A 57,671-nucleotide genomic window follows, 5' to 3' on the forward strand; every position below is an offset into this window, starting at 1 on the left:
GAGATGCTTCGTGCCTTAAGGCGCGGTGCTCGGATTCCGTTGTGTTTGGTTGGCGAAGAGACTTCGTTTGACTCGTTCGACTATTTTGGTGGCGATGGCATTATCGATGCTTCCCAGGTGGTTGCCGGCTTGGGTGAGACCGTGGAGGGGCCGGTCCATGTGGCGACTCATGCTCGTGCGATAGCGGATATGCTGATCTCCCGCCTTCCGGAAGGCTGGCATGGTGTGGCCCACCTTGAGCTTGACGCTTGGTTGCCGGAGCCTGGGAAACAGAGCGTTGTGAATTTGCTTTTGAAGGCCCGAAACAGGCTTGATAATGAAAACGTCGAGGTTCTGGAGCGCCTGCTCGGGAGGAGGTTGAATCAAGGAGGCGCCGAAGAGGCTGCGTGAGCAAGGATGCATTGAGAGACCTGCACAGGGAAGTCATGCGGGCCATTGTTAAGAACGTAAGCGATACGCCTCTGGTCCTTAAGGGGGGTACGGCGTTGATGCTCGCTTACAAACTTCCCCGCTTCTCCGAGGATCTCGATTTTGATTCTCCCAAAAAAATAAAACTCGATAACAGAATCGAGGATGCTTTAAGGCACATTGCACGTGTCGATATGCTGACTACCCCTAAGGACACAAACACCGTCACGAGGCATAAGCTGACTTATACGGGGGGGCGGGATAAGGCCGACCTTTCGGGGGCGCTGTTTATCGAGATTTCCCACCGTATGGAGAGCATTGGCGACGATTCTTATATCGAGCATGAAGGAATGCGGATCGCGACGGTGGAAACCATAGCCCAGCACAAGATTTCAGCGGCTATCACCGGCGACAGTCCCCGTACGGCGGCTCGGGATCTCTTTGACCTCGCTTTCCTGACGAAGACGCACCCAGGCGCTTTTGACGCGCGCCAATGGGGAGAACTTGCCCGCTTTCTTGACGACCCCCAAGCCATCGTGGAGCGCTACCGGCCCGCTTTTGCCGACGACCTGCTGCTTGTTGATCAGGACCCTGAAGAGATCGTTTTGGCCCTGCAAGGCAACGTTGAAGCGAATGGCCGCGTTTAGGAACCCCATTTTCCGTTGATGTCTTTTCTCCCCCGCCTCCATACCGCGCTGCTTGCCGGCTTCCTGGCGTTGCTGCTGGTGGTGCCGTGGACCTATTACGCGGTGCCGCTGTTGGCGGCGGTTCTGGTGCCTTGGGCGCTGGCGCGGCCCGCCGTGGCGCCGGCGCCGGATCGTGAGGATGCGCTTTGCCTGGCGGCGCTGCTGGTGTTCGGCGGGCTATGGTGCCTGGACGTGTGGCGCACCGGCACCTGGCCGGTGGGGGAGGGCAACCAGGGCCTGTTCCTGCCGTTGTGGCCGTTTCTGGCGGCCTGGGTGGGGCTGGCCTGGCGGCGCGGGCCGCCGTCCGCCAACGGGCTTTGGGTGGGCGCCGCCCTGGGCGCGGCGCTGGCCGGCGGCATCGCTGGCTACGAGTTCGGCTGGCTGGGCCGGCACCGGGCCGACAGCGGCATTAACGCGATTCCTTTCGGCAACCTGGCGTTGTTGTTCGGCGGCCTTTCCCTGGTGGCTTTCCTGGCGCGGGGGCGCCGCCGTGGCTGGTTTCTGCTGGCCGGGGTATTGGGCGTGCTGGCGTCGGTGTTTTCCGGTACCCGGGGTGGCTGGGTGGTGTTCCCCCTGTTGTTGGCGGTGTTGGCCTGGGCGTTCGGCGAGGGCCTGCCGCGTCGCCGGCTGTGGCCGTTGGCGGGCGTGCTGGCCGCGCTGCTGATCGGTGGCGCGCTGTTGCCGCAAAGTGGCGTGCGTGAACGGGTGGACGAGGCCGTGGACAACCTGCAGGACTATGCCCGGGGTGACGCCGCGTCGTCGTTGGGGGCGCGGCTGGACATGTGGCGGGCCGGGCTGCGGCTGTTCGTGGAGCGGCCGGTACTGGGCTGGGGCGAGGGCCGGCTGGAGGCGCGCCGCGATCAATGGGTGGCGCGCGGTCAGTATTACGCGGGCATCAGCCGCTATGACCAACTGCACAATGATTTGATCGATACCGCCGCCCGCCGTGGCCTGGTGGGGCTGGCGTCGTTGCTGGCGCTGTATGGCGTGCCGTTCGCGCTGTTCGCCCGGCACCTGCGCCGCCGCCAGGATCGGCGTGGGCGGGCCCTGGCGGCGGCGGGCTTGATGGTGATCACCGCCTTCGTGGGTTTCGGGCTAAGTCAGTCGATGCTGCGTGATGTGCGCGGGTTGTCCTGTTATCTGGGACTGTTGGTGGCTTGTTGGTGCCTGCTCAAGTCCACCGCGCCGGACCGTTCCCCCCCAATTGGGGGATGACGTCCCGGTGAATACTTCGTCAATATCTGGTAACGTGATGTTCATCAAAAAACGCTACATCTCTCTCTTCCGGCTTCACGACAAGGAAAGGTCGTAATGTCTTCTTTTTCGGAACACCGGCTGCTGAACGCGGTTCTGGACAGCGCCCGCTGGCAGAAGCGCGCCATCATGCTGGCCGTGGATGGTCTGGGCCTGCCGCTGATGTTGTGGGCGGCCTACGCGTTGCGTTTCAGCACCCTGGACGTGGCCATCGAGCCCTGGTGGTTGCTGCCCGGCGCCGTGCTGATCTCTCTTGCCTGCCTGTACATTTGCGGTTTCTACCGATCGATCGTGCGTTACCTGGGCGCCGAGGCGGTGTGGTCCATCGTGTTCGGCATGGGCGCCGCCGTGGTCACCCTGGCGGGCATGGCCTACATGATGGAACTTCAGGTGCCGCGCTCGGTGTTCATGATTTTCTGGGTGCTGTCGGTGTTGTACCTGGGGGCCAGCCGCTTCGTGGCCCGGCGGGTGCTGTTCCGGCTGGTGTCCGGTTACTTCAACCGCGAGCCGGTGGCCATATACGGGGCCGGCGCCGCCGGTGGCCAACTGGCCGCCGCCTTGCAGTCCGCCGGCGAGCTGCGCCCGGTGCTGATCGTCGACGACGAGCCGGGCAAGCAGAACATGCTGCTCTCCGGCGTGCCGGTAAGCGGGCGTGGGCGGCTGGCGGAGATGGTCCGCGAGGGCAGGGTGCGCACCGTGCTGCTGGCCATGCCTTCCATGCCGCGCCATCGGCGCATGGCGCTGGTCACCTGGCTGGAGAAGCTGGGCGTGCGGGTGCAGACCGTGCCCAGTTTCGTGGACATCGCCAGTGGCCGGGCGCGCCTGGAGGAAATCAAGGACGTGGCCATCGAGGATCTGCTCGGCCGTGATCCGGTGCCGCCCCGGCGGGATCTGCTCAGCCGCTGTATCGCCGGTAAGAACGTGCTGGTTACCGGGGCCGGCGGGTCCATCGGCTCGGAGCTGTGCCGGCAGATCATCAAGCTGGGGCCCTCTTCCCTGGTGCTGCTGGAGCAGAGCGAGGTGGCGCTCTACGACATCGAACGCGAGCTCAAGGCGGCGCTGCGTGCCGCCGACCTGGACATTCCCATCGTGCCGATGCTGGGTTCGGTGGTGAACCGGGGCTACGTGAAGCGCCTGTGCGAGAACCACGCCATCGACACCCTTTACCACGCCGCCGCCTACAAGCATGTGCCGATCGTCGAGGGCAACCCGGCCGCCGGCGTGCGCAATAATATTCTCGGTACCCTGGAAACCGCCCAGGGCGCGGAAGCCGCCGGGGTGAAGCATTTCATTCTGATTTCCACCGACAAGGCGGTGCGGCCCACCAACGTAATGGGCGCCACCAAGCGGTTCGCGGAAATGGTGCTGCAGGCGATGGCGGCCAAGGGCAGCGCCACGGTGTTCTCCATGGTGCGCTTCGGCAACGTCCTGGGCTCGTCGGGCTCGGTGGTGCCGCTGTTCCGCGACCAGATCGCGCGGGGCGGGCCGGTGACCGTGACCCACCCGGATGTGATCCGTTACTTCATGACCATTCCGGAGGCTTCGCAACTGGTGATCCAGGCCGGTGCCATGGCGCGGGGTGGGGAAGTGTTCGTGCTGGACATGGGCGAGCCGGTGCGCATCGTCGATCTGGCTTACACGCTGATCCGCCTGATGGGGCTCACGGTGCGTAACGAGAGTAACCCGGAAGGCGACATCGAGGTGGCCTTCACCGGCCTGCGCCCTGGCGAGAAGTTGTACGAAGAGCTGCTGATCGGCGAGTGCAGCACCCACACCGAGCATGAAATGATCATGCAGGCGAGCGAGGAAATGCTCGACCTGGAGGAGATGCTGCGCGCGCTGGAGGCGTTCCGGGGCGCCCTGGAGCGTGGCGACAGCGAGGGCATCAAGGCGCTGCTGCGCGCCTACGTCAACGGCTACATGCCCCGCCTGCCCGGCGACGAACCCGGCCCGCCCAGGAAGAGCCACACGCCGCTGCGTGAAACCGCCACCCTGGGCATGGCGCGGCCCGGCGACGCGGCCTCCATCGACAATACGCCCGGGTCCGTGCACTGACGCATGCCGCGTCCCGGCTCTCCCACCTGGCGTTGCCTGTGCCTGCTGTGCTGGGTGGTGGGCCTGGTTGGCATCTTCGCGCCACAGAGTACGGTGCGCCCGGTGGCGGAGCTGGGGCCGGACGTGTTGCTGCACGCCCTGGCCCTGGCCGCTATGGCCGGCACCGCCCGGCTGGCCTTGCCGGGGGCGCCGGCACGCTGGTTCTGGCCCTTGCTGCTGCTGATCGCGATTAACCTCGAGGTGTTTCAGCACCTGATTCAACCGTCCCGTTTTTTCAGTGTGTACGACCTGGTCGCCAACCTGGTGGGGGTGGGCCTGGCGGCCCTGGCGCTTGGCGTGCTCACGCGATTTTTCCGCTTTTCTGATAACTAAAAAATCTTCCTTCCTTTTTTTCTTTTCTGGGGTGTGTGATATGCAATTGATCGACCTCCTGGAGGGCGTGACGTTTATGCGTACGTCCTTCCACGGCGATGTGTTTCTGGATTGGCTGAAACAGGCCAAGGAAAAACCCAGCCTGATGGCCCTGATCAGCGGTTGCCTGCATCACCATGGGCCGGGCACCGATGCCGGTTGTGGCTGCACGGCGGCGACGCCGTTGTCCAGCTACCCGACCCCCTGCTTCATGGCCCTGGTCCGCTCCCAGGTACTGCTGGCGGAGCTCGATCTGGGGCTGCCCTATCTGGAAGCCCACGCCGCCAACTATCTTCGCCGCCCCGGTCAGGACATCGAACAGGCTTTTATCGAGTGGCGCCACGAACGCCTGCGCGCCGGCCTGGCAACCCTCACCGGCTGGTGCGCCGCCCTGCATCAGACCGTGCTCACTCTCCCGTGCGAGGATTTCCCCATCAGCCGGGTTCAGGAACGCGACCTCGCCATCCTCAAACGTCTCAACGACCTGGCTGCCTGATAACCTTTCTTGTTGCGATTCGTTTTTCTTTTATTGGTCCAATAACCCTTTGAATTTATTGAAAAAAATAAACAATGGGCTGGTAAGTCGCGGCGGCTGGAGGCATACTGCGCGGGTTTTCGGTTATCCGTGATTCGAGGAGTGTTCCATGAAAGGCCATCCGGACGTGATCGAGTGCTTGCGGGATCTGCTGCGCGGTGAACTGGCCGCCCGGGACCAGTATTTCCTGCATTCGCGCCAGTACGAGGACCAGGGCTACCAGCGTCTGTACGAGCGCATCAACCATGAGATGCAGGAAGAGACGGAGCACGCGGATGCCATTCTGCGCCGGCTGCTGTTCCTGGAAGGGGAGCCGGACATGACGCCCCACGCCATTGATCCGGGCCGCACTCTGATCGAGATGCTGGAATCGGACCTGCGCCTGGAGTACCAGGTGCGCGAGAACCTGGCCAACGCCATCGCGCTGTGCGAATCGGTGCGCGACTACGTGACCCGCGACATGCTGCGCCAGCAGCTTGAGGATACCGAGGAGGATCACACCCACTGGCTGGAGCAGCAGTTGCGGTTGATCAAGCACATCGGCGAGCAAAATTACCGGCAGTCGCAGATCTCCTGATCCGCTATTCCGCGAAGGCCAAGAAAAAGGCGCCCCAAGGGGCGCCTTTTTTGTTCGACACGATGGAGAATCGGTCGATGGGTCGGCGGTGCTCCCTTCCCTGCTGAGTCATGGACGCGCGACCTTAAGAGACTGCCGGGGGAGGGCGCCGACGGCAATTGATAAAGGGAAATAATTTGTATACCGCCTGTTCACATGAAAAGGCGCCAGGAAGTGAGGCTCATGATATGCTCACGCCCGACTCACAACCTTAGGGTCAAGCTAGTAGCTTGATTCCCATGGGTTATATGTCACGTTTTTTCTGTGGCATTTGATCCATAGCAAAGGTTAATTCATGTAACCGGCGTTATGAATTGGTTAACGTGTGTACAACTACGGTGCTTTTCTGTAGGCTCTCGACCGTGAGCAAAATGTGAGCTATATCACAGTTTTTTCACTGTACCTGGCTGGCGGACTGAAAACGCAATGAACAGACAATATGACGAACAGGACGGTTTCAGGAGGAAAGCGGGGGAAAGGGACTTCAAAATCAGACCGGTAGGCGGCCGTCCTTCCCAAGTGGAAAGCGCGGCGCCCCGGGCATCCGAATGGACATTGCTGGACCAGGTGGCCGGAGGCGAGGGTGGGGACCCCGCTCCCAGCCCGCAGGTTCAGCGCCATGAGGAGCCGGCGCCGATCGCGTCGCCGGCACCGATGGCCGCCGCCGAGCCGGCGCGGCCACGGTTTCGTTCGCTGCTCTCGCGAGCCGCGGAGGAGGCCTCAACGGAGACGGTGGAAAATGCTTACAATGGCACGCCATTGAAAGCGCTGCTGCGGCGTATCGCCGAGCGGCAAGCCGTCAACCGTCCATTCGGAACCGATGCATGGCGCTGATTTCCGTTGATTCTCCCAAGGGTGGCGTGGGTAAGACTACTTGCGCCGCCAACCTGGCATACGGCATTCGCCGTCTCGGCTACCGGGTCGCGGTCATCGACTTCGACGCGCAGAACGCTTTGCGTCTGCATTTCGGGGTATCGCTGAGCGACGGCGCGGGCTATGTGCATTCCGCCGTGGACCAGGACGACTGGCGCCCGCTGGCCCGTTCCGTGGGGGATGGCATTCAGTTGCTGCCCTATGGCGAGGTGCCGCGTTTCGAGCGCCAGGTGTTTGATCGTGCGCTGGAAGAGCCCGGCTTTCTGAACCGCCCGCTGGGCTCCCTGGCCTCGACGCCGGGGACCGTGGTGATCGCCGACTTGCCGCCGGGGGATTCCAGCGCGCTGTGGGCGGTGAGCCGGCTGGCGGATCTGCGCATCACCGTGTTGCTGGCGGATTCAGCCTCCCTGTCGCTGCTGCCGCGGGTGGAATCCGGGGACTTCTTCCCGGAAGACGTGCCCGCCGGCAGCCGTCACGGGTTCATCCTCAACCAGGTGGACCCGCGCCAGCGTTTGAATACGGAAGTAAAGGAAATCATGGAACGGCGGCACGGTTCGGAACTCCTTGGCGAGATCCACCGTGATGAGGCCTTTCCCGAAGCCAACGCCCGGCAGCGCTCGGTGTTCGAGCAGGCGCCCCATTCCCGGGGCGCGGCCGACATGAAGCAGTGCGTGAACCGGGTACTACAACAATTGGCGGAAATCGGCGGCACCGCGGTGGAGGTGCCGGGCGGCGCTTCTTGAGGGGTTTTGATGGCGACAATTTCGGAGCGGCGTGGGGGTCTCCTGCGCGGGCGGATCATGCTTGTGTTGGCGCTTTTGCTCGCCATTCCACCTCTTTTTCTGTTCATCACCACCCCCATGGACGCCGAGCACCAGATGGCGCTCGGCATCGCCGGCGCCGTTCTGGCGATTCTGGCGCACCGGCTTAGCAACCCGGGTTCGCGGCGCGCCTCCCTGGGGCTGATCCTGCTGTCCATGGTGGTCTCCACCCGCTACCTCTATTGGCGCACCACCGAGACCCTGGTGTTCCAGACCGGCTTTGAATACGTGCTCGGTTACGGCCTGTTCGCCGCCGAGCTCTATGCCTGGACGATTATGTTCTTCGGCTACATCCAGACGCTTTTCCCGCTGGAGCGCCCGATCACGCCGATGCCGGAGAACATGGACGACTGGCCCACCGTGGACGTTTACATCCCCACCTACAACGAAGACCTGTCGGTGGTGATGGACACGGTGCTGGCCGCCCAGGAACTGGAATACCCGGCGGACAAGATGAAGATCTATCTGCTGGACGACGGTGGCCGGCAGGCGTTCGCCGCCTTCGCCGCCCGCGCCGGGGTGGGCTACATCGCCCGCGAGGAACACAACCACGCCAAGGCCGGCAACCTGAACAACGCCATGGGGCTCACCGACGGTGAGCTGATCTGCGTGTTCGACTGCGACCACATTCCCACCACCGGTTTCCTGCAGAGCACCGTGGGCGGTTTTTGCACCGACCCGGGCCTGTCCATGCTGCAGACCCCGCACTACTTCTATTCCCAGGACCCGTTCGAGCGCAACCTGGCGGTGGGCGATGACCTGCCCCGGGAAGGCGAGCTGTTCTACGGGCCGGTGCAAAAGGGCAACGACTTCTGGAACGCCACCTTCTTCTGCGGCTCCTGCGCGGTGATTCGCCGTGCCGCCCTGGACGAAGTGGAAGGCTTCGCCGTGGAGACCGTTACCGAGGACGCCCACACCGCCCTGAAGATGCAGCGCAAGGGTTGGCGTACCGCCTTCCTGGGCCTGCCGCTGGCCGCCGGGCTGGCCACCGAGCGGCTGTCGTTGCACATTGGCCAGCGGGCCCGTTGGGCGCGGGGCATGACGCAGATTCTGCGCCTGGACAACCCCTTGCTGGGGCGCGGCCTGACCCTGGCCCAGCGGCTGTGCTACCTGAACGCGGCGCTGCATTTCATGTTCCCGTTGCCGCGCGTGGTGTTCCTCACCGCTCCCCTGGCGTATCTGCTGATCGGCCAGAACATCATCGCCTCCTCGGCGCAGATGATCCTGGCCTACGCGCTGCCGCACCTGTTCCACGCCATCTACACCAACTCCCGGTTGAATGGCCGCTACCGCCACACTCTGTGGGGCGAGATCTACGAATCGTCGTTGTGCTTCCACCTGGTGAAGCCGACCCTGGTGACCTTCTTCAACCCCCGGCGCGGCAAGTTCAACGTGACCGAGAAAGGCGGCCTGCTCAACGAGACCTTCTTCGACGTGGACCCGGTGAAACCGCACCTGGTGGTGGCCTTCCTGTTGATGGCCGGGCTCGGCTGGGGCGTGGTACGCCTGTTCTGGCACGAATACTACGGGGTGCAGCCGGACGTCATGGCGCTGAACCTGTTCTGGGGCGGCTTCAGCCTGTTCATTCTGTTCGCCACCATCGCCGTGGCCCGGGAGCGCCGCCAGGTGCGTGGCTCGGTGCGCGTTAATCTGGATCTGCCGGCCACTCTCTATATGGTGGAGGGCCACACCCTGGCCACCCGCACGGTGGACATTTCCATGACCGGGGCGCGGGTGCGCAACCCGGGCGGCGAGCTGCCGGACCACGCGGTGGAGTTTCTCGAGGTGGGCATGAACGGCCGCACCGTGCTGCTGCCGGCGGAGACCATGGGCGGCGACCGGCGCTACCTGCGCCTGCGTCTTGGCGAGCTGGACATCAACCAGCGCCGTCAACTGGTGCGTATCGTGATGGGCCGGGCGGACGCCTGGCTGGCCGATGGCGAACGCCGTCAGGATCATCCCTTGAAGGCGTTCTGGCCGGTGCTGCGCTGCGTGCTGGGCCTGTTCCTGCCGGACCTGATGTCCCGGGACGCGGAGGAGCGCGAGGCCAACCGGGTATTCCACCAGGGCAAGCTGTGGCGCTGGATCATCCCCACCGCCATGTTGTTCCTGGTGGCGGTGCTGGTGCTGCTGGCGGTGCGCCCGGCCATGGCCCAGGCCCAGGTGGAGGCGGTGCCGATCAGCGAACTGGCACGGCCGGTGCCGACGTCGGCCAAGGAGATGACCCTGGCGCAGCTTGGTCTGGCTGATGGACTGTCGCTCACCGGCGATGGCTCCCAGGCCGGGGTAGGGCTGTCGCTGTCCGCGGACGAAGTGGTGGTGGGCGCGCGCATGATGTTGCGTCTGCGCCACGACCCGGCCCTGGCCAATGGCAATGGCGAGCTGGTGGTGAACATCAACGGCGAGCCGGTGCAGCGCTTGATCCTGCGCGAGGGCGACGGCGAAGCGCACGACTACGAATTCGACATCAACCCTTCCCTGTTGGTGGACCACAACCGCCTCGGCTTCCGGCTCTACGGCATCGCCGACCAGACCTGCCCGAACCCGCTGGACCCCCGCGTGCACGCCGAGATCCTGCCCGGCAGTACCCTGCACCTGGCGGTGGAGGGCCTGCCCCTGGCCAACCGGCTGGACCTGCTGCCGGTGCCGTTCTTCGATCCGGATGGCTCCGGCCCGGTGACCGTGCGCATGGCGTTGCCCAGCCCGGACGACCAGGATCAGGTGCAGGCCGCCGCCCTGATCAGTTCCTGGATCGGTTCGATCAATCGCTACCGTGAAATGCACTGGTCGGTGGACAACGGGCTGCCTGACGGGCACGCGGTGGTATTCACCACCAATGACGACCCCATGCCCGGCCTGCCGCCGACGGCACCCGTCACCGAGCCGGTCATCCGCATGGACGACAACCCCGGCGGTGGCAAGCTGCTGGTGATCGAAGCTCCGGACAGCGCCGGCCTGGTGCAGGCGGCGCGCTTCCTGATGCACCCGAAAACGCCGCCCTATGGCCGCAGCATGGTGGCGGAACCGGTGTCGACACCGGTCAGCCGCCCCTACGACGCGCCGCGCTGGAACGCCGGCGACGCGGTGCCCCTGCGTCTCGGGGACCTGGTCGAGCCGGACCAGTTGCGCGTCAACGGCATCAACCCTGCACTGATCCGGGTGCCGTTCCGGGTAGCGCCGGACCTGGACCTGTGGCCCGGTGACACGGTGCCGCTGCGTATTCGCTACCGGTTCCCGGACGGCGAATGGCTGGACGCCGACAAATCGCGCCTGGACGTGGCGCTCAATGGCCAGTACCTGGGCTCGCTGCCGGTGACCCGGCGCGGCCTGTTCGAGCACCTCTGGGGGCTGGTGGCCGGCCCGCTGCGCCAGGAGCAGGCGGTGCTGCCGGTGCCGCCGTCGCTGATCCACGGCCAGAACGAGCTGACCTTTTATTTCAACCTGCGCTACCACTTCGACGACCCGTGCAACGTGACCCTGCCCACGGACGTGGTCAGCCAGGTGTACCCGGATTCCACCCTGGACCTCACCGACACCTGGCATCTGGCGGAGGTGCCGGAGCTGCGGCCGTTCCTGGCCGCCGGTTATCCGTTCACGGTGCGCGCGGATCTTTCGGAGAGCGCCCTGGTGCTGCCGGAAAAACCGTCCCTGGCGGCTCTGGAGGGCGCCTTCACCCTGCTTTCCCGGTTCGCCGAGGGCACCGGGGTGGCCGGCGACAAGCTGGCCGTGGTGCTGGGTCGCGATGGGCTGCGCAGCGTGTTGGACCGTCACTGGCTGGCGCTCACATCCCTGGATGACCCGCTGGCGCGCACCCTGCTGCAGCCGCCGTTCTACTTCTACGAAAACCGTCTGCGGGTGCACCCGCCGGGACTGTGGGAGCGGCTCAAACTGTGGGCTCTGTACGGCGATAACCTGCAACGGGACGAAGCCGACCGGGCGCTGAGCAGCCGTTCCCGGGTGCAGGCGCTGGTGGCGGCCCATTCGCCGCTGAACAATCACCGCGAAATGGTATTGCTGGCCACCAACCAGGCCAGCATGCTGGCGGGACTGGCGGTGGAACTGGGTGACGAACAGGTGCGCGCCGAGGTGGGCGAGGACCTGTCACTGTTGGACGACAAGGAAGAAATCCGCAACTTCCGAATCCACCCGGTGAGCCCGGACAGTGACAACAACTACATGACCATGGTGCGGTGGGTGCTGGGGCAGCGGCCGGATATTTTGCTGCTTTGCGCGCTGTTCGTACTGATCCTGATTGCCGGCACCATGGTGCCCTTGTTGCGCGCCCGGGCGGCGCGGCGCCTGAACGAACACGGGGAACGGAAAAAGCGATGAAAGCGAAGCGCTTCAATGGATGGCTGGCCGCCGGCCTGCTCGGCTCGGCGCTGCTGGCGCCGGTGTCGCCGGTCCTGGCCCAGGAAACCGACGCCTCGGTGCAGCGACTGCTCGATCAGGCGGAGTTCTGGCGTGGCAACAACCGCCCGGATCTGGCCGCGGACACCCTGCAGCGGGTGCTCAACGCGGACCCGGACAACCCGGCGGCGCTCTATCAGATGGCGATGCTGGAGATGGACCGCGACCCGGCCGCCGCGCAACGCTACGCCGACCGTCTGCGCCGGGTGGCCCCGGACAGTGACTACGCGCGCCGCCTGGCAGAGCGCAACCGCCGCCAGGGGCTGGATTCGGACCTGCTGCGTGAAGCCCGGCGGCTGGCCGCCGCCGGCAACCCGAAGGGCGCCGTGGCCCGCTACGAGGAACTGTTCGGAGACCAGCCGCCGCCCGGCGACCTGGCGCTGGAGTATTACCAGACCCTGGCCGGCGTGGAAGGCCGCCGCGACGAGGCCCGTCGCGGCCTGGAAGACATGGCCGCCGCGCGCCCCGGTGACCGGCGCATTTCCCTGGCCCTGGGCAAGGTGCTGACCTACGACGGCGGCACCCGGTTGCGCGGCATCGAACGCCTGCGCGGCCTCTGGACGCAGAAGCAGGACAAGGAAGTGGCCGCCGCCTGGCGCCAGGGCCTGCTGTGGCTGCCCGATCAGCCCTCCAGCGTGGCGCCGTTGCGTGCTTACCTGGAGAGTTTCCCCGAGGACAATGGCGTAAAAGCCAAGCTGGTGCAGGCCAATGACCAGGCCACCGCCGAGCGTGGCCGCGGCTACCAGGCCCTGGACGCCGGCCGGGCCAGCAATGCGGAGCAGGCGTTCCGCGCCGCCCTCAAGGACAACCCCAACGACGCCGAGGCGCTGGCCGGCCTGGGTCTGGCGCAACTGCGCCGCGAGAAGTTCCAGGACGCCGAGCGCACCCTGGAGCGGGCCATCAAGATGAAGCCGGCCAAGGCCGACGATTGGCGCCCGGCGCTGCAGAGCGCCCGCTTTTATGGCCGTCTCGCCACCGCTCGGGCCGCCTACCAGGCCGGTAACCTGGACCAGGCGTTCCAGACCGTGCGCCCGCTTACCGAGACCGCCGGCAACCAGGGCCGCGACGCCAAGCTGCTGCAGGGCGAGATTCTGCTCGCCCAGGACCGGCCCCAGGTGGCGGAAACCCTGTACCGGGGCCTGCTGGTGGAACGCCCGGCGCTGACCGAGGCCCGTGGCGGCCTGGTGCGCGCGCTGCTCGCCCAGGGCCGCTACGACGAGGCCGACGAGGTGTTCGCCCAGTTGCCGGCGTCCGCCCGCGAGGATCTGGCCTACCTGCGCCAGCAGCGGGTCGATGCCCTGCGCACCCGGGGCGAGGAACTGCTCGCCGGTGGTCGCCCTGGAGCCGGCGAATCCGCCCTGCGTGAAGCCATGGCGCTGGCCCCGGACGATCCCTGGACCCGGCTGTCCCTGGCCCGCTTCTACGACGACCAGGGCCAGCCGCGCCGGGCGCGCGCCCTGATCGAGCCGCTGCTGGATGACAAGCCGGGCGTGGATGACCTGCGCGTGGCCGCCTTGCTGGCCGAAAAGCAGGAGCGTTGGGAAGACGCCGAGGCGCTGCTGGCCGGCATCCCCGCCGGCCAGCGCGACGATGCCATCGACGCCCTGGCGGAGCGGGTGCGTGGTGGCGCCCGGGTGGCGCGCCTGCGCCGGGTGCTCTCCGAAGGGGATTCCTGGCAGGTGGAAAACGCCCTGGACGATCTGTACCGCAACCCGCCCCAGGACCCGGGCGAGCTGGGTCAGGTGGCCACCTTGCTGGTGGACCAGGGCGAAGACGGCCTGGCCCTGGCCCTGGTGCGCCGGGATCTGGATTTGCACCTCAATGACAGCAACGCGGTGGAGCCGTTTCTGAACCACGCCTCGGTGCTGTCGCGCACCGGCAACCAGCGTGAAGCGCGGCGCCTGATGGCGCTGCTCGACCGCCGCGCCGGTGACGACCCCCAGGCCCGCGCGGCCCTGGGCCGTACCCGCGACCAGCTTCTGCTCGATCAGGTGGTGGCGCTGCGTGACCAGGACCAATTGGCCCAGGCCTACGACGTGCTGGTGGCGGAACTGGAACGGCGGCCCCAGGCGCCGGCGCTGCTCCATGAGCTGGGCAGCCTGTACCTGCAGGGCAAGCGCTATGAAGACGCCCGCCGGGTGTTCGAATGGCAGCTCGAGCGGGACCCCAATGACATCGTCGCCCGCCGTGGCGCGGTGGCTTCCGCCCTGGGCGCCGGCGACGCCGACCGCGCCGAGGAACTGTTGCGCCAGGTGGCGCCGCTGGAAGATGGCGAGCTGCTGCTGCTGGCGGCGCGCACCGCCGAGGCCCAGGGCGACAAGCGCCAGGCGCTGAAATTCGCCGAGCAGGCGGAGAACGCCGAGCGCGGCGACAGCCCGGTGATCGCCGGGGTGGTGAACCCGTTCCGGGGTGCCGGCCAGGCCCGTGACGATGGCCGCTGGGCGGCCTTCGGCGGCGGCGGTGGCGACAGCAAGGGCGCCGGTGTATGGCTGCCCGGCCAGACTGAAACCGCCGGGCGCTGGCAGCCCGATGGCGAGGCCCGTGCCTACCTGAACCGCTCCTACGACGCCGAGCCGGTGACCCCGACCCCCGCCAGCCCCTACCACGGTGGCGGCGACGAGCAGTGGGCCGGCGACTGGCGGCGCCCGGACGAAGTGGCGCGCATGCAGGATTATGGCTACGGCGGCGGTTCCGGCGCCGGTGCCAGCAGCGCCCGCGCCGCCGCTCGCCAGGAAGCGCCCAAGCCGGCGCCCAGCCGCGAGCGGCTGGTGCGCATCGACGATCTGCAGGGTGATCTGCGCCAGGCGCTGTCGCCGAAGGGGCAGGGCGGTCTGTCGCTGCGCTTCCGCGACGGCGAATCCGGCCTTAGCCAGCTCACCGAGGTGCGCGGCGACATCGGCCTGTCCGGGGTGCCGTTCGGCGGCGGCCGCTTCACCGCCACCGCCTCGCCGGTGTACCTGAACGCCGGCACCCTCAGCGAGGACGCCGGTCGTCGCTTCGGCTCCACCGGCGCCACCTCCGACGCCGCCGAGGCGGTGGTGGAGCAGCTCAGCGGGGTCGGTGATCTGATCGATGAAATCGACGAGTTCGCCGACGACGTGGACGCCGCCCAGGGTGCCTTCGACACCGCCGACACCCAGCTCGGCGCCGCGCAAAGCAGCGTCGATACCGCCGAAACCAACCTGGCCGATGCCCAGCAGGAACTGCTCGACGCGGACGATCCCACCGATGAGGAACTGGCGGCCCTGCAAGCGGCGGTGGATACCCGCCAGACCCAGCTCGACCAGGCCGAGGAAACCCTCAACCAGCGTCAGAGCCAGTATGACCAGGCGGAAAATGATCTGACGGACGCCGAGGACGTGTTCGGCACCAACGTGACCCGCAACGTGCTGTTCGAATCCGGCATCGACCTGGATGCGCTCAACACCGAGCAACGCCAGTTCGTCAACGAGTACCTGGAGCGCGAATTCGGCACCAGCGACTTCTCCCTGGAAGCGGACAACGTGGCCGACTACCGGGCGCGCAGCGCCGCCGTGCGGCAACTGGTCAACGACGTGGCCGCCCGTGCCGGCGCCTACCAGCGCGCCGCCGCCTCCGGCAACCAGACCGACTCCGGCCTGGCGGTGGCGTTCGGTTACCGCGAAGGTGGTTTCAGCGCCGACATCGGCAGCACCCCGTATGGCTTCGAGGTCACCAACCTGGTGGGCGGTATTACCTGGGCACCGGAAGTGGCGCCGAACACCAACTTCCGGGTCACCGCTCAGCGCCGCGCGGTCAAGGACAGCCTGTTGTCCTACGCCGGCGTCGAGGACCCGGCCACCGGCGACCGCTGGGGCGGCGTGACCCGCACCGGCGCCGAGCTGGGATTGTCCTACGATAACGGCGAGGTGGGCACCTACGGCGACCTGGGCTTCTACAGCTACCAGGGCCACAACGTGGACGACAACCAGGAAGCATCGTTCAACCTGGGCGCCTACGTGAAGCCGATCAACCAGCGCTGGCGGCAGCTGCAGACCGGCGTGCACCTCAACTATCGCAGTTTCGACGAGAACCGGGGCCAGTTCACCTATGGGCATGGCGGTTACTTCAGCCCGCAGGATTATGTAAGCCTGGCCTTCCCGATCACCTATCAGGAAAGCTATAACAAGGTTACCTGGAACGCCCGTGTTTCACCGGGCTTCCAGAGTTACAGCGTGGAAGAAGCGCCGTATTTCCCGACTTTGGGGGGGCAACAGCAGTGGTTGGATATACTGGTCGACGCCGGCGTCGCTCCTGCGTCGTACTACGAAGCAGAGAGCGAGAGCGGCTTCGGGCTGAATCTGGGCGCGGGGCTCGATTATCAGTTGTCACCGGCGTTCAGCCTGGGCACCAGCCTCGGGTACGATACGTTCGGGGACTATTCGGAAACGTCAGCGATGATCAACCTGCTTTACACCATGGAGCCGTGATCATGGATAAGAAGAGCGCGCATCAGGCTCGCAGCCTGGAGTACTTCCGGGGGCGGCAATTCACCGGCCAGTGGCGGTTGTTCATGACCGCCCTGGTGGAGGAACTCAATGCCAGCGCCGGCAGCGACGATATGCTGGCGTTCTTTGGCCATCTGGGCGCCAAGATCGCCAGCGACCTGCCCATCGACGAGCAGGACACCCTGGAAGGCCTGGAGGCGGCGGCCAACCGCCGCTGGAACCAGCTCGACTGGGGCTGGTGTCAGTTTTACAGTGAATCGGACATGATCGTGATCGTGCACGATGCCTGGCCGCGCCTGGAAGGCGCGGTCAAGGACACTTGGGCCGCCGCGCTGGCGGCGATGCTGGCCGGCGCCTACGGCGCCTGGTTGCGCGACCAGGGCGGGGACGGCACCGTGGAGGTGCAGATACTCAAGGCCAATCCGGATGGGCCGCTGGAATTCTGTTATGGCTGTTGACGATGATGACGTCGCGAGAGCGCCATCGACCGCTTTCGCCCTTGTGCTGGCCCTGGTCTGGCTGGCACTGAGCATGATCGGGGTGGCGCGCGCCGCCGACCCGGGCTGGCGGGCTTACCAGACCCGCTTCATCAGCGAAGAAGGCCGGGTAGTGGACACCGGCAACGGCAACATCAGCCACACCGAGGGCCAGGGCTGGGGCATGTTGATGGCGGTCTACTTCGACGACGCCGACCGTTTCGAGAAACTGTTCCGTTGGACCAACGACCACCTGCACCGCAAGGTGGACAATCTCTACACCTGGCGTTTCGAGCCGGACGCCGACCCCGCCACCGTGGACCGCAATAACGCCACCGACGGCGATCTGCTGATCGCCTGGGCCCTGGAACTGGCCGGGCGCAAGTGGCAAGAACCCCGTTACGTGGCCGCCTCCATCGATACCCGCAATGCCATCCGCCGTTATCTGATCGCCGAGTACGGCGGTTACCTGGTGCTGCTGCCGGCCCGGGATGGTTTTCGCAAGGATGGCTACGTGCAGTTGAATCTCTCTTACTGGGTGATGCCGGCGCTGGACTATTTCGCGCGGCTGGAGCCGGACGGCCCCTGGCGGCGCCTGATGTACGATGGCATGCGCCTGCTCAACGTGTCACGCTTCGGTAAACATCAGCTGCCGCCGGACTGGCTGCGGCTGGAGGAAAATGGCGACGTGAGCCCGGCCGGGGAATGGCCCACCCGCTTTGGCTTCGAGGCGGTGCGCGTGCCCCTCTACCTTTACTGGTGGGGGTTCGGCGCGGCCCCGGCCCTGGACGGCGTGCGCCGCTTCTGGCTGCAACCGAAGCCCCCGGCCTGGGTGGACGTGATCAGCGAGGAAGAAGCGGAATACCCGCTGTCCGCCGGTGGCATGGCGGTACGTGCCCTGATCCAGGGGCGCGCCGGGCGCATTGCCCTGGTGCCGCCGCGCGACGAGGATTATTACAGCGCCTCCTTGCAGATGCTCAGCCGGATCGCCGCCGCCCCGGCGCCACTGCTGATGGGGCAGGACGGTAAAAAACTGTAATTAGGCCGGCGGGCGCGACCCCGGTTCGGAACGCATCCGGGCTTCCTGGTTCCATACAGGGGAGGGGCGACGGGCCCCGTGTTTTTTTGCTAAAGGAGTGTTCATGGTCAGGAAAGCGGTCATTCCGGTGGCCGGGTTCGGAACCCGCATGCTGCCGGCATCCAAGTCGATCCCCAAGGAAATGCTGCCGATCGTGGATCGGCCCGCCATTGATTACGTGGTGGAGGAGGCGGTCAACGCCGGCATCACCGAGATCATCCTGGTCAGCCATGGCAGCAAGACCGCCATCGAGAATTTCTTCGACGGCCACCCGGAATTGGAAGCCCAGCTTGAAGCCAAGGGCAAGACCGCGCTGCTGGAAACGGTGAGCAAGCCGTTGCCCGACGGCGTGCAGGTGATCAGCGTGCGTCAGGGCCCGCCCCTGGGCCTGGGTCACGCGGTCTGGCAGGCGCGCAACGCGGTGGCCGGCGAGCCGTTCGTGGTGATCCTGCCGGACGTGCTGGTGGACGACGATGGCCGAGGCAACGACCTGGCCAACATGATCCGCCGGTTCGAGGACAACGGCGCCGCCCAGATCATGGTGGAGAAGGTGCCCGACGAACTGGTGCACAAGTACGGCATCGCCGACCTGGACGGCGCGCCACCGGCGGCCGGCGAGAGCGCGCCGATGCGCGGCGTGGTGGAAAAGCCGGACCGCGAGGTGGCGCCTTCCAACCTGTCCGTGGTGGGCCGCTATGTGCTGCCGCCGGTGGTCATGGAACTGCTCGCCAACACTCCGCCCGGGGCCGGTGACGAGATCCAGCTCACCGACGCCCTGGCCACCCTGATCGGGGACGCGCCGGTGGAAGCCTACGCCATGCTCGGCCGCACCTTTGATTGCGGCAGCAAGGAAGGTTACCTGGAAGCAATTCTGCATTACGCGCTCAAGCACCCGGAGATCGGTGGCGCCGCCCGCGATTTGATCGCCAAGGCGAATCGCGGCTAAAGCGGAACGCATTGCAAAGGAGCCATAAATGCGTATCGACATGTTTGGCGACACCCTGTGCGCCATGGTCACCGCCGCCGCCTTCGCGCAAAGCGGCCATCGGGTGCGCTGGTGGTTGCCACCCGGCCGGGTGGCAAGGGCTCTGGACGACGGCCGGGTGCTTTACCAGGAGCCCGGCCTGGCGGAGCTGGTCACCGGCCAGCGTCGCGCCGGGCGGCTGGACTGCCGTACCGACGAGCCGGGCCTGGCCGACCCCAATGGCGAACCGGCGGTGAGCGAACCCGCCCCGGTGGTGTGCCTGGCCCTGCAGCCCGGTGATTTCGACCGCGCCGAGCACCTGGCCGCCTGGGCCGGGCGCGGTGGCGCCCGCCTGCTGATCAATCAGAGCGTGTTCCCGGTGGGCAGCACCGAGCAACTGCAAAAAGGGCTGCGCGAGCAGGGCGCGGCCACCCCGGTGGTGTGCCTGCCGGATACCCTTCAGGAAGGCATGGCGCTGGCCTCCTTCACCCGCCCCCATCATCTTCTGCTCGGTTGCGACGACCGCGAGGCGGAAGTGACCATGCGCGAACTCCTGCGCCCCTATAACCGCCGCCGCGACGTGCTGCAGGTGATGCAACCCCGCGAGGCGGAGTTCACCAAGGTGGCGATCAGCGGCATGCTCGCCACCCGGCTCAGCTACATGAACGACATGGCGCTGCTGGCCGAGGAACTGGGCGTCGACATCGACGTAATCCGCCAGGGCGTGGGCTCCGACCCGCGCATCGGCGAAGCCTATCTGTACGCCGGCTGCGGCTTCGGTGGCCCGGGTTTCAGCCGTGACGTGATGAACCTGACCGACACCCTGCGCCGGCGCCGGGTGGGCGCCAAGCTGCTTGAGCAGGTGCTGCAGATCAACGAGCGCCAGAAGGAAGTTCTGTTCCGCAAGTTCTGGCGCCATTACGAAGGCGAGGTGGACCGCCGCCGGGTGACCCTGTGGGGCGCCGCCTTCAAGCCCGGCTCCGACCGGGTTGATAACGGCCCGGCGCTGCGTCTGATCGAAGCGCTCTGGGCCCAGGGCGTGGACGTGCACGTGCACGATCCCCTGGCGCTGCCGGAACTGGCCGCCTGGGCCCGGGACAAGGGCACGCTGACCCTGCACGACGATCCCTACGACGCCGCCCGCGACAGCGATGCCCTGATGCTGGTCACCGAATGGAAAGCCTATTGGGGCCCGGACTGGGACGACCTCAAGAACGCCATGCACACGCCGCTGATCCTGGACGGGCGCAACATCTATGACCCGGCGTACGTGACGCGCCAGGGCTTCACCTACTACGGCATCGGGAGACGCTGATGAGTGGCATTCCCCTGCACGACGTTGACGCCGCCCGGGCCGCCGACCAGGCCCTGCGCGACCACGCCGGCCAGGCCCGCCACTGGCACCTGGCCGATCTGTTCGCCGAGGACGCGGAGCGTTTCCAGCGCCTGAGCCTGAGCGCCTGCGGGCTGCTGGCGGATTTCAGCAAGCAGCGTCTCAACCCCGAGACCCTGGACAAACTGCGTGGGCTGGCCCACGCCCGGGGCCTGGACGCCTGGATGCGCTGCCTGTTCGAAGGCGGCGAGGTGAACTGGACCGAGGGGCGCGCCGCCATGCACTGGCGGCTGCGCGAACCGGGCCGGGAGGAGGGCAAGGACGATCCGGTGCGCGACCAGCTGGCGCGCATGGAACGCATGGTCACGCGGATTCTCTCCGGCCAGTGGCGCGGCTGCGAAGGCGACGCCATCACCGACGTGGTCAACGTGGGCGTGGGCGGCTCCGATCTGGGCCCGCTGATGGCCTCGGTGGCCCTGCACGAGCACCGGCCCGCCAACGGCCAGCGTCCGCGGCTGCACTTCGTGTCGTCCATGGACGGCAGCCAGATCGTGCCGTTGCTCGATGAGCTGAATCCGGCCACCACCCTGATCGTGCTGTCCTCCAAGTCGTTCACCACGGTGGACACCCTCAGCAACGCGGCCACCGCCCGCTACTGGCTGGAGCAGGCCTTCCCGGACCGCAACGGCGCGGTGCTGCGCTGCCACTTCATCGGCGTGTCCGCCATGCCCGAGCGCATGAGCGAGTGGGGCATCCACGAGGACAACCAGCTGCTGTTCTGGGAGTGGGTGGGCGGTCGCTATTCGCTGTGGTCCACCATCGGCCTGCCGATCGCGCTGACCATCGGCATGGACGGTTTTCGGGAGCTGCTGGCCGGTGCCCACGATCTGGACCGCCATTTCCGCGAGGCGCCCTGGGAGGCCAACCTGCCGGTGCTGATGGGCCTGGTGGATGTGTGGAACCTGAACTACCTGGATATCACCGCCCGCGCGGTGCTGCCCTACGATGGCCGGCTCAAGCACTGGCCCGCCTACGTGGAGCAGCTTGAGATGGAGTCCAACGGTAAATCCGTGGATCGGGACGGCGAACTGGTGGACTACCACACCTGCCCGGTGATCTGGGGCGAGGTGGGGCCCAACGCCCAACACGCTTTCTATCAGTTGCTGCACCAGGGCACCCAGCCGGTGGCCTGTGAGTTCATCGCCGCCGCCCGCCACGGCCTGGATGGCAACAGCGCCGAGCTGCGGCCGCTGGAGGAACAGCACTCCCTGACCCTGGCCAATTGCCTGGCGCAATCGCGGCTGCTGGCCCTGGGCGACCGGGCGCTGGACGATGATGGCGATACCCCGGCCTACAAGCGCTACCGGGGCAACCAGCCCAGCACCACGCTGCTCATGGACGAACTCACCCCCCGCCACCTGGGGGCCCTGGTGGCGCTCTACGAGCACAAGGTGTTCGTGCAGGCGGTGCTGTGGGGCATCAACCCCTTCGATCAATGGGGTGTGGAAATGGGCAAGAAAATCGCCAAGGATATGATTCGGGTGCTGGAAAGCGGTGAGGGCAGTGACGGCCTGGACGCTTCCACCCGGGCGTTGGCCGGTTATATCCGCGCCCAGCAAAGCTCCTGACTTCATGGATTCAAGGATTAAGGACATCCCATGACTGAACTGGCAGACACTCTGTTCCGCGCCTACGACATCCGCGGCATTTACGAGGACACCCTCACCGTGGACGCGGCCCGTCTGATCGGCCTGGCCATCGGCACGGAAGTGCGCGCCAAGGGCGGCGACACCGTGGCGGTGGGCCGCGATGGCCGGCTGTCTTCCCCGGCGCTGGTGGACGGCCTCGCCCGGGGCCTGCAGGCGAGCGGCTGCAACGTGGTGGAAGTGGGCCTGGTGCCCACCCCGGTGCTGTATTTCGCCACCCACCATTACCACGACGCCGACTCCGGCGTGATGGTCACCGGCAGCCACAACCCGCCGGACTACAACGGCTTCAAGATCGTTATTCAGGGCACGGCGCTGTCCGGTGATGCCATCCAGGCTCTCAAGGCCCGCATTCAGCGCGGGGACTTCAGCGAAGGCGAGGGCACTCGCGAGCAACGGGACGTGCTGCCCGCCTACCTGAACGCCGTGCAACGCCGCCATCAGTTGGCGCGCCCGCTCAAGGTGGTGGTGGACTGCGGCAACGGCGCCGCCGGCGTTACCGCCCCGGAGGCACTGATGCTGCTCGGCTGCGACGTGGTGCCCCTGTACGCGGACGTGGACGGCACCTTCCCCAACCACCACCCGGACCCGGGCGACATTGAAACCCTCAAGGACCTGATCGCCACCGTTAGCGAGGAAAACGCCGACCTGGGGCTGGCCTTCGATGGCGACGGCGACCGGCTCGGCGTGGTGCTTCCCGATGGCGACGTGGTCTACCCGGACATTCTGCTCATGGCCCTGGCCGAGGACCTGGCCTCCCGGGTGCCCGGCGCCAAGGTGATCTTCGACGTCAAATGCACCGGCGAGCTGTTCGACGTGATCAGAAAGGCCGGCGGCGAGCCGGAAATGTGGCGCACCGGCCACTCGCTGATCAAGGCGCGCATGAAGGAAACCGGCGCCCTGCTGGCCGGCGAGATGAGCGGCCATATCTTCTTCGCCGAGGACTGGTACGGCTTTGACGACGCCACCCTGGCGGCGGCCCGGCTGCTGGGCATTCTCAGCCGCTATGACGGCGACGCGGTGAGCTTCTTCCAGCGCTTCCCGCGCCTGCACTCCACCCCGGAGATCCAGATCCAGGTTACCGAGGAGAACAAGTTCGCCATCATCGAGTACCTGCAGGAGCACGCCGACCTGGGCGAGGGCGAGCGCCGGGTCATTGACGGTATCCGCATGGATTACCCGGACGGCTGGGGTCTGTGCCGGGCCTCCAACACCTCGCCGAAGCTGGTGACCCGCTACGAAGCCCGCGACGACGCCACCCTGGCGCGCATCCGCCAGCGCTTCGAAGCCGCCATCGAGCAGGCCATTCAGGCGGTGGGCTGAGCCCACCGCTGCCACCTCCCTATCGCGACTGAAGTCGCTCCTACGGCGGTCTTTGATGCTGTAGGAGCGACTTCAGTCGCGATCCCCCCAAACCCAATGGCACACCCCAACCCCTCTCTGCTATCCTCAAACCAAGCAAGCGCTTGGTTTATGGCGCACCCGATCAAAGCCCCCCGATTCAAGAACAAGGAGCGACCGTGGCCGACCTGTCCTATTTCAACGAAACCCACGAGATGGTGCGCGACACCGTGCGCAAGTTCGTGGAACGCGAGATCCTGCCCCAGGTGAACGACTGGGAGGAGGCCGGCACCTTCCCCCGTGAGCTGTACAAGAAGGCGGCCGACGCCGGCATCCTCGGCATCGGCGCCCCGGAACGCTGGGGCGGCAGCGGCGAGGACGTGTTCATGAAGGTGGCCGCCTGCGAGGAAATCACCCGCTGTACCTCCGGCGGCGTGGGCGCCAGCCTGGGCTCCCTGGACATCGGCCTGCCGCCGGTGTGGAAGTGGGGCTCCGAGGCCCTGCAGGAGCGGGTGGTGCCGGCGGTGCTGGCCGGCGACAAGATCGCCGCTCTGGCGATCACCGAGCCCGGCGGTGGCTCCGACGTGGCCAACCTGCGCACCAAGGCCACCCGCGATGGTGACCACTATGTGGTGAACGGCGCCAAGACCTTCATTACCAGCGGCGTGCGCGCGGACTACTACACGGTGGCGGTGCGCACCGGCGGCGCCGGTTTCGGCGGTGTGTCCCTGCTGCTGGTGGAGAAGGGTACCCCGGGCTTCACCGTGGGCCGGGAGCTGAAGAAGATGGGCTGGTGGGCGTCCGATACCGCCGAGCTGTATTTCGAGGACTGCCGGGTGCCGGCGGAAAACCTGATCGGCCCGGAGAACGGCGGCTTCTACTGCATCATGAGCAACTTCCAGATGGAGCGGCTGATCCTGGCGGTGACCGCCAACATGACCGCCCAGGTGGCGCTGGAAGAGGCCATGGCCTACGCCAGGGAGCGCCAGGCCTTTGGCCGGCCCATCGCCGGCTTCCAGGTGACCCGCCACAAGCTGGCGGAGATGGCCACCCAGGTGGCCGTGAGCCGGGAATTCACCTACCGCACGGCGGCGCGCATCGCCAACGGCGAGGACTGCGTGCTGGACGTGTCCATGGCCAAGAACCAGGCCACGCAATGCGCCGACCGGGTGACCTGGGACGCGGTGCAGATCTTCGGCGGCGCCGGCTACATGCGTGGCACCGTGGTGGAGCGGCTGTTCCGGGACAACCGCATCCTGTCCATCGGCGGCGGCACCTACGAGATCATGAACGAGGTGATCGCCAAGCGGCTGGGGCTCTAGCTAGCGTCAGCCGGCGGTGCACTCCGCCCGGGAGCTGTCGAGCTTGCAGCGGATCTTGCGCAGCAGGTCCAGCATGTCGCCGTCGTAGTAGCCTTCCTTGCGCAGCTGGTCCCGGGAGTCCTGCATCATCAGCTCGTATTCGCGCTTGTCCTCGTCGGGGATGTCCACCCACCATTTGGGGTCGACCTGATCCGACTCACGCTTGAGCTGCTCCAGTACCTTGTCCAGGTTGTCGTAAAAATACTCCCGGGACTTCTGCGCGATCTCCGTCGGGAACCGGTCTTCCTTGCCCACCAGCTGGATCGAGAGCTGCAACAGCGGGTAATCGATGATGCCACCGTCGGGCTGCAGGCCCTTGTACAGTTCCAGCACGTTGTAGGCCACCAGGGGCGCGGCGATCACGTCCACGGAGCCGTTGTTGAACTTGCCGGCGAAGTTGGTGATGTCCGAGGGCACCGGGGTGGCGCCGGCGGCGGCCACCATCTTGGCCTGGGTGGGGTCGAAATCGAGCACCGCCACTTTCTTGCCGGCGGCCTTGGCCAGGGAGTTGATCTCCCGGTCGTTGACGAACAGGTAGGCGGCGCCGATGGGGGCGATGCCGATCACCTCGTAGGAATTGGCGGTGAGCTGCTCGGCGCGGCTCGGGTGCGACAGCACGCGCAGGGCGAGCTTCATGTGCTCCATGGTGGGCAGGGCGCCGATGGAGTCCAGGGTGCCGGCGTACTTGTTGAACTGGCGGGCGCGCAGCCCGGTGATCAGGGAGGCATCGCACTGGCCGGCCTTGAGGTCCTCGGCGGCCACTTGCTCATTGGTGTAGACGCGCAGGTTGGCCTTCAGGCCCCAGTTCAGCGCGGCGGCGCGCCAGTCCTTCATGGCGGCCATGGTGGGGCCCATCTGGCCGGCGATATCGAATACGCAGATGTCGCGTTCGATCTGCTCCTGGGCCTGGGCGGCGCCGGCCAGCAACAGGGTGGCGGCGGCCAGGAGGGCGCTGAAGCGTTTTGTCATGGTTATGGTCCTTCATCCGGGTCTCTGTCCGGATGGTAGGCGGGTGGCGCCAGGACACAAAACCTTGGCGCCCGGGTGAGTGAGCGTTTCGGTCACCCGCCGGGCCGATCGCGACTAAAGCGGAACGCCGCCCGGTCGCTCCTACCACGTACCCCCACCGTAGGAGCGACTTTAGTCGCGATAGTCCGCCGGCCTAGAAGCTGTAATTCTTCAGCCGGTTGGCTTGCTGCCGGTAGAGACTCACCGGGTCGGTGCTCCACAGATCGTGCAGGCCGAGCACCTGGTTGACCTCGTCCAGGTGATTCATGCGGTAGTCATCGCGGATCACCATGCCCAGATGGCTGGAACAGCTGCTCACCAGGCCATCGTTGGGCTCGCCCAGGAACACGATGGACGTGGCCGCCAGGAACGGGTCGGACGGGTCGAGAACATTGGTGAGGGTCTTGGCGCCGCTCCAGGAGAAGTAGGAAACGCCGTTGGCGGCCTGCCGGGGCGCGTCGCCGCAGTAGCGGGCCGGTATGCCCTCCGGATACCGCTGGTTGAAGGCCACCGTATCGGCGGTGGTGAGCGCCTTGAGCGCGGCCAGGATGTCCTGCTCGTTGCCGCCGCCGGAGAACAGGTCGATAAGCCCGGCCAGGGCGTTGCCCAGGTAGCCGATCAGGTTGCCGGAGAAGGGCACGTTATCAACCACGCCCTGCAGCACGTCCGCCAGCCGGGCGCCCCAGTTGACGCCGCCGACGCTGGTCACCGAGGCCACGTACTCAGGGTACACCGAGGCCACGTAGCGGGTGGTGGGGCCGCCGTGGCTGTGGCCGATCAGGTTGACCCGCTCGGCGCCGGTGCTGGCGAGGATGGTTTCCACCTGGCGCGCCAGCTGCTCGCCGCGCACGGCGGTGTCCTCGGCGGCGCTCACCTGGGCCACGTAGACCTCGGCGCCGCCCTGGCGCAGTTCCTCGGGGATACGATACCAGTAGTCCACGCCGGCGGCGGTGTCGAAGCCGAACAGGCCATGGACCAGAACGATGGGGTAACGGGTGGCGGTGTAATCGGCGATGGCCTGGGCCGGCACCGACAGCACCACGAGCATGAGGGCGCTCAGCAGCGCCTGGAGCAACGTTTTCATAAGCTTCCCTGTTTGTGTTGTTGTTGAATTGTTGGTTATGCGCCAAGGTCCTGTTGGCGGGAACCTTCCCGGGAAGTGAAGGTTCAAGCTAAGACTAGCGCCGCTCTTGCCGGTGTTGCACTAATAAAAAAGTCGTAATCCGATCAGCGGTGATAACAACAAGACGGAGTACAGGGATGAGAATCATGATCGTGGCGCTGAGCGCGCTGCTGCTGGTGGCCGGCGCGGCCTGGTGGTGGCGGGACGGTGCGGGTGGCCCGGCGCGCCCGGCGGTGGCCGCCGCTTCCACCGGGGCCCCCGCCGGACCGGCCTTCCAGGGGGGCTCGGATTTCGCCACCTTCGCCGCCCGGGGCGCCCGGCTGGAGAGCGAGCCGGCCAGTTGGCGCGGCACCGAGCCGGACGGTGCCCTGCGGGTGGACGACAACGGCGACTTGATCGTCACCGAGGAGGTGCGGCGGCGCTTCGATTACTTCCTTTCCGCCCTCGGCGAGGAGGATCTCAACGTGCTGCGCGCCCGGGTGGCGGCACACCTGGACGCGGCGCTGCCGCCGGCGGCGGCGCGCCAGGCCTGGGATTTGTTCGAGCGCTACACCGGCTACCGGGCGGCGCTACGCGGGCTCGATAGCCCGGATAACAACACCGCCGCCCTGCGCCGCGGCCTGGAGGAGCGGCGGGCGCTGCGTCGGCGCTGGTTCGACGCCGAGGCCCGGGAGGCATTCTTCGGTTTCCGTGACCGCTATGACAGCTTCGCCCTGGACCGGCGCGCCATTCTTGAGGACCCGGCCCTGAGCGCTGAGGAGAAGGCGGCCCGGGTGAGCGCGTTGGAGGCCGACCTGGCGCCGCGGTTGCGCGCCATGGTGGAAGCCACCCGGCGCCCGGTGTCGGTGGCGGCGCAGGTGGACCGGCTGCGCGAGCAGGGCGCCTCGGAGGCGCGGGTGTACCAGCTGCGTGAGCGGGAACTGGGCGCCGAGGCGGCGGAGCGGCTGGCGGATCTGGATCATCGGCGGGCGGAATGGGAGCGGCGCTATGATGAGTACCGCGAGCAGCGCGAGGGGATTCTGCACAGTGGCCTGGCGCCGGAGGACCGGGACGCCCAGGTGCGGGCCCTGCGCGCGCGCCTGTTCGACCAGCAGGAGCAGCGGCGGGTGCAGGCGTTGGATCGTATCCGGTGACGCCGGGTGATCGCGACTGAAGTCGCTCCTACGTCGTAAATTCTGCCGTAGGAGCGACTGGGCGGCACTCCACTTCAGTCGCGATTCGACTCAGCCTTTGGTCTGGTTGGCCACCGCCTCGGCGGCCTTGGCGGCGGCTTCCTCGTCGCCCAGGTAGTAGTTCTTGATCGGCTTCAGATCGTCGTCCAGCTCGTAGACCATGGGAATCCCGGTGGGGATGTTGAGCTTGACGATGTCCTCGTCGGAAATGCCGCTCAGGTGTTTCACCAGGGCGCGCAGACTGTTGCCGTGGGCGCAGATCAGCACCTGCTTGCCGGCCCGCACCTGGGGCTCGATTTCCGCCTGGTAGTAGGGCAGGAAGCGGGCGACGGTGTCCTTGAGGCTCTCGGACAGCGGAATCTTGCTCTCGTCCAGGTCCTTGTAGACGCGCAGACGGCCGGCGTAACGCTCGTCGTCGCGGTCCATCTTGGGCGGCGGCGTATCGTAGCTGCGGCGCCAGATCAGCACCTGCTCGTCGCCGTACTTCTCGGCGGTCTCCGCCTTGTTGAGCCCTTGCAGGGCACCGTAGTGGCGTTCGTTGAGGCGGTAGTCCCGGGTCACCGGAATCCACATCTGGTCCATGCCATCGAGGATGGTCCACAGCGTGCGGATGGCGCGTTTGAGCACCGAGGTGTAAGCCATGTCGAACTCAAAGCCGGCTTCCTTCAGCAGCTCGCCGGCCTGACGCGCTTCCTCGCGGCCCTGCTCGGTGAGATCCACGTCCTTCCAGCCGGTGAAGCGGTTTTCCTTGTTCCAGACGCTCTGGCCGTGGCGGACCAGTACCAGTTTGGTGCTCATGGGCGGTTCCTGTGCGGTTTCCGTGATCGTGACGGCGGCGAATGGTACCAGAAACCGGCCCGCGCGTTGTAGGCCGGTCGGCCGCGTTTCGGGGGGCGGCTCCGATCCGTATAATGCGCGGGATCATTGGCAAGCCATGGATCGACATGACCTATATCTGGTGCGACAGCGCCGAGGCGCTGGGGGAATGGACCGCCCGCCTGCCCGCCGGGGCGCCGCTTTATCTGGACACGGAATTCATGCGCGAGCGCACCTACTACCCGCGTCTGGCGCTGGTGCAGGTGCACGACGGCGAGGCGATCCGCCTGATCGACACCACCCGGGTGGCGGCGGCGGATCTGGCGCCGGCGCTGGCGGAGCGGCCCCTGGTGATGCATGCCTGCTCCGAGGATCTGGAGGCCCTGGCGGCGTTTTCCGGGGCCTACCCGGCGGCGGTGGAGGACACCCAGATCGCCGCCGCGCTGATCGGCGAGGACATGCAGCTCAGCTATCAGCGGTTGGTGGAGGGGCGGCTGGGAGTGAGCCTGCCCAAGGGGGCGACCCGCACCGACTGGCTCAAGCGACCGCTCAGCGAGGAGCAGTTGCGCTACGCCGTGGACGACGTGAAATACCTGCCGGAGCTGACCGATGGCCTGCGCGAGGCACTGGCGCGGCTGGGCCGGGAGGCCTGGTGGCGCGAGGAGTGCGCGCGGTTGCGCGAGGATGCGCTCAAACGCGCCGAGCCCGGCGACGCCTGGCGTCAGGTGAAGGGCGCGGGTACCCTGCGCGGCCAGGAGCTGGCGGTGCTGGAGGTGCTTGCCCAGTGGCGCGAGGATACCGCCCGGGAACGGGATCTGCCCAAGGGGTTCGTGGTGCGCGACAATACCTTGCTGGATCTGTGCCGGGCCGGTTCGCTGTCCCGGGAGCGGCTGCGCGAGCTGGGTATGCATCCCAAGGCGATCCGCCGCGATGGCGACACCCTTCTGGCGTTGGCCGCCGACGCCGCTGGCGCGACGCCGCCGGCGCCGTTGCCGGGCCCCTTGGAGCCGGCCCAGCGCCAGACCGTCAAGAGGTTGCGCGAGGCGGTGTCGCGGATCGCCGATGATCTGGGCCTCAAGCCCGATGTGCTGGTGCGCCGGCGCTGGCTGGAGGCGCTGGTGCGCGATCCCGGGCGGTTGCCCGAGCCGCTGACCGGCTGGCGCCATGATCTGGTGGCCCGGCCCCTGCTCGAATTGCTGTGAGAGACCGATGACCCTGGAAGGCAAGCTGTTCTGTTCCATTTACAAGAGTCCGCGCCGCGAGGGCATGTACCTGTACGTGGAGCGCACCAAGGGGCTCAAGGATCTGCCCGAGGCGCTGATCAGCCAGTTCGGCGCGCCGCGCCATGTGACCGACATGATCCTTACCCCGGAGCGGCCCCTGGCCCGCGTCGAGGTGGATCAGGTGATGGCGCGCATCCGTGAGCAGGGCTTTTATCTGCAGATGCCGCCGCCGCCGGATGAGGACCTGTACCTGGCCAATGGCCACCCGGACCGTCCGCGCCATGCGTGAGCGTTTCTGGGAACGACCGCTGGAAGAGTTGGACGAAGCGGAGTGGGAAGCGCTTTGCGATGGCTGTGGACGCTGTTGTCTGGTTAAACTTCAGGACGAGGACAGCGGCGAGGTGGCCTTCACCAACGTGGCCTGCGCTTATCTGGACGATGCCGTCTGCCGGTGCACCGTTTACCCTGAGCGCCAGCGCTACGTGCCTGACTGCATGCCGGTGACCACCGAGGTGGCCCGGCATTTTGACTGGTTGCCGGCCACCTGCGCCTACCGCCGCCGCGCCAACGGCCAGCCGTTGGCTTCCTGGCACCCGCTGATTTCCGGTCGCGCCGACTCCGTGCGTGAGGCGGGCATCAGCGTCAGTGGCAGGGTGGTGTCCGAACGGGGGGTGGCCGAGGACGACCTGGAAGAGCATATTGTTCACTGGGTGGGCTGACGCCGCCCCGACCGAATCTTGGAGTAATCGTGACGACGAAAGCCTATATGTGGGGATGGTTCGCCTATTTGCTGGGTAGTGTGGGGGTGCTGTTCGTGCTGTGGTACATCACCCGGCCGTTCATGACTTCGCTGCGCCTGCCGTTGCGCGCGGTGGGCGCGGCCCTGCTGCTGACGCCCTGGTCGGTGTCGCCGGAACACGGCCAGTTGGCGCCGGCCTGGGTGGCGGCGCTGTTCGACGGTCTGTTCCAGGAAGAGATGAGTTCCTGGCGCGCCGGCGGGCCCTTGCTGGCCATCGTGGTGGTGGCGTTGCTGGTGGCCCTGGCGGAGCTGTGGCGACGCCATCGCAAGTACGGCGGCTATCACGACGATGGTGACGCGGAGGTGGAGTGAGCGATTGCGTCTTTTGTCGCATCCTCGCCGGTGAGCTGCCGGGCAGCGTGGTCTACCGAGATGAGCGGGCCATGGTGCTGCTGGACCTGTTTCCGGTGCGCGAGGCGCATTGCCTGGTGATTCCGGTGGAGCACCATGTGCTGCTGCAGGAGCTGTCGCCGGAGCTCACCGCGCACCTGTTCGAGCTGGCGCGGCGTACCATCCGTGCCCAGAAGCTGGCCGGCCTGGACGTGCTGGCGCACAACGTGATCGTCAACGACGGCCGCGAGGCCAACCAGCACGTGCCCCATGTGCATGTGCATGTGATTCCGCGCCGGGGGGGCGACACCCTGGCCACCGCCCTGACCTGGGGCACCCGCATGATGAACATCTTCGGGCTGGCCAAGCGCCGCCATCGCCTGGACCGGCTGGCCGGGCTGCTCGCCGAGCATTTCCCCAAGGCCTGAATCGCGACTGAAGCGGAACGCCGCCTCAAGGCCGCGCGCAGCAGCGCAGCCGCAACGGCCAGCGCACGGTCCTTTCCTGTTCGCCCCAGCGTGCCCGCAGCAGCGGCAGAAACGCCGCCAGCGGGTCCTCGCCGGCGGCGCGGGCCTTCACCAGCGCGGACCAGGTGTCCAGGTAGCCGGCCATGTCGCGCCAGCGCCAGCGGCGTTCGATATCGCCGGGGTTGGGCACCGTGCTTTCCGGCCAGGGCAGGGTCACCCGTCGGTAGCCTTCGATCACTTGCCAGCGCGCCGCCGGCCACCAGGGCCGCAGCTCCCGGTCGTGGAAATCCTCGATCAGCCCATCCAGTCCGTCCACGCTGCACAGTCCGTAACTGATGATCGCCAGCAGCCCGCCGGGGCGCAGCACCCGCCCGGCTTCATGGAAGAAAGCGGGCAATGGGAACCAGTGCAGGGCCTGGGCCACGGTGATCAGATCCAGGTTGGCGTCGGCCAGGGGCAGGGCATCGGCGCGCGCCACCAGGTAACGGCTGGCGCCGGCGGGGGCGGCGCTTACCTGCTCCAGGCTCACGTCGATGCCCAGCACCTGCTGGAAATGGGGTTCCAGCGCCCGGCAGGCCTGGCCGCTACCACAGCCCAGATCCAGCGCGCGGCGCCGGCCGGGGCTGCGTTCGGCGAGCCCGGCGAACAACGCCGGCGGGTAATCCGGGCGGTGGTTCTGGTAGTGGTCGCCGCGTTGGAACAGGGGGCCGCCGGAGGCGTTGTTCATGGCCGGTCCGAGCCTTCGAAGCGGGCTTCCCAGGCCTGGCCGTCACTGCGCTCCAGGTCCAGGGCGATGCCGGCGCGCCATTGCCCCAACGGCGCGGCGCACCAGGCCACGGTGCCGAACAGGTGCAGCGGCGCGGCCTGGTCGGGCAGGCTCACCCACAGTTCCACATCGGTGTCCGGGTGGATGGCATGGGGAAAGGTGACCCCCAGGCCGGTGCGGGATACGTCCCGGCATAGCAGGTGCAGAGGCTCATCGTCGCCGGTTTCCCGGCGCAGAGTCAGGGCCACGCCGGTGGGGGCGTGATGACGAGGGTGATGGCGATGTTCTTCCCGGGACGCCATGGGTCAACCGTAGATCAGGCGGTCCACCACCGCGGCGGCCACGGCGATGCCGGCGGTAACCAGGAACAGTACGCCGAGCAGCGTCAGGGCCGGTTTGAAGGATTTGGGCAGGGGCTCGGTGGGGCGGCCTCCGGCGCGCTGGGGTTGCGGGCGGTTCATGGTGACCTCGTGTCGGCTGGATGACATTGTCACGAGAGTATCCAATATCCCCGGGCCGGAGAAAACCCGCCGGGCGTTCCGCTTTAGCCGCGAAACGCCCGCTCAGCGGCCGCGATGGCTTCAGCCCGCCTCGATGCGCTGGAACAACCAGCCGTGCACGCTATCGGAAATCAGCGGCAGGAAGGCGATGATCAGCAGCGCGGTGAGCATCACGCTGATCGGCAGCAGGAATTTCTCGTAACGGCGGAAGAAACTGCCGGTCTTGAGCTTGGCGCTCTCCACCTCGTCGTCGCCCACCACCTGCCGCGTCAGCAGATGGTTGAGCGCCACCGGTGGTGTCAGGTAACCCAGCTCGAAGGCGACCAGGGCGATCATCCAGAAGTGCAGCGAGCTGATGCCGTTGGCCTCGGCCATGGGCGCCATGGCGGCGTTGACCAGAATCACCGCGCCCAGCGGGTCGATGAACATGCCCACCAGCACCAGGGCCACCACGAAGAAGCCGGCGGCGATCCAGATCGAGCCGAAGGTTTCCGGCAGCGCCTCCAGCACACCGGAGCGCTCGATAATGCCGGCGGCGCCCATGGACATGGCCATCAGCATCAGCAGCGCGCCGATGTGGCCGGTGGTCTCGGAAGTGGCGAAGCGCATGGAGCCTTCGAAGTTTTCCGCCACGCCTTGTTCCGGCGCGTAGTGCGGGTCCTTGTCGCCGGGCACCAGATAGGTGACCAGCAGGAACACCATGAACATCAGGTTGCGCCAGAAATCCTCCCACAACATCGCTTCCAGTTCCTGGGGGGCCATATTCCCGGGTAGAGGGTTTCCCGGCGGAGAGGCGGCGCCGGCGGTGAGCGCCTGGTAGCCGTGCCACACTTCCTGCCAGGACAGCACCAGCATGGCGGCCATGAACAGGGCGAACAGATGCACCACATGGCGGCTCAGTTTTTCGTAGATAAGGATCGCCAGCAGCATCACCGGAAGGATGATGGGCGCGGAGAACTCGTCCAGCTGCCGGTCCAGCAGGTCGTTGAAGAACAGCGCCACGGCGCCCACCACGATGCCGTAGGGCATCAGTGGCACCATGCGCTTGAGGCTGGCCGGCAGCGCCTGCGCGAAGGGCGCGATGCGCGCCGGCGTGGTACGCGCGAACTGGCTGTAAATGAAGAACACCAGCAGGCTGAGCGCGAATACCTTGCCGCCGGCGGAGAACATTTCCGCGGTGGTCACGTTCTTGTTGAGCGCGGCGATCACCACCACGATCAGGCAGGGCCGCAGCACCACGCCCATGGAGCCGGACATGGCGGTGGCGGCCAGAGCCAGTTGCTTGCGCGCGCCGACCCGGATCAGCTCGCGGTAGATGGTGGCGCCGGCGGCGATCACGAAGATGCCGGAGGCGCCGGTATAGGCGGTGAGCACGGCGGCGAAGGCGAGCACCACCACGCTCATCAGTTCCGGTGACAGATTCCACGGCCGCATCACGTCGAAGACGATGTGGGTGAGCCGGGTCTGTTTGAGCATCATGCCGATCCAGATGTACAGCGCCAGATTCAGGAACAGGGTGGAAAGCTCCATCATCATGTTCATGTACACGCTGACGCCGTGGAAATAACCCTGGCCGTAGAACTGCATCGAGGCGGAGATGCACATGAAGCTGAACAGCGGAATGGTAAGGAACGCCTTGCCCCAGGAGCCGCCTTCTTCCAGATCGCGGGGCGGACGCACCAGCTGGTAAACGGCGGCGGCGGTGAGGATGGCGAAACCGGCGATCCACACCGAATGCAGATAGAGGGCATCGACGGTGACACCCGCCTGGGCGGCGCGCAGGTCGGAGGCACGATAAACCAGCGCCGACACCAGCAGCAGCGAATTGGAGGCCACCTGGGCGAGGTTGGAAATCAGATGGTCCTTGCGGGTTCGCGATGGTCGCAGGGCGATATGGTGGCGCTGGAAGGTGGTGGTGGTGGCGCAGATCAGCAGTAGCAGCGCCAGCAGCAGGCGCTTGTAGTCGCCCAGGGTGGCCACCAGCGCGGCCAGGCCGCCCTCGATGTTGCGGAAGGTCACCACGCTGGGCGTGACCTTTTCCTCAACGGTTTGATAGCGGTCCCACTTGTCGCGGCAGTTGGCGCGGGCGGCGAGCAGGGAGTCGCGAATCGCGTCGCGGTTCACGGCGCCGCCGCCAAGCAGATCGCCGAGCGGGTCGGAATCCGCTTCCGCCTTGCGTCTCTCGGCGATCTCGTTGACGCGCTGGTCGATGTTCGGGTCGCGATCGCACTCCGGTGCCGGGGTCAGGCCGGCGGTGCGCAGCAGAAAATATTCCTCCCAGGTGGCTTCGCCGATTTTCAGCAATTGGGAATGAATGATCTGCCCGGATGAAAGAAACACAACCAACACCAGCAACAACAGAACGGGCAGCGTCGACAGCCATTCTTGCGGCGAGCGGTGGAGCAGGGCGGAGGGCCGTTTCCCCATGATCGTTATCCTTGTTTTTATCGTTATTGGTTTTTGTCGTTTTCACAATGTGTACAACTATAAACATTCATGCTATAGCTTCGACCCCGGTGCCGCAATGAAGTGATTGACCGAGTGATCCCCCGGCGCCCGTTTACACGGTCAACAACATCCACGACAAAGAATAAGAAGGGGAAACGCCATGCCTCATGGGGACGTCATTACCTTGCCCAAACTGCTCACCAAGGTGCCCGAGGTGGTCGGTAATCTGCCCGGCCTGATCAAGGGCGCGCGCATGGGTAAACTCACCGACACCCGGCGACCGGTGGGCCTGGGGGTGGCGTTCGAGCGGGCGGCGTCGGAACATTCGGCCGGCATCGCTTTGATCCAGGATGAACGGGCCTTCACCTACGCCACCCTGAACGGCTGGGCCAACCGCATCGCCGACTACCTGGCCTCCATCGGTTTGAAAAAAGGCGACACCGTGGCGGTCAACCTGGAGAACCGGCCGGAGCTGCTGGCCACGGTGATCGGTTGCGCCAAACTGGGGGTGTGCGCGGCGCTGCTGAATACCGCCCAGCGCGGCAAGGTGCTGGTGCACAGTTTCAACCTGGTCGCCCCCAAGGCGGCCATCATCGGCGGTGAACAGCTCACCGCGGTGCAGGCGGTGCGCGACCGCCTGGACCTCCGGGAGCACTTTCTTTATTTCGCCGACCAGGACACCCTGGCGGACCCGGGCGAGGCGCCGGAAACCTACGTGAACCTGGCCGAGGCGATCAAACGCCGTTCCAGCGCCAACCCGGCCAGCAGCCAGCGGACGTTTTTGCGCGATCCGCTCTTTTATATTTATACCTCCGGTACCACCGGCCTGCCCAAGGCGGTGGTGTTCAATCATGGCCGTTGGGAAAAAGCCTACGGCGGGTTCGGCTTCTCCTCCGTGCGCCTGGACGCCCACGACCGGCTCTACTGTACCCTGCCGTTCTATCACGCCACCGGGCTGGTGGTGTGCTGGGCCTCGGTGATCGCCGGGCGCGGCGGGCTGGTGCTGGCGCGGCGCTTTTCGGCGAGCCGCTTCTGGGGGGACGTGCGCCGCCACGACTGCACCGCTTTCGGCTACGTGGGTGAGCTGTGCCGCTACCTCCACGAGCAGCCCGAGAAACCGGACGATGCCGACAATCCGGTGCGCACCATCGTCGGCAACGGTCTGCGCCCGAGCATCTGGAAAGCGTTCAAAAAGCGCTTCGATATCGACCGGGTGGCGGAGTTCTACACCGCCTCGGAAAGCAATGTGGCGTTCACCAATGTGTTCAACTTCGACAACACGGTGGGCTTCTCGCCGGTGGGCTACGCCATCGTCCAGTACGACAAGGAAGCGGACCAGCCGGTGCGTGACGCCCGTGGTTTCATGCGCCGGGTGCGCAAGGGCGAGGCCGGCCTGATGCTCGGCGAAATCACCGACAAAACGCCGTTCGACGGCTACACCGACCCGGAAAAAACCGAAAAGGCGATCTTCCGAAACGTGTTCAAGAAAGGCGATGCCTGGTTCAACACCGGCGACATGATGCGTGATATCGGCTACCGCCATGCCCAGTTCGTCGACCGACTCGGCGACACCTTCCGTTGGAAAGGCGAAAACGTCTCCACCACCGAGGTGGAGCAGATCCTGGACGGCTTCGAGCAGATCGTGGAATCCGTGGTCTACGGCGTGGAGATCCCCGGCACCAATGGCCGCGCCGGCATGGCCGAGCTACGCCTGGACCGCCCCCACGGCGAAGCGGATTGGGCCGCCCTGAGCGCCTGTCTGGCCCGCGAACTGCCGCCCTACGCGGTCCCGGTGTTCCTGCGCGTCACCGACGGCGGCGTGGAAACCACCGGTACCTTCAAGCACCAGAAGAACACGCTGAAGGAAGAAAAGTACGACCTGGAGCGCGTCACCGATCCGGTCTACGTGCTGCTGCCCGGCGAACACCGTTACCAGCCCCTCACCCCGGAGATCCAGCAAGCCATCGATGGTGGTGAATACCGCTTCTAGAACGCCGGGCCCACGCCGGGACGCGTCCATGATGGAGGACTCGGCCGCTAATACCCGATAAGCCATAAAAAAACGCGGGCCGGAGCCCGCGTTTTTTTGGTCGGTGGGTGGGGGAGGGATCAACCCGCCTGGATCTTCTGGAACAGCCACTCGTGCAGGCCGTCGGAGATCAGCGGCAGGAAGGACACAATCAGCAGCGCCGTCAGCATCACCGCGATCGGCAGGATGAACTTCTCGTAGCGGCGGAAGAAGCTGCCGGTATGAATCCTGGCGCTTTCCACCTCGTCGTCGCCCACCACCTGTCGCGTCAACAGATGGTTCAACGCCACCGGTGGCGTCAGATACCCCAGTTCGAAGGCCACCAGCGTGATCATCCAGAAATGCAGTGGCGCGATACCGTTATCGAACGCCACCTGTGCGATGGTGGCGTTGACCAGAATCACCGCCCCGTAGGGGTCCATGATCATGCCGATGATCACCATCGTCACCACCAGGATGCCCATCGCGATCCAGATCGACGGGAAGGTCTCGGGCAGCATTTCCAGCAAGCCGGAGCGCTCGATGATGCCACCGGTACTCACCGACAGAGCCATCAGCATGAGCAGCGCGCCGATGTGGCCGGTGGTCTCGTTGGTGGCCAGCCGCAACGCGCCTTCCATCTTCTCGGACACGCCTTTTTCCGGTTGGTAATGCGGGTCCTGGTCGCCGGTCTTGACCAGATAGTGGACCACCATGAAGGTGCCCAGTACCAGGTTGCGCCAGAACTCACCCCAGAGGATGTCCTCCAGCTCCACCGGAGACACGCCGGCTGGCGTGGTGCCGGTGCTGAGCGCGTGGTAACCCTCCCAGATGCCCTGGAACGACAGGAACAGCATCGGTACCAGGAACAGGCTGAACAGATGCAGCAGGTGCTTGCTGAATTTCTCGTAAAGCAGTACGGCAAGCAGCATTACCGGCAGGATGATGGGCGCCGAGAACTCATCCAGGTGGCGGCCCAGCAGATCGCTGAACAGCACCAGCACCGAGCCCACGATGATGCCATAGGGCATCAGCGGTACCAGCCGCTTGAGGCTGCGCGGCAGCGCCTCGGAGAACGGCGCGATGCGCGCCGGCGAGGTGCGCGCGAACTGGCTGTAGATGAAGAACAGGAACAGGCTCAGGAAGAAAATCTTGTAGCCGGAGGCGAACAGCTCGGTGGTGGTCACGCTCTTGTTGAGCGCGGCGATGATCACCACCAGCAGGCAGGGCCGCAGCACCACGCCCATGGAGCCGGACATGGCGGTGGCCGCCAGCGCCAGTTGCTTGCGCGCGCCGACGCGGATCAGTTCCTGATAGATGGTGGCGCCGGCGGCGATCACGAAGATCCCGGAGGCACCGGTGTAGGCGGTGGGAATGGCCGCCACGGCCAGCACCACGAAGCACATCAGCTCCGGCGACATCTTCCAGGGCCGCAGCACGTCGAACACCAGGTGCGCCAGCTTGGTCTGCTTGAGCAGCATGCCGATCCAGATATAGAGCGCCAGGTTCAGGAACAGGGTGGACAGCTCCATCATCATGTTCAGATAGACGCTGATGCCATGGTAGTAACCCTGCATCATGAACTGCACCGACGCGCTCAGGCACATGAAGGTGTACAGCGGAATGGTGAGGAACGCCTTGGGCCAGGAGCCGCCGTCCTCGAGATCCTTGGGCGGGCGGAAAAGCTGCAGCAGCGAGGCGGCGGTAAGCAGGGCGAAGCCCGCCACCCAGAAACCGTGCAGGTAGAAATTGCCCACCGTGACGCCGGCGTCCATGGCTTCCACGTCCTTGGCCCGGTACACGGCGGCGGACATCAGCAACAGGCCATTGGCGCACAACTGCGCGATGGTGGAGATGTAGTGGTCCTTGCGGGTACGTGACGGTCGCAGGGAGATGTGATGCCGGGCCAGCGTGGCGGTGGCCGCGCAGATGATCACCAGCAGACACAGCAGCAACCGCTTGTAATCACCCAGGGTGGACACCACCCGGGCCACGGTGCCTTCCACGTTGCGGAACATGATCACCCCGGGGGTGACCTTCTCCTGCACCGTCTGGTAGCGCTCCCACTTACCCTGGCAGTTGGCGCGGGACGCCTCCAGGGAGTTGCGGATGGCGCCTTCATCCACTTCCGAACCGCCGAGAATGTCGGCCAGCGGGTCGTCCTTGGCTTCGGCGCGACGCTGCTCGGCGATCTCGCGTACCCGCTGGTCGATGTCCGGGTCCGGGTTACAGGTGGGCTCGGGCACCATGCCCGCGCCGCGCAGCAGGAAATATTCGTCCCAGGTCGCTTCACCAATTTTCAGCAACTGGGAGTGGATGATCTGGCCGGAAGAAAGAAAAATGACGATCAGGAGAATAAAAAGGGTAGGCAGGGAGGAGAGCCATTCACCCACCGATCTCCTGGCCACGGTAAAAGTCGGTTTATCCATTGTTCACCCGGTTTGATTCTTGCCGCCAGTGGCGGAATCGTGGCGCCTGGGCGCCGGTTGGTCCGTTCGCGGCAGCGCTATCCGCGGTACGGAGTAAGGGGAAAGAAAAGCGGGGCCCGGAGGGGCCCCGCGGGTCGGTGATCGGAGGCGATCACAGAGTGCACTCGGCCCGGGAAGGTTCGTACTTGCAACGCACCTTCTTGAGCAGGCCAACCAGTTCCTTGCTGTAGATACCGTCCTGGGTCATTTCCAGCCGCGCCTCACGCAGCATTTCGTCGTAGCGGAGCCGGTCCTGTTCCGGGATGTCGATCCACCACTTCTTGTCGACCTCGTTCTCCGCGTTGCGGATCACGTTCATGGCGCGGTCGAACTGGCCAAGCATGAACTTGCGGGAGTTGAGGGCGAACTCCTCGCTGAAGCGGTCCTGGCGCAGCACGATCTGGGTGGTGAGCTGGCCCAGGGTGTAGCGGATGATGCCGCCGTCGGGCTGCATGCCCTTGTAGAGCTCCAGGGCGGAGTAGGCCACCACCGGCGCGAAGCAGATGTCCACGGAGTTGTTGTTGAAGCGGCCCGCGAAGTTGGTGATGTCGGACAGCACCGGCGACATGCCCACTTTGGAAGCCATTTCGGCCTGGGCCGGGTCGTATTCCATCACCGAGATGGATTTGCCGGACAGTTCGCCGACGGTGTCGATGGACTTGTCCTTGACGAACAGATAGGCCGCGCCCATGGGGATCATGCCGCCCATGATGTAGGAACCGGACTTCATTTTGTCGGTGATGGAGGGGGCGTCGCTGGCCAGCACCCGCATCACGGTCTTCAGTTCCTCGTAGGTGGGGATCGCGCCGATCGCCTCCATGCTGCCGGCGAAGCTGTTGAACTGACGTACGCGCAGGCCGGTGAGCACGGCGGCGTCGCACTGACCGGCCTTGAGATCCTCGGCGGCGATCTTCTCGTCGGTGTAGGGTTTGAGCTTGAGGTCCACGCCCCAACCGGCGGCCTGGGTCTTGAGGTCCTTCATGACGTTGTACACGTCACCGTTGGCGCCAATGATATCGAATACGCAAAGGCTGCGTTGCTCCGCCGCCTGGGCGGAAACCGCGCCCAGGCCCAGCGAGGCCACCGCGGCCAGGGCAAAAGTCTTGAAAACGCGCATCACGGTTCTCTCCTTGCAGATACTTCTTGTGGAATGGGAGCGGGACGGGCTCGGGAAAGCGTCCCGCTCCTAAAGGCATTGGAGCTTACAGCAGGTCGTTGATGTCCATTTCCGGTTCGTCCGGCTGGTCGTCCCAGAAGGTACCCAGGCCGCTCAGCGGAGTGCGCTTGCCGGTGTTCTCGGTCCACAGCCGGTCGGACAGGCCGGTCACCAGGAGGCCGGCGATGGTGTCGATCATGGCGTAGTCCGGATTCAGGTTCTGGTCGTTGGCGGCGAAGTTGCGGATCGCCTCGCGCAGACGCTGATTGTCGCCTTTGCTGTAGGCGCTCATGGCGTACAGCGCGCTGCTCAGGCGAACGCCCTGTTCGAAGCCCAGCTTCTCGGACTGTTTGAGGGTCTGCCAGGGCTGGGCGCCTTCCGGAGCCAGCTGCGGCAGGATCGACCAGATGGTGGCGCGCACGGCCATGGGGGCGCCCCACCATTTTTCGTTGTCCAGGCACTTCATGCGGCGCTCGACCTTGGCGACGATGTCACGCGGCACGCCCACGGTACCGTCGGCGACGCCGTCGGCCACCAGGGCCTGCACGCCGGCCACGTTGCCGACCAGCCACACCAGTTCGTCGAAGTCCTTGCGCAGACGCGGGCACTGGCCTTCCTCGAGGGGGCCGTACTTCTCGTCCATGATGCGGAAGGATTTGTAGAGACGCTTGGCGGCGACGGCGGACAGGCGTTTCTGGGCGATGCGCGCGTCCTGGGCGGAGGAAACGTTGCCGGCGCGTACTTCACGCTGGTAACGAAGTTCTTCTTCCAGGGCCATCTGCTCGACGCAGACAGCGGCGGTGGTGAAGGTCATTACCCCCAGTTTTTCCGGCCAGGAGCCCACTTCCTCGAAGGACATCAGAAGCGGGGTCTGCGCCTCGCCGGTGATGCAACCCATGCGGATATCGTCGTAGGCGAGAAGGTGAGGCGCCATTTCGGCCTCACCGAAGGTGACCAGGATATCACCGGTGCTTTTCCAGATCATGGCACAGCCGGAAAGCACGGTGATCATCCCCCCCGCCAGGATAAGACGTGAGGAACGAACAAGTTTATCGACTAGAGAACGCATTCCTTGAGCTCCTTTTTATTGTTCTCTCGGCGCGAGCACCGGTTCAGAGCAACATACAGAACGGCTCTGAGTTGGCACAAGCGCCACTTACATAAATGCCTGTAAGTCATTACAAACATGATGCTAGCCTTGAGATCATGAGTTTGAGGCCCGCTGGTGATAATGACCCTGGGTCGCGGCTCTGATGTCAAAACAGCCAATGCCTTCAAGGAACTTGTCGCGGAGTTCGGAAATAGTGATGACCAAGGAACCCGGCCCCGAGGCGGGGCGCGCGGACCTGTCCCGGGAACGGGAAGGCCTGGCGCTGGTGCGCAATACCGCCCGGGGCGCGCTGCGTATTATCGAAACCCTGAGCGTGGTGGGCCGGCAGGGCGCCGGCTGGCTGCTTGGCGACCGGGACGCCTTGCCCCGGCGCCTGCGCCACACCTTTGAATCCCTGGGCGCCACCTACATCAAGCTGGGCCAGTTCATCGCCAGCTCGCCGTCTCTGTTCCCCGAGGAGTATGTCCAGGAGTTCCAGAAGTGCCTGGATCGCACGCCGCCCATGCCATTTCACTATATCCGCGAGATGGTGGAGAGCGAATTGGGCAAACCCCTGGCGGAGGCCTTTGAATGGGTGGATCCGCAACCCCTGGCCAGTGCCTCCATCGCCCAGGTGCACGCCGCCCGGCTGCACAACGGCGCCGAGGTGGTGATCAAGGTGCAGCGTCCCGGGGTGCGCAATGTGCTGCTCACCGATTTCAATTTTCTCTATGTTTCGGCCCGGGTGATCGAGTCCCTGGCGCCGGGATTGTCCCGATCGGCATTGTCCGGGGTGGTCGAGGAACTGCAGGCGGGCATGATCGAGGAATGCGATTTCCTGCAGGAGGCCCGCAATCTGGAGGCGTTCAATCGTTTCCTGGCGGAAAGCGGCAATACCGCCGTGGTGGCGCCGCGGCCGATCAGCTCCCATACCACCGCCCGGGTGCTCACCATGGAACGCTTCCACGGCGTGCCGCTCACTGACCTGGAGGTGCTGCGCGCCTATACCGACGACCCCGCCGGTACCCTGGTCACGGCCCTGAACACCTGGTTCTCCAGCCTGATGCTGTGCGATTTCTTCCACGCCGACCTGCACGCCGGCAACCTGATGCTGCTGGAGGACGGGCGTGTCGGGTTCATCGACTTCGGCATGGTGGGGCGCATCCGCCGGGAGACCTGGTCGGGGATGATGGAGTTGTTCGATGCCATCGGCAATGGTGACGTGAACGCCATGGCGCGGGCCATGGCCATGGTCGGCATGACCCGCGAGGAAGTGGACGTATCGGCCCTGGCCCGGGACATCGGCGCCCTTCAGGAGCGGCTCACCGAGGTGGACGCCAGCGCTCTGGTGCAGGCGGACCGCAACGACCGCGAGGTGAACCAGCTGCTCACCGAGCTGGTGCGCATCGGTGAGGGGCACGGTATCCGGTTTCCCCGGGAATTCGCCTTGCTGCTCAAGCAGTTCTTGTACTTCGACCGTTATGTGCAGGCGCTGGCGCCGGAGCTGGACATGTTCAACGATCAGAGGGTGGATATGTTCGGCGCCCTGGATCAGTTGCCCGGTGGCGACGAGCCGTTGCATTGAGCGTTGGTGCGCGTCGCGACTGAAGTCGCTCCTACGACAGGCCGCTGTAGGAGCGACTTCAGTCGCGATCAACGGCCACCGATTTCACCGCTTGATGTCGGAGCACTCCGCCCGGGTGTTGTCGAGCTTGCAGCGAATGCGCTTCTGCAATTCCAGCATGTCGGCGCTGTAATAGCCGCGCCGCTCCAGTTCCTGCCGCGCCTCGCGCATCATCACCTCGTACTCCCGTTTGTCGTCCTCGGGAATCTCCACGAACCAGTGCTCCGGCACCACCCTGGTTTCCCGGCGCACGCGACCGAGAAAGTCGTCGTAGCTTTCGAAGAACAGCTCCCGGGTGATCTGTGCCAGCTCCGGGGTGATGCGGTCCTTGTGCCCCACCAACTGAAGGGTGATCTGCGCCAGCGGGTAGTTGATGATGCCGCCGTCCGGCTTCATGCCCTTGTACAGCTCCATCAGCTGGTAGGCGGCCAGGGGCGCGGCCAGGACGTCCACCACGCCGTTGTTGAACAACCCCGGCGCGTGGACGATGTCGGTGGGCACCGGGGCGGCGCCCAGGTCGCCCACCATTTCCGCCTGCACCGGGTCGTAGTCGAGCACCGCCACTTTCTTGCCGGCGGCCTTGCCCAGGGTATTGATGCGTTTGTCGTTAACGAAGATATAGGCGCCGCCGGCCGGCGCCACGCCCAGCACCACGTAGTTGCCCTGGGTCATGCGCGGCGCCGAGCGCGGGTCGGCCAGCACCTTGAGCAGCATGCGAAGGTGTTCCTCGGTGGGCAGGCCGCCGATGGAATCGATGGTGCCGGTGTACTGGTTGAACAGGCGCGCGCGCATGCCGGTCATCAGGGCGGCGTCGCAGCGCCCCGCCTTGAGGGTTTCCACCATGACCCGCTCATCGGTGTAGGGCTCCAGGTTCACCTTGATGCCATACTTCAGAAAGCGGGTGGTCTGGTCCCGGGCGGCGCTGAAGATGGGGCCGTTGCGTCCCACCAGGTCCCAGATGCAGATGCTGACCTCGCGGCGGTCGGCGAGGCGTTCGCGCAGCGGGCGGTCGTCGGCGCCGGCGGGTGCCGCCAGGGCGCCGGCCAGAATCAGCAGGGCGGCGAACAGCGGGCGCTTCATGAGCCGCCCCCGGCGCATTCGCCCCGGGACGAGTCGAACTTGCAGCGGATGCGACGCTGCAGATCGAGCATGTCGCCGCTGTAGTAATCTTCCTGGCGCAGCACGTTGCGGGCGTCCTGCATCATGCTTTCATACACCCGTTTCTCGTTATCGGGGATGTGAATCCACCAGCGTTTCGGTACCCGGTCTTCCTCGATTTTGACCCGGTCACGAACCCGGTCGTAGGCCTCGAAGGAGGCTTCGCGCACCAGTTGCGCGATCTCGTTGGGGAATTTATCCAGCCGGCCCACCAACTGCATGCTCAGTTGCGCGATCGGGTAATCGACGATGCCACCGTCCGGCTCCATGCCTTTGTACAGTTCCAGCAGCTCATAGGCCACCAGCGGCGCGGCGAGAATGTCGACCACGCCGTTGTTGAATTTGTTGGGGGCGCTGACGATGTCCGACGGCACCGGGGTGGCGCCGATGCCGGCCACCATTTCCGCCTGGGTCTGGTCGTAGTCGAGTACCGCTACTTTCTTGCCGGCGGCCTTGGCCAGGGAACTGATTTGTTTGTCGTTGACGAAGATGTGCACACCGCCACCGGAGAACATGCCCATGATCACGTATTCGCCCTGCACCATCTTGTCCGCCTGGCTGGGATGGGCAAGCACCTTGAGCAGGGTGCGCATGTGCTGGTTGTCCGGCACGCCGCCGATGGAATCGATGGTGCCGGTGTACTTGTTGAACAGGCGCGCGCGGAAGCCGCTCATCAGCGCCGCGTCGCAGCGCCCGGCCTTGAGCTCCTCGACCATCACGGTTTCGTTGGTGAACGGCACCATTTCCAGGTTGATGCCGTATTCCTGGGCCATGGCGCGCTGGTCCATGGCGGCCTGGAACACCGGGCCGGCCCGACCGGCGATGTCCCAGATGCAGATCTTGCGACTCAGGGCGGTGCCCGGCGGCATCTGGTCGATGCCCACCAGCTTGCTGATCGCCTTCAGGCGCACCCGCACCGGCATGTCGCGGGAATAATAAATATCGGCCAGGCCCTGCACCACGCGGTCGTCGATGGTGACGCCGGGGAGCAGTTTCTGCATCGCCTGACGTTGTTCGTTGTTGAGTTGCATTTGCTGCGCGCCGACCGCGCAAAACGATGACAGAATCAGTGCAATTAAAATCAGGGTAAAACGACGCATAATAATCCCTGCTTTTGTTTTTAGAGGGGTTTTAAGCGAGTTAAACACGGGGCGCTGAGCGTGAAGATGCCGGCTTGACGGTGGCGGGTGGCGCCGGGGCCAAGGGGACGCTACCTTGGAGCGCCCCGATGGGACCGGGTGGTGGTTATTTCGGTTGGGCGTCCAGGGACACGCCGTTGATGTCGCGGCTGTCCGGGCCGAGCAGGAACAGGTAGGGCGCCACGATGTCCGCCGGGGTCTTGAGAGTGGCCGGGTCCTCGCCGGGGTAGGCGAGGGCGCGCATGTCGGTGCGGGTGGCGCCCGGGTTGAGGGTGTTGGTACGGATCGGGCTGATGTTCTCGAGCTCGTCGGCCAGGGTTTGCGCCAGATTCTCGGTGGCCGCCTTGGAGGCGGCATAGGCGCCCCAGAAGGCCCGGCCGCGCCGGCCCACGCTGGACGAGGTGAACAGGATGCGGCCGTCGTCGCTGTTGCGCAGCAGCGGCAGCAACGCCTGGGTGAGGTGGAAGGCGGCGTTGACGTTGACACGCATCACCGATTCCCAGGTGTCGGCGCCATAGCGGTCCAGCGGGGTGATGTCGCCGAGCACCGAGGCATTGTGCAGCACGCCGTCCAGGCGCCCGAATTCCTTCTCGAACAGGCCGGCCAGTTCCCGGTAGTCCTCCGGGCGGGCCACTTCCAGATTGACCGGCGCCAGGGCCGGCTCCGGGCCACCGGCGGCCTTGATCTCGTCGTAGACCGCTTCCAGCTTGGCCTGGGTGCGGCCCAACAGGATCACGGTGGCGCCGTGGGCGGCCAGGGCCAGCGCCACCGCGCGGCCGATGCCGGCGCCGGCGCCGGTGACCAGGATGATGCGGTCCTTGAAGGTGTCCGCCGCGCATTGGTAGTTCACGGCGCGATCGTTGATTGCCTTGATGTCCATGTCTTAAGAGTCCTGGTTGAGGCTGCGCAGCAGGGCGGGCAGGTCCTCGCCCCGTTCCAGATAATGGTCCGCCGGCCAGGCGCGCGGGTTGTCGTCGGCGTCCACGTAGCCGAAGGCGGCGGTGGCGGTGACCATTTTCGCATTGAGGCCGGCCTGGATGTCACGCAGGTGGTCGCCCACGTACAGACAGTGCACCGGGTTGGCGCTGGCGGCGGCCGCCGCCATCAGCAGGCCTTCCGGGTGCGGTTTGCGTTCCGCCACCTGATCCGGGCAGATCACCGCCACGGCCCGCTCCAGCAGCCCGAGCCCGGCCAGCACCGGGCGGGTGAAACGCTCCGGTTTGTTGGTGACCACGCCCCAGGGCAGGCCGTTGCTTTCCAGCCAGGCCAGGGATTCCGGCATGCCCTCGAACAGCCGGGTATCCACGTCCAGGCGCCGGCCATAGGCTTCCAGCAGATCGTTGAGGCGCTGGTCGAAGCCTTCGTCGCCGGGGGCCAGGCCGAAGCCCAGCTCGGTGAGCGCGCGGGCGCCGTTGGAGACGGTGGCGCGCACCGCCTGGTAGCTCACCGGCGGATGACCGTGGGCCTCCAGCACCTGGTTGAGCACCACGTAAAAATCCGGAGCGGTGTCCACCAGGGTGCCATCGAGATCGAAGAAAACCGCCTCAAGCACGGCGCACCGCGTGCATCAGATAGTTCACGGAGACATCCCGGTTGAGTTTGTAGACCTGGGTCAGCGGGTTGTAGGTCATGCCGGTGGTGTCGCGCACCTCCAGGCCCGCGTCGCGGGCCCAGCCGGCCAGCTCCGACGGGCGGATCAGCTTGGCGTATTCGTGGGTACCCCGGGGCAGCAGGCGCAGCACGTATTCGGCGCCGACGATGGCGAACAGGAACGCCTTGGGATTGCGGTTGATGGTGCTGAAGAACACCTGGCCGCCGGGTTTCACCAGGGTGGCGCAGGCGCGGATCACCGAGGACGGGTCGGGCACGTGCTCGAGCATTTCCAGGCAGGTGACGGCGTCATACTGGCCGGCGCGCTCGGCGGCGATGTCCTCGGCGGGCACCTGACGGTACTCCACTTCCACGCCGCTTTGCTCGGCGTGCAACCGGGCCACGGCCAGGGGCGCCTCGCCCAGGTCGATGCCGGTGACCTCGGCGCCGCGCCGGGCCATGCCCTCGGAGAGCAGGCCGCCGCCGCAGCCGATGTCGATCACTTTTTTGCCGGGCAGGTCGAGGCGTTCGTCGATGTAGTTCAGCCGCAGGGGGTTGATGTCGTGCAGCGGGCGAAACTCGGAATCCGGGTCCCACCAGCGCTCCGCCAGGGCGTTGAATTTGGCGATCTCGGCGCTGTCGACGTTGGCTTGGCTCATTGCTCGTTCTCCGGTGAGTGGTCGGCCCGGGCGATCTTGTCGCGCCATTCGCCGGCGGTCTTGGCGATCAGGGCGGTGTTCAGGGTGGTCAGGCGGCGTTCTTCCATCAGGCAGCGGCCGGCCACCCAGCTGTGTGTCACCTGGTCACGGCTGGCGGCGTACACCAGTTGCGCCACCGGGTCGTAGACCGGCTGGGTCTCCAGCGCGCCCAGGTCCACGGCGACCATATCCGCCTGCTTGCCAATTTCCAGTGAACCGACGCGGTTTTCCAGCCCCAGGGCGCGGGCGCCATTGAGGGTAGCCATGCGCAGCGCCTGGCTGGCGGACACCGCGTCGGCGCGCTGGCTGACGCCCTTGGCGAGCAGGGCGGCGGTGCGGGTTTCGCCGATCATGTCCAGGTCATTGTTGCTGGCGGCGCCGTCGGTGCCCAGGGCGACGTTGATGCCGGCGTCCAGCAGCCGCTGCACCGGGCAGAAGCCGCTGGCCAGTTTGAGGTTGGATTCCGGGCAGTGCACCACCTGGGTACCGGTGTCCGCCACCCATTGGATCTCCTCGTCGAGCAGCTGGGTCATGTGCACCGCCATCAGCCTCGGGCTGAGCAGGCCGAGCTGCTTGAGCCGGGCCAGGGGGCGCTCGCCGTTGGCCTCGACGGCGGAGTGAATCTCGCCGGCGGTTTCGTGCACGTGCATCATCACCGGCGCGTCCAGCTCCTCGGCCAGGGTCAGCACCTGGCGCAGCGGGCCGTCGGACACGGTATAGGGGGCGTGGGGGCCAAAACCGATGGTGATGCGCGGCTCGTGGCGCCAGGCGTCGGCGGCCTGGGTGGTCAGGCGCAGATAGTCCTCCGGGCCTTCGCCCATGGGCGTGGGGAAATCCAGGATCGGCGCGAACAGGGCGGCGCGCAGGCCCGCTTCCATGACCACCCGGGCGGCGGTTTCCGGGAAGAAATACATGTCGCCGAAGCAGGTGGTGCCGGAGCGGATCATCTCCGCCGCCGCCAGGCGGGTGCCGTCGCGGACGAACGGCTCGCCGATCCAGCGCCCCTCGGCGGGCCAGATGTGCCGCTCCAGCCAGGTCATCAGGGGCAGGTCGTCGGCCAGGCCGCGGAACAGGTTCATGGCGGCGTGGGTATGGGCGTTGACGAGCCCGGGAATCAGCAGGTGGCGGTCGAGGGTCACGGTGTCGTCGGCGACCCATTTCCGCGCCGCCAGGGCGCTGGGCAGCAGGTCGACGATGGCGCCTTCGCGCACCACCAGGGCGTGGTCGGCGAGGGCGCCGCTGTCCGGCGCCACCGGCGCCACCCAGCGCGCCTGGACGATCAGATCCGCGCGGTTGTCGGTCATGAAAGGCTCCCTGTTCGGTCAGGCCGCGAGTATAGCCGCGTGGCGATACGAGTTGTAGGAGCGGCTTCAGCCGCGATCGCGCGGGTGTGGCCATCGCGGCTGAAGCCGCTCCCGCGGTGTACTGGAAGCGGTCCCCGCGCGGGGGGAGGCGTCGTGGTCGTCCGTATCGCCCGGCGAGGCGCCGCTGTGCTATCATCCCGAGCTTTCCCGGACTGTCCCTGGACCCCATATAAAGGAACGCCATGACGGACCTCGCCAAAGAAGTCACGCCCGTCAATATCGAGGACGAGCTCAGGCAGTCGTACCTGGATTACGCCATGAGCGTGATCGTCGGCCGCGCCCTGCCGGATGTGCGCGACGGCCTCAAGCCGGTACACCGGCGCGTGCTGTTCGCGATGCACGAGCTGAGCAACGACTGGAACAAACCCTATAAAAAATCCGCCCGGGTGGTGGGTGACGTAATCGGTAAATACCATCCCCACGGGGACTCCGCCGTGTACGACACCATCGTGCGCATGGCGCAGCCGTTCTCGCTGCGCTACATGCTGGTGGACGGCCAGGGCAACTTCGGTTCCATCGACGGCGACTCGGCGGCGGCCATGCGGTACACCGAAGTACGTATGTCCAAGATCGCCCATGAACTGCTGGCCGACCTGGACAAGGAAACCGTCGATTACGTCGACAACTACGACGGTACCGAGCGCATTCCCGACGTCATGCCGACCCGGGTGCCGAACCTGCTGGTGAACGGCTCCTCGGGCATCGCCGTGGGCATGGCCACCAATATCCCGCCGCACAACCTGCGCGAGGTGGTGGATGGCTGTCTGGCGCTGATCGAGGATGACAGCCTCACCCCGGACGACCTGATGGAATACATCAAGGGCCCGGATTTCCCCACCGCCGGCATCATCAATGGTCGCGCCGGTATCGTGCAGGCCTACCGCACCGGCCGTGGCCGCATCTATGTGCGCGCCCGCGCCGACATCGAGCAGATGGACAAGGGCGGCAAGGAAGCGATCATCATCCATGAGCTGCCCTACCAGGTGAACAAGGCGCGGCTGATCGAGAAGATCGCCGAGCTGGTCAAGGACAAGAAGATCGAGGGCATCACCGAGCTGCGCGACGAGTCCGACAAGCAGGGCATGCGGGTGGTGATCGAGCTGCGCCGGGGCGAGAACGCCGAGGTGGTGCTCAACAACCTCTATCAGCAGACGCAGATGGAGTCGGTGTTCGGCATCAATACCGTGGCCCTGGTGGACGGTCAGCCCAAGACCCTGAACCTGCGCGAGCTGCTGGACGCCTTCCTGCGCCACCGCCGCGAGGTGGTCACCCGGCGCACCGTCTATGAGCTGCGCAAGGCCCGTGAAAAGGCCCACCTGCTGGAAGGTCTGGCGGTGGCGCTGGCCAACATCGATCCGGTGATCGAACTGATCAAGGCGTCGCCGAGCGGCGCCGAGGCCAAGGAAAAACTGCTGGCCCGGGGCTGGGCGCCCGGCGACGTGCTGACCATGCTGGAGCGCGCCGGCGGCGAGAACGCGGCGCGCCCGGACGGTCTCGACGACGCCTATGGCCTGCACGACGGCCTTTATCACCTGAGCCCGGAACAGGCCCAGGCGATTCTCGACCTGCGCCTGCAGAAGCTCACCGGCCTGGAGCGCGAGAAGCTGGTCACCGATTACCAGGAGCTGCTCGACCAGATCGCCGAGCTGATGCTGATCCTGGCGGACCCGCAGCGCCTGATGCAGGTGATCCGCGACGAGCTCACCGCGGTGCGCGACGAATACGGCGACGACCGCCGCTCCGAGATCCAGACCTCCCGTCTGGACCTGAGCATGGAAGATCTGATCGCCGAGGAAACCGTGGTGGTGACCCTGAGCCACGGTGGCTACGCCAAGATTCAGCCGATCGACACCTACCGGGCGCAGAAGCGCGGTGGGCGCGGCAAGTCCGCCGGCCAGCTCAAGGACGAGGACTACGTGGAGCACCTGCTGGTGGCGGGCACCCACGATACCCTGTTGTGCTTCACCAACGTGGGCAAGGTGTACTGGCTGCGGGTGTTCGAGCTGCCCCAGGGCGGTCGGGCCTCCCGGGGCAAGCCGATCATCAACCTGATTCCCGCGCTCAAACCGGAGGAGCGGATCACCGCGATCCTGCGCCTGGATGCCGAGCAGGTGCGCCAGCGCGGCAGCGGCGACGATGAGGAAGAGAGCGACGCCGAGGTGGTGGACGTGGCCGAGGACGCCGACGGCGCCGAGGCGGAAGTGGACGCCCCGGCGGTCGCCGGCCCGTTCATCTTCATGGCCACTTCCAGCGGCGTGGTCAAACGCACCGAGCTGGCGCGCTTCGCGCGGCCGCGCAGCAGCGGCCTGATCGCGGTGCGCCTGCAGGATGGCGAGGACCTGGTCAACGTGGCCATCACCCAGGGCGACGAGGACGTGGTGCTGGTGGCGGGCAACGGCAAGGTGGTGCGCTTCCAGGAATCCCGGGTACGGGTAATGAGCCGTATCGCCCGGGGCGTGCGTGGCATGAAGCTGGCCGAGGGCGAGCAGGTGATCGCGCTGATCGTGCCCCAGGAAGGCGGCCAGATGCTGGCGGCCTCGGAGAACGGCTACGGCAAGCGAACCGACCTGAGCGAGTTCCCCACCAAGGGGCGTGGCACCCAGGGTGTCATCGGCATGGTGGTCAACGAGCGCAACGGTCCCCTGGTGGGCGCCACCCAGGTGTTCGGCGGCGAGGACGTGATGCTGATCTCCAATCAGGGCACCCTGGTGCGTACCCGCGTGGACGAGGTCAGCCATCTGGGCCGTAACACCCAGGGCGTGCGCCTGATCCGGCTCGGCGACGGCGAGGCCCTGTCCGGGCTGGCGCGGATTCCGGAGCTGGACGGCGACGACGACCCGGAGGTCGAGGGCCCCGAAGGCGACCAGGACGCTCCGGTCGAGGGCGGTGAGGAGAATAATGAATGAGCCGCGCGTATAACTTCTGCGCCGGGCCGGCGGCGTTGCCGGAAGCGGTCCTGAACCGGGCCCGCGAGGAAATGCTGGATTACCAGGGCACCGGCATGTCGGTGATGGAAATGAGCCACCGCGACTCGGTGATCGTGGAGATGGCCGAAAAAGCGGAACGCGACCTGCGCGAGCTGCTCGGTCTGTCCGACGACTACGTGGTGCTGTTCCTGCAGGGCGGTGCCAGCGCCCAGTTCGCCATGGTGCCCCTGAACCTGCTCGGCGACGCCGGCAAGGCGGACTACGTGAACACCGGCCAGTGGTCCAGCAAGGCGATCAAGGAAGCGCGTCGTTTCTGCGAGGTCAACGTGGCGGCGTCCAGCGAGGACGCCAACTTCACCTACGCCCCGGCGCAAAGCGAGTGGCGGCTGTCCGACGATGCCGCCTACGTGCATTACTGCCCCAACGAGACCATCGGCGGCCTGGAGTTCGATTTCGTGCCGGAGGTGGACAAGCCGCTGGTGGCGGACATGAGCTCCACGATCCTGTCGCGGCCGCTGGACATCGACCGCTTCGATCTGATCTACGCCGGTGCCCAGAAGAACATCGGCCCGGCGGGCCTGACCCTGGTGATCGTGCGCAAGGACCTGCTGGGCCGCGCCGGCCCCACGGTGCCGTCCATGCTCAATTACCAGATCCACGCCGACAACGGCTCCATGTACAACACGCCGCCCACCTTCGCCTGGTATCTGGCCGGCCTGGTGTTCGAGTGGCTCAAGGAGCAGGGTGGGGTGGCCGCCATGGGCGAGATCAACCGCCGCAAGGCCGGCAAGCTGTATGATTTCATTGATGCCAGCGACTTCTACAGCAACCCGGTGCGTCCCACCCAGCGCAGTTGGATGAACGTGCCGTTCGTGCTCGCCGACAGTGCTCTGGACAAGGACTTCCTGGTCGCGGCGGATGCCGCCGGCCTGCGTAACCTGAAGGGCCACCGCAGCGTGGGCGGCATGCGCGCCAGCATTTACAACGCGGTGCCCGAGGCGGCGGTGGACGCCCTGATCGGGTTCATGTCGGACTTCGAGAAACGGAAAGCCTGATGAGCGACAAACCCAGCCTCGATACCCTGCGCGAACGGATCGACAGCCTCGATCAGCGCCTCCAGGACCTGCTCAACGAGCGCGCCGACCTGGCTCACCAGGTGGCCGAGGTAAAGCGCGCCGAGGACCCGGCGCCGGTATTTTACCGGCCCGAGCGCGAGGCCCAGGTGCTGCAGCGGGTCAAGGAACGCAACACCGGCCCCATCGACGCCGAGGACATGGCGCGTTTATTCCGCGAGGTGATGAGCGTGTGCCTGGCCCTGGAGCAGCCCATGCGGGTGGCGTTCCTGGGGCCCGAGGGCACCTTTACCCAGCAGGCGGCGATCAAGCATTTCGGCCATTCCGTGGAGAGCGTGCCGCTGGGCGCCATCGACGAGGTGTTCCGCGAAGTGGAGGCCGGCGCCGTGCACTTCGGCGTGGTGCCGGTGGAGAATTCCACCGAGGGCATGGTCAACCATACCCTGGATTCATTCATGAATTCGGATCTGAAAATCTGCGGCGAGGTGGAGCTGCGCATCCATCACCACCTGCTGTCCGGCCCCCATACCCGCCGCGACAAGGTCACGCGCATCTATTCCCACCAGCAGACCCTGGCCCAGTGCCGCCAGTGGCTGGACGCGCACATGCCGGCGGTGGAGCGCATCGCGGTGAGTTCCAACGCCGAGGCGGCGCGCCGCCTGCGCGATGAATGGAACGCCATGGCCATCGCTGGCGACATGGCCTGCGAGCTCTACGAGCTGGAAAAGGTACAGATCAACATCGAGGATCGGCCGGACAACACCACCCGGTTTCTGATCATCGGTCGCCAGGACACGCCGCCCTCCGGTCGTGACAAGACCAGCCTGCTGGTGTCCGGCAAGAACCGCCCGGGGCTGCTGTCCGACCTGCTGCGCCCGTTCCGCGACAGCGGCATCAACCTGACCCGCCTGGAAAGCCGGCCCTCGCGTATCGCCAACTGGAGCTATGTGTTCTTCATCGACTGTGAAGGCCACAAGGAGGACCCGGCCCTGACCAGGGTGCTGGAAGACCTGGACGCGGACGGCAATACCATCAAGGTGCTGGGCTCCTACCCCAAAGCGGTGCTATAAACGGCTTGCACGCTGGCACGCTTCACGCTCGCACGCACCACGTCGAGCCGGGCGTGCCAGCGTGAAGCGTCAAGCGTGAGAGCGAATATGAGCTGCGATTACATCCAATTGGCCAACACCGGCGTGCAACGGCTCAAACCCTACGAGCCCGGCAAGCCCATCGAGGAACTGCAGCGCGAGCTGGACATCCACGACGTGCTCAAGCTGGCCAGTAACGAAAATCCCCTGGGTCCCAGCCACAAGGCCCTGGACGCCGCCCGCCACGCGCTGGAACGGGTCCACCTGTACCCGGACGGCGCCGGCTTCGAACTGAAAGCCGCCCTGGCCGGGCAACTGGGCGTGGACAGCGACCGGCTGGTGCTGGGCAACGGCTCCAACGACGTGCTGGAACTGGTGGCGCGGGCCTACCTGCAGCCCGGCGACGAGGCGGTGTTTTCCGAGTACGCCTTCGCGGTTTACCCACTGGTGACCCTGGCCTGTTCCGCCAAGCCGGTGCAGGTGGAGTCGCATCTGTATGGCCATGATCTGGCGGCCATGGCGGACGCCATCACCGAGCGCACCCGCATCGTGTTCCTGGCCAACCCGAACAATCCCACCGGCACCTGGTTCAACGACCACGCCCTGGACGCCTTCCTGGAGCGGGTACCGGAAGAGGTGCTGGTGGTGCTCGACGAGGCCTACTTCGAGTACGTGGAGGAAAGCCATTACCCGGATGGTCTGACCCGGATTCAGCGTTACCCCAACCTGGTGGTGACCCGCACCTTCTCCAAGATCCATGGCCTGGCCGGCCTGCGGGTCGGCTATGGCGTGGCCCATCCCCAGGTGGCGGACGTGCTCAACCGGGTGCGTCAGCCGTTCAACGTGAACATTCCGGCGCTGGCCGCCGCCCAGGCGGCCCTGGGCGACAGTGATCACATCGAGAACTCGAAAAGCGAGAACGCCGCCGGCCTGGCGCAGCTCGCCGAGGGGCTGGCGGAGCTGGGCCTGGAGCAGATTCCCTCGGTGGCCAATTTCGTTACCTTCGATTGCGGCGGCGACTGCCTGCCGGTGTACCAGGCGCTGCTGCGCGAGGGCGTGATCGTGCGCCCCCTGGGCGGCTACGGCCTGCCCAATCATCTGCGCGTCACCGTCGGTACCGCCCCCGAGAACGAGCGCTTCCTGAAGGCCCTGGGTCGGGTTCTGGCACGCTGATGGCGGAGCAACCCATGTTCCGGCGGGTGGCGATCATCGGCCTGGGGCTGATCGGCGGTTCCTTCGCCGCCGCCCTGCGCGCCCAGGGCCTGGCCGCCACCGTGGTGGCCGGCTCCCGCTCGGCGCGTACCCTGGAGCAGGGTCTGGCCCTGGGGCTGATCGACGAGGGCAGCCAGGATCTGGCGCTGGCGGTACGGGGCGCGGATCTGGTGTTCGTGTCCACGCCGGTGTCCGCCATGGAAACGGTGCTCACCAAGCTGGCTCCGGGCCTGAGCGAGCGCGCCCTGATCACCGACGGCGGCAGCGTCAAGGCAGCGGTGATCGACCAGGCGCGGCGCGCCCTGGGCGCCCACTTCACCCGCTTCGTGCCCGGCCACCCGATTGCCGGCAAGGAAAAAAGCGGCGTGGAAGCCGCCGACGCGGATCTGTACCGCCACCACCGGGTGATTCTCACCCCGGTGGCGGACACCGATCCGGACGCCGCCCGGCGGGTCAGTGAATTGTGGACCGCGCTCGGCGCCGAGGTACTGAGCATGGCCCCGGACCACCACGACCAGGTGCTGGCGGAAACCAGCCATCTGCCGCACCTGCTGGCGTTTTCCCTGGTCGACACCCTGGCCCGCCAGGGCGACTCCACCGAGATTTTCCGCTATGCCGCCGGTGGCTTCCGGGATTTCACCCGCATCGCCGACTCCGATCCGGTGATGTGGCACGACATCTTCCGTGAGAACCGGGGCGCGGTGCTCGACGCCCTGGGGATGTTCCGCGATGGCATCGACCGCTTCCGGCGCGCCATCGAGGACAACGACAGCGATGCCCTGATGGGCATCATGACCCGGGCCAACAGCGCCCGGGCCCATTTCATGGCCATGAACGCGCGCACCTCCTACACTCAGGCGCGGCGTTCCGATGACGAGACAGGCATGACACAGCATTCCGACCCCACCTTCGTGGTGGCCCCGGGCGGCCGGCTTCACGGCCGGCTGCGGGTCCCGGGTGATAAATCCATGTCCCACCGCGCCATCATGCTGGCTTCCCTGGCGCGGGGCAGCACCGAGATCAGCGGCTTCCTGGAAGGCGAGGACGCCCTGGCCACCCTGCAGGCGTTCCGCGACATGGGAGTGGTGATCGAGGGCCCGCACAATGGCCGCGTGCTGGTGCACGGGGTCGGCCTGCATGGTCTCAAGGCCCCGGGCAAGCCGCTCTACATGGGCAACTCCGGTACTTCCATGCGCCTGCTCACCGGCCTGCTGGCGGGCCAGGCGTTCGACACCGAACTGACCGGTGACGCCTCCCTGTCGAAGCGGCCCATGGAACGGGTGGCCCGGCCATTGCGTGACATGGGCGCGGTGATCGAAACCGGGGAGGGCGGTCGGCCGCCGGTGCGCATCCGTGGCGGCGCCGCCCTGAAAGGCATCCATTACCACCTGCCGATGGCCTCCGCCCAGGTGAAATCGGCGGTGCTGCTGGCTGGTCTCTATGCCGAGGGCGAGACCTCGGTGACCGAGCCGGCGCCCACCCGGGACCACACCGAGCGCATGCTCAACGGCTTCGGCTACCCGGTGGCCCGGGACGGCGCCACCGCCTCCCTGAGCGGTGGTGGCGAGTTGCGCGGCGGCCAGTTGGACGTGCCGGCGGATATTTCCTCGGCGGCGTTCTTCCTGGTGGG

General features: G+C 66.2%; 47 protein-coding genes (2 of these 47 running past the window's edge). 31 read left to right on the top strand and 16 right to left on the bottom strand.

Going from position 1 to position 57,671, the window contains the following annotated elements; translation table 11 throughout:
• The 18 genes from ACLD02_RS08840 to ACLD02_RS08925 form a co-directional block, all read left to right on the top strand.
• A protein-coding gene (locus ACLD02_RS08840; RefSeq protein ID WP_410298492.1) for a hypothetical protein crosses the window boundary here: on the top strand, positions 1–390 show its 3' portion. The gene continues 108 nt to the left of window position 1, outside the view; the window shows 390 of its 498 coding nt (coding positions 109–498); the start codon falls outside the window, past its left edge; it ends in the stop codon at positions 388–390.
• The gene (locus ACLD02_RS08845) at positions 387–1,055 is read left to right on the top strand and encodes a nucleotidyl transferase AbiEii/AbiGii toxin family protein (RefSeq protein WP_410298493.1); all 669 of its coding nucleotides are present in this window, start codon (positions 387–389) and stop codon (positions 1,053–1,055) included. Before ACLD02_RS08840 ends, ACLD02_RS08845 begins: the two co-directional genes overlap by 4 nt.
• An 18-nt stretch (positions 1,056–1,073) precedes the next feature.
• Positions 1,074–2,309 (top strand): O-antigen ligase family protein, encoded by a 1,236-nt coding sequence (locus tag ACLD02_RS08850; RefSeq protein ID WP_410298494.1) that lies wholly within the window; start codon positions 1,074–1,076, stop codon positions 2,307–2,309.
• Between the two features lie 96 nt (positions 2,310–2,405).
• Positions 2,406–4,403: a polysaccharide biosynthesis protein gene (locus ACLD02_RS08855; RefSeq protein ID WP_410298495.1), complete on the top strand. Its 1,998-nt coding sequence runs from the start codon at positions 2,406–2,408 to the stop codon at positions 4,401–4,403.
• 3 nt (positions 4,404–4,406) lie between these two features.
• Positions 4,407–4,775: a hypothetical protein gene (locus ACLD02_RS08860; RefSeq protein ID WP_410298496.1), complete on the top strand. Its 369-nt coding sequence runs from the start codon at positions 4,407–4,409 to the stop codon at positions 4,773–4,775.
• Between the two features lie 40 nt (positions 4,776–4,815).
• Positions 4,816–5,310 (top strand): hypothetical protein, encoded by a 495-nt coding sequence (locus tag ACLD02_RS08865; RefSeq protein WP_410298497.1) that lies wholly within the window; start codon positions 4,816–4,818, stop codon positions 5,308–5,310.
• Positions 5,311–5,458: 148 nt separating this feature from the next.
• Complete coding sequence (gene bfr, locus ACLD02_RS08870; protein WP_203100908.1) at positions 5,459–5,926, top strand: bacterioferritin; 468 nt, start codon at positions 5,459–5,461, stop codon at positions 5,924–5,926.
• A 465-nt stretch (positions 5,927–6,391) separates the two neighbouring features.
• Positions 6,392–6,799 carry a hypothetical protein gene (locus ACLD02_RS08875; protein WP_410298498.1) on the top strand — a complete coding sequence of 136 codons (408 nt, stop codon included), beginning with the start codon at positions 6,392–6,394 and terminating at the stop codon, positions 6,797–6,799.
• Positions 6,790–7,581 (top strand): cellulose biosynthesis protein BcsQ, encoded by a 792-nt coding sequence (gene bcsQ, locus ACLD02_RS08880; protein WP_410298499.1) that lies wholly within the window; start codon positions 6,790–6,792, stop codon positions 7,579–7,581. Before ACLD02_RS08875 ends, bcsQ begins: the two co-directional genes overlap by 10 nt.
• A gap of 57 nt (positions 7,582–7,638) precedes the next feature.
• Positions 7,639–11,991 carry a UDP-forming cellulose synthase catalytic subunit gene (bcsA, locus tag ACLD02_RS08885; RefSeq protein ID WP_410298500.1) on the top strand — a complete coding sequence of 1,451 codons (4,353 nt, stop codon included), beginning with the start codon at positions 7,639–7,641 and terminating at the stop codon, positions 11,989–11,991.
• Entirely contained in the window at positions 11,988–16,517 is a 4,530-nt protein-coding gene (locus tag ACLD02_RS08890; protein ID WP_410298501.1) for a cellulose synthase subunit BcsC-related outer membrane protein, read from the top strand. Before bcsA ends, ACLD02_RS08890 begins: the two co-directional genes overlap by 4 nt.
• Before the next feature lie 2 nt (positions 16,518–16,519).
• Positions 16,520–16,993: a cellulose biosynthesis protein BcsD gene (gene bcsD / locus ACLD02_RS08895; protein WP_410298502.1), complete on the top strand. Its 474-nt coding sequence runs from the start codon at positions 16,520–16,522 to the stop codon at positions 16,991–16,993.
• Positions 16,983–18,050, top strand: coding sequence for a glycosyl hydrolase family 8 (locus ACLD02_RS08900; RefSeq protein WP_410298503.1), 1,068 nt, complete (start codon positions 16,983–16,985; stop codon positions 18,048–18,050). Before bcsD ends, ACLD02_RS08900 begins: the two co-directional genes overlap by 11 nt.
• Before the next feature lie 103 nt (positions 18,051–18,153).
• Positions 18,154–19,035: a UTP--glucose-1-phosphate uridylyltransferase gene (locus ACLD02_RS08905; protein ID WP_410298504.1), complete on the top strand. Its 882-nt coding sequence runs from the start codon at positions 18,154–18,156 to the stop codon at positions 19,033–19,035.
• Between the two features lie 28 nt (positions 19,036–19,063).
• Entirely contained in the window at positions 19,064–20,368 is a 1,305-nt protein-coding gene (locus tag ACLD02_RS08910) for a UDP-glucose dehydrogenase family protein (protein WP_410298505.1), read from the top strand.
• On the top strand, positions 20,368–22,014 hold the full coding sequence (pgi, locus tag ACLD02_RS08915; RefSeq protein WP_410298506.1) for a glucose-6-phosphate isomerase: 1,647 nt from the start codon (positions 20,368–20,370) through the stop codon (positions 22,012–22,014). Before ACLD02_RS08910 ends, pgi begins: the two co-directional genes overlap by 1 nt.
• A 30-nt stretch (positions 22,015–22,044) precedes the next feature.
• Complete coding sequence (locus ACLD02_RS08920; RefSeq protein WP_410298507.1) at positions 22,045–23,415, top strand: phosphomannomutase/phosphoglucomutase; 1,371 nt, start codon at positions 22,045–22,047, stop codon at positions 23,413–23,415.
• A 197-nt stretch (positions 23,416–23,612) separates the two neighbouring features.
• Positions 23,613–24,755, top strand: coding sequence for an acyl-CoA dehydrogenase family protein (locus ACLD02_RS08925; protein WP_410298508.1), 1,143 nt, complete (start codon positions 23,613–23,615; stop codon positions 24,753–24,755).
• Positions 24,756–24,761: 6 nt separating this feature from the next.
• Here the strand turns inward: ACLD02_RS08925 and ACLD02_RS08930 are convergent, their stop codons facing one another.
• Positions 24,762–25,763 (bottom strand): putative solute-binding protein, encoded by a 1,002-nt coding sequence (locus ACLD02_RS08930; RefSeq protein ID WP_410298509.1) that lies wholly within the window; start codon positions 25,761–25,763, stop codon positions 24,762–24,764.
• Positions 25,764–25,956: 193 nt separating this feature from the next.
• Entirely contained in the window at positions 25,957–26,886 is a 930-nt protein-coding gene (locus ACLD02_RS08935; protein ID WP_203100930.1) for a lipase family alpha/beta hydrolase, read from the bottom strand.
• A gap of 176 nt (positions 26,887–27,062) precedes the next feature.
• Here ACLD02_RS08935 and ACLD02_RS08940 point away from each other — a divergent pair, with 176 nt between their 5' ends.
• A complete protein-coding gene (locus ACLD02_RS08940) occupies positions 27,063–28,058 on the top strand; it encodes a lipase secretion chaperone (RefSeq protein WP_410298510.1) in 996 nt (331 codons plus the stop codon).
• Between the two features lie 90 nt (positions 28,059–28,148).
• Here ACLD02_RS08940 and gpmA read toward each other — a convergent pair whose 3' ends face one another.
• Complete coding sequence (gene gpmA, locus ACLD02_RS08945) at positions 28,149–28,895, bottom strand: 2,3-diphosphoglycerate-dependent phosphoglycerate mutase (RefSeq protein WP_203100932.1); 747 nt, start codon at positions 28,893–28,895, stop codon at positions 28,149–28,151.
• A gap of 113 nt (positions 28,896–29,008) precedes the next feature.
• Between gpmA and rnd the strand changes: the two genes are divergently transcribed.
• The 5 genes from rnd to ACLD02_RS08970 are packed head-to-tail and all read left to right on the top strand — an operon-like array spanning position 29,009 to position 31,693.
• Positions 29,009–30,115 (top strand): ribonuclease D, encoded by a 1,107-nt coding sequence (gene rnd, locus ACLD02_RS08950; RefSeq protein WP_410298511.1) that lies wholly within the window; start codon positions 29,009–29,011, stop codon positions 30,113–30,115.
• A 7-nt stretch (positions 30,116–30,122) separates the two neighbouring features.
• On the top strand, positions 30,123–30,425 hold the full coding sequence (locus ACLD02_RS08955) for a YcgL domain-containing protein (protein WP_203100934.1): 303 nt from the start codon (positions 30,123–30,125) through the stop codon (positions 30,423–30,425).
• Positions 30,394–30,855, top strand: coding sequence for a YcgN family cysteine cluster protein (locus tag ACLD02_RS08960; RefSeq protein ID WP_410298512.1), 462 nt, complete (start codon positions 30,394–30,396; stop codon positions 30,853–30,855). Before ACLD02_RS08955 ends, ACLD02_RS08960 begins: the two co-directional genes overlap by 32 nt.
• 29 nt (positions 30,856–30,884) lie before the next feature.
• Complete coding sequence (locus ACLD02_RS08965) at positions 30,885–31,247, top strand: hypothetical protein (protein WP_338015162.1); 363 nt, start codon at positions 30,885–30,887, stop codon at positions 31,245–31,247.
• The gene (locus ACLD02_RS08970) at positions 31,244–31,693 is read left to right on the top strand and encodes an HIT domain-containing protein (protein WP_203100935.1); all 450 of its coding nucleotides are present in this window, start codon (positions 31,244–31,246) and stop codon (positions 31,691–31,693) included. The genes ACLD02_RS08965 and ACLD02_RS08970 overlap by 4 nt, the downstream gene beginning before the upstream one ends.
• Before the next feature lie 25 nt (positions 31,694–31,718).
• On the opposite strand, the gene ACLD02_RS08975 is transcribed toward ACLD02_RS08970, so the two are convergent.
• The 4 genes from ACLD02_RS08975 to ACLD02_RS08990 all read right to left on the bottom strand — a co-directional run bounded on the left by ACLD02_RS08975 (position 31,719) and on the right by ACLD02_RS08990 (position 35,425).
• Positions 31,719–32,459, bottom strand: a complete 741-nt coding sequence (locus ACLD02_RS08975) for a class I SAM-dependent methyltransferase (protein ID WP_203100937.1) — start codon at positions 32,457–32,459, stop codon at positions 31,719–31,721.
• Positions 32,456–32,800 carry a PilZ domain-containing protein gene (locus ACLD02_RS08980; protein WP_203100947.1) on the bottom strand — a complete coding sequence of 115 codons (345 nt, stop codon included), beginning with the start codon at positions 32,798–32,800 and terminating at the stop codon, positions 32,456–32,458. Before ACLD02_RS08980 ends, ACLD02_RS08975 begins: the two co-directional genes overlap by 4 nt.
• A 3-nt stretch (positions 32,801–32,803) precedes the next feature.
• Positions 32,804–32,959 (bottom strand): hypothetical protein, encoded by a 156-nt coding sequence (locus ACLD02_RS08985; RefSeq protein ID WP_203100949.1) that lies wholly within the window; start codon positions 32,957–32,959, stop codon positions 32,804–32,806.
• A gap of 120 nt (positions 32,960–33,079) precedes the next feature.
• Positions 33,080–35,425 (bottom strand): TRAP transporter large permease subunit, encoded by a 2,346-nt coding sequence (locus ACLD02_RS08990; RefSeq protein WP_410298513.1) that lies wholly within the window; start codon positions 35,423–35,425, stop codon positions 33,080–33,082.
• 181 nt (positions 35,426–35,606) lie between these two features.
• Between ACLD02_RS08990 and ACLD02_RS08995 the strand changes: the two genes are divergently transcribed.
• Positions 35,607–37,436 (top strand): long-chain-acyl-CoA synthetase, encoded by a 1,830-nt coding sequence (locus ACLD02_RS08995; protein ID WP_410298514.1) that lies wholly within the window; start codon positions 35,607–35,609, stop codon positions 37,434–37,436.
• 119 nt (positions 37,437–37,555) lie between these two features.
• Here ACLD02_RS08995 and ACLD02_RS09000 read toward each other — a convergent pair whose 3' ends face one another.
• From ACLD02_RS09000 to ACLD02_RS09010, 3 genes are all read right to left on the bottom strand, one after another.
• Positions 37,556–39,883, bottom strand: coding sequence for a TRAP transporter large permease subunit (locus tag ACLD02_RS09000; RefSeq protein ID WP_410298515.1), 2,328 nt, complete (start codon positions 39,881–39,883; stop codon positions 37,556–37,558).
• Between the two features lie 151 nt (positions 39,884–40,034).
• Entirely contained in the window at positions 40,035–41,039 is a 1,005-nt protein-coding gene (locus tag ACLD02_RS09005) for a putative solute-binding protein (protein WP_203100957.1), read from the bottom strand.
• An 85-nt stretch (positions 41,040–41,124) separates the two neighbouring features.
• Positions 41,125–42,090: a hypothetical protein gene (locus ACLD02_RS09010; RefSeq protein ID WP_238400811.1), complete on the bottom strand. Its 966-nt coding sequence runs from the start codon at positions 42,088–42,090 to the stop codon at positions 41,125–41,127.
• Between the two features lie 295 nt (positions 42,091–42,385).
• Between ACLD02_RS09010 and ACLD02_RS09015 the strand changes: the two genes are divergently transcribed.
• Positions 42,386–43,753: an ABC1 kinase family protein gene (locus ACLD02_RS09015; protein WP_410298516.1), complete on the top strand. Its 1,368-nt coding sequence runs from the start codon at positions 42,386–42,388 to the stop codon at positions 43,751–43,753.
• A gap of 84 nt (positions 43,754–43,837) precedes the next feature.
• On the opposite strand, the gene ACLD02_RS09020 is transcribed toward ACLD02_RS09015, so the two are convergent.
• From ACLD02_RS09020 to ACLD02_RS09045, 6 genes are all read right to left on the bottom strand, one after another.
• Positions 43,838–44,872, bottom strand: coding sequence for a putative solute-binding protein (locus tag ACLD02_RS09020; protein WP_410298517.1), 1,035 nt, complete (start codon positions 44,870–44,872; stop codon positions 43,838–43,840).
• Positions 44,869–45,981: a putative solute-binding protein gene (locus ACLD02_RS09025; protein ID WP_238400812.1), complete on the bottom strand. Its 1,113-nt coding sequence runs from the start codon at positions 45,979–45,981 to the stop codon at positions 44,869–44,871. Before ACLD02_RS09025 ends, ACLD02_RS09020 begins: the two co-directional genes overlap by 4 nt.
• Positions 45,982–46,195: 214 nt before the next feature.
• Positions 46,196–46,969 (bottom strand): YciK family oxidoreductase, encoded by a 774-nt coding sequence (locus tag ACLD02_RS09030; protein WP_203100967.1) that lies wholly within the window; start codon positions 46,967–46,969, stop codon positions 46,196–46,198.
• A gap of 3 nt (positions 46,970–46,972) precedes the next feature.
• Positions 46,973–47,641 carry an HAD-IA family hydrolase gene (locus ACLD02_RS09035; protein WP_203100969.1) on the bottom strand — a complete coding sequence of 223 codons (669 nt, stop codon included), beginning with the start codon at positions 47,639–47,641 and terminating at the stop codon, positions 46,973–46,975.
• On the bottom strand, positions 47,634–48,338 hold the full coding sequence (gene ubiG, locus ACLD02_RS09040; protein ID WP_410298518.1) for a bifunctional 2-polyprenyl-6-hydroxyphenol methylase/3-demethylubiquinol 3-O-methyltransferase UbiG: 705 nt from the start codon (positions 48,336–48,338) through the stop codon (positions 47,634–47,636). The genes ACLD02_RS09035 and ubiG overlap by 8 nt, the downstream gene beginning before the upstream one ends.
• Complete coding sequence (locus ACLD02_RS09045; protein ID WP_410298519.1) at positions 48,335–49,681, bottom strand: TRZ/ATZ family hydrolase; 1,347 nt, start codon at positions 49,679–49,681, stop codon at positions 48,335–48,337. Before ACLD02_RS09045 ends, ubiG begins: the two co-directional genes overlap by 4 nt.
• A gap of 242 nt (positions 49,682–49,923) precedes the next feature.
• Here ACLD02_RS09045 and gyrA point away from each other — a divergent pair, with 242 nt between their 5' ends.
• The 5 genes from gyrA to ACLD02_RS09070 form a co-directional block, all read left to right on the top strand.
• On the top strand, positions 49,924–52,647 hold the full coding sequence (gene gyrA / locus ACLD02_RS09050) for a DNA gyrase subunit A (protein ID WP_410298520.1): 2,724 nt from the start codon (positions 49,924–49,926) through the stop codon (positions 52,645–52,647).
• A complete protein-coding gene (serC, locus tag ACLD02_RS09055; protein ID WP_203100977.1) occupies positions 52,644–53,723 on the top strand; it encodes a 3-phosphoserine/phosphohydroxythreonine transaminase in 1,080 nt (359 codons plus the stop codon). The genes gyrA and serC overlap by 4 nt, the downstream gene beginning before the upstream one ends.
• A complete protein-coding gene (gene pheA / locus ACLD02_RS09060) occupies positions 53,723–54,811 on the top strand; it encodes a prephenate dehydratase (protein ID WP_203100979.1) in 1,089 nt (362 codons plus the stop codon). The genes serC and pheA overlap by 1 nt, the downstream gene beginning before the upstream one ends.
• 87 nt (positions 54,812–54,898) lie before the next feature.
• On the top strand, positions 54,899–56,002 hold the full coding sequence (gene hisC, locus ACLD02_RS09065) for a histidinol-phosphate transaminase (protein WP_410298521.1): 1,104 nt from the start codon (positions 54,899–54,901) through the stop codon (positions 56,000–56,002).
• Positions 56,002–57,671: the 5' portion of a bifunctional prephenate dehydrogenase/3-phosphoshikimate 1-carboxyvinyltransferase gene (locus ACLD02_RS09070; RefSeq protein WP_410298522.1), read on the top strand. The gene runs 589 nt beyond the window's last position; only the first 1,670 of its 2,259 coding nucleotides appear in the window; its start codon is at positions 56,002–56,004; its stop codon lies off the right edge, out of view. The genes hisC and ACLD02_RS09070 overlap by 1 nt, the downstream gene beginning before the upstream one ends.

It is taken from the genome of Alloalcanivorax sp. C16-2, assembly GCF_046507615.1.
In the GTDB taxonomy this organism is placed as follows: domain Bacteria; phylum Pseudomonadota; class Gammaproteobacteria; order Pseudomonadales; family Alcanivoracaceae; genus Alloalcanivorax; species Alloalcanivorax marinus_A.

Excerpts from the sequence above, each read along its gene's own strand:
- ACLD02_RS08850 (WP_410298494.1), top strand. The coding sequence starts at position 1,074 with ATGTCTTTTCTCCCCCGCCTCCATACCGCGCTGCTTGCCGGCTTCCTG.
- ACLD02_RS08855 (WP_410298495.1), top strand. The coding sequence starts at position 2,406 with ATGTCTTCTTTTTCGGAACACCGGCTGCTGAACGCGGTTCTGGACAGC.
- ACLD02_RS08860 (WP_410298496.1), top strand. The coding sequence starts at position 4,407 with ATGCCGCGTCCCGGCTCTCCCACCTGGCGTTGCCTGTGCCTGCTGTGC.
- ACLD02_RS08865 (WP_410298497.1), top strand. The coding sequence starts at position 4,816 with ATGCAATTGATCGACCTCCTGGAGGGCGTGACGTTTATGCGTACGTCC.
- bfr (WP_203100908.1), top strand. The coding sequence starts at position 5,459 with ATGAAAGGCCATCCGGACGTGATCGAGTGCTTGCGGGATCTGCTGCGC.
- ACLD02_RS08875 (WP_410298498.1), top strand. The coding sequence starts at position 6,392 with ATGAACAGACAATATGACGAACAGGACGGTTTCAGGAGGAAAGCGGGG.
- bcsQ (WP_410298499.1), top strand. The coding sequence starts at position 6,790 with ATGGCGCTGATTTCCGTTGATTCTCCCAAGGGTGGCGTGGGTAAGACT.
- bcsA (WP_410298500.1), top strand. The coding sequence starts at position 7,639 with ATGCTTGTGTTGGCGCTTTTGCTCGCCATTCCACCTCTTTTTCTGTTC.
- ACLD02_RS08890 (WP_410298501.1), top strand. The coding sequence starts at position 11,988 with ATGAAAGCGAAGCGCTTCAATGGATGGCTGGCCGCCGGCCTGCTCGGC.
- bcsD (WP_410298502.1), top strand. The coding sequence starts at position 16,520 with ATGGATAAGAAGAGCGCGCATCAGGCTCGCAGCCTGGAGTACTTCCGG.
- ACLD02_RS08900 (WP_410298503.1), top strand. The coding sequence starts at position 16,983 with ATGGCTGTTGACGATGATGACGTCGCGAGAGCGCCATCGACCGCTTTC.
- ACLD02_RS08905 (WP_410298504.1), top strand. The coding sequence starts at position 18,154 with ATGGTCAGGAAAGCGGTCATTCCGGTGGCCGGGTTCGGAACCCGCATG.
- ACLD02_RS08910 (WP_410298505.1), top strand. The coding sequence starts at position 19,064 with ATGCGTATCGACATGTTTGGCGACACCCTGTGCGCCATGGTCACCGCC.
- pgi (WP_410298506.1), top strand. The coding sequence starts at position 20,368 with ATGAGTGGCATTCCCCTGCACGACGTTGACGCCGCCCGGGCCGCCGAC.
- ACLD02_RS08920 (WP_410298507.1), top strand. The coding sequence starts at position 22,045 with ATGACTGAACTGGCAGACACTCTGTTCCGCGCCTACGACATCCGCGGC.
- ACLD02_RS08930 (WP_410298509.1), bottom strand. The coding sequence starts at position 25,763 with ATGACAAAACGCTTCAGCGCCCTCCTGGCCGCCGCCACCCTGTTGCTG.
- ACLD02_RS08935 (WP_203100930.1), bottom strand. The coding sequence starts at position 26,886 with ATGAAAACGTTGCTCCAGGCGCTGCTGAGCGCCCTCATGCTCGTGGTG.
- ACLD02_RS08940 (WP_410298510.1), top strand. The coding sequence starts at position 27,063 with ATGAGAATCATGATCGTGGCGCTGAGCGCGCTGCTGCTGGTGGCCGGC.
- gpmA (WP_203100932.1), bottom strand. The coding sequence starts at position 28,895 with ATGAGCACCAAACTGGTACTGGTCCGCCACGGCCAGAGCGTCTGGAAC.
- rnd (WP_410298511.1), top strand. The coding sequence starts at position 29,009 with ATGCGCGGGATCATTGGCAAGCCATGGATCGACATGACCTATATCTGG.
- ACLD02_RS08955 (WP_203100934.1), top strand. The coding sequence starts at position 30,123 with ATGACCCTGGAAGGCAAGCTGTTCTGTTCCATTTACAAGAGTCCGCGC.
- ACLD02_RS08960 (WP_410298512.1), top strand. The coding sequence starts at position 30,394 with ATGGCCACCCGGACCGTCCGCGCCATGCGTGAGCGTTTCTGGGAACGA.
- ACLD02_RS08975 (WP_203100937.1), bottom strand. The coding sequence starts at position 32,459 with ATGAACAACGCCTCCGGCGGCCCCCTGTTCCAACGCGGCGACCACTAC.
- ACLD02_RS08980 (WP_203100947.1), bottom strand. The coding sequence starts at position 32,800 with ATGGCGTCCCGGGAAGAACATCGCCATCACCCTCGTCATCACGCCCCC.
- ACLD02_RS08985 (WP_203100949.1), bottom strand. The coding sequence starts at position 32,959 with ATGAACCGCCCGCAACCCCAGCGCGCCGGAGGCCGCCCCACCGAGCCC.
- ACLD02_RS08990 (WP_410298513.1), bottom strand. The coding sequence starts at position 35,425 with ATGGGGAAACGGCCCTCCGCCCTGCTCCACCGCTCGCCGCAAGAATGG.
- ACLD02_RS08995 (WP_410298514.1), top strand. The coding sequence starts at position 35,607 with ATGCCTCATGGGGACGTCATTACCTTGCCCAAACTGCTCACCAAGGTG.
- ACLD02_RS09000 (WP_410298515.1), bottom strand. The coding sequence starts at position 39,883 with ATGGATAAACCGACTTTTACCGTGGCCAGGAGATCGGTGGGTGAATGG.
- ACLD02_RS09005 (WP_203100957.1), bottom strand. The coding sequence starts at position 41,039 with ATGCGCGTTTTCAAGACTTTTGCCCTGGCCGCGGTGGCCTCGCTGGGC.
- ACLD02_RS09010 (WP_238400811.1), bottom strand. The coding sequence starts at position 42,090 with ATGATCACCGTGCTTTCCGGCTGTGCCATGATCTGGAAAAGCACCGGT.
- ACLD02_RS09015 (WP_410298516.1), top strand. The coding sequence starts at position 42,386 with ATGACCAAGGAACCCGGCCCCGAGGCGGGGCGCGCGGACCTGTCCCGG.
- ACLD02_RS09020 (WP_410298517.1), bottom strand. The coding sequence starts at position 44,872 with ATGAAGCGCCCGCTGTTCGCCGCCCTGCTGATTCTGGCCGGCGCCCTG.
- ACLD02_RS09025 (WP_238400812.1), bottom strand. The coding sequence starts at position 45,981 with ATGCAACTCAACAACGAACAACGTCAGGCGATGCAGAAACTGCTCCCC.
- ACLD02_RS09030 (WP_203100967.1), bottom strand. The coding sequence starts at position 46,969 with ATGGACATCAAGGCAATCAACGATCGCGCCGTGAACTACCAATGCGCG.
- ubiG (WP_410298518.1), bottom strand. The coding sequence starts at position 48,338 with ATGAGCCAAGCCAACGTCGACAGCGCCGAGATCGCCAAATTCAACGCC.
- ACLD02_RS09045 (WP_410298519.1), bottom strand. The coding sequence starts at position 49,681 with ATGACCGACAACCGCGCGGATCTGATCGTCCAGGCGCGCTGGGTGGCG.
- gyrA (WP_410298520.1), top strand. The coding sequence starts at position 49,924 with ATGACGGACCTCGCCAAAGAAGTCACGCCCGTCAATATCGAGGACGAG.
- serC (WP_203100977.1), top strand. The coding sequence starts at position 52,644 with ATGAGCCGCGCGTATAACTTCTGCGCCGGGCCGGCGGCGTTGCCGGAA.
- pheA (WP_203100979.1), top strand. The coding sequence starts at position 53,723 with ATGAGCGACAAACCCAGCCTCGATACCCTGCGCGAACGGATCGACAGC.
- hisC (WP_410298521.1), top strand. The coding sequence starts at position 54,899 with ATGAGCTGCGATTACATCCAATTGGCCAACACCGGCGTGCAACGGCTC.